Annotated in this window: 39 protein-coding genes and 2 tRNA genes (2 of these 41 cut by a window edge); 23 read left to right on the top strand and 18 right to left on the bottom strand. The window is 59.7% G+C overall.

Translation table 11 applies throughout. The annotated features are described in order from the left end of the window. On the bottom strand, window positions 1–743 hold the 5' portion of the coding sequence (locus NG895_RS11185; protein ID WP_252852570.1) for an Nramp family divalent metal transporter. 640 nt of this gene lie to the left of the window's left edge; 743 of the gene's 1383 nt are visible here — the first part of the coding sequence; it begins with the start codon at window positions 741–743; the stop codon falls past the left edge of the window. Window positions 744–977: 234 nt separating this feature from the next. Between NG895_RS11185 and NG895_RS11180 the strand changes: the two genes are divergently transcribed. Then, the gene (locus tag NG895_RS11180) at window positions 978–2324 is read left to right on the top strand and encodes a sulfatase-like hydrolase/transferase (protein ID WP_252852569.1); all 1347 of its coding nucleotides are present in this window, start codon (window positions 978–980) and stop codon (window positions 2322–2324) included. 99 nt (window positions 2325–2423) lie between these two features. Here NG895_RS11180 and NG895_RS11175 read toward each other — a convergent pair whose 3' ends face one another. Beyond that, complete coding sequence (locus NG895_RS11175) at window positions 2424–2864, bottom strand: ZIP family metal transporter (protein ID WP_252852568.1); 441 nt, start codon at window positions 2862–2864, stop codon at window positions 2424–2426. A gap of 1046 nt (window positions 2865–3910) precedes the next feature. On the opposite strand from NG895_RS11175, the gene NG895_RS11170 reads away from it, so the two are divergent. Next, window positions 3911–4270 (top strand): response regulator, encoded by a 360-nt coding sequence (locus NG895_RS11170; protein WP_252852567.1) that lies wholly within the window; start codon window positions 3911–3913, stop codon window positions 4268–4270. A 65-nt stretch (window positions 4271–4335) separates the two neighbouring features. After that, a complete protein-coding gene (locus NG895_RS11165) occupies window positions 4336–6144 on the top strand; it encodes an ATP-binding protein (protein ID WP_252852566.1) in 1809 nt (602 codons plus the stop codon). Between the two features lie 6 nt (window positions 6145–6150). Here the strand turns inward: NG895_RS11165 and NG895_RS11160 are convergent, their stop codons facing one another. Continuing rightward, complete coding sequence (locus tag NG895_RS11160) at window positions 6151–6810, bottom strand: MBL fold metallo-hydrolase (RefSeq protein WP_252852565.1); 660 nt, start codon at window positions 6808–6810, stop codon at window positions 6151–6153. Window positions 6811–7171: 361 nt separating this feature from the next. On the opposite strand from NG895_RS11160, the gene NG895_RS11155 reads away from it, so the two are divergent. After that, on the top strand, window positions 7172–8077 hold the full coding sequence (locus NG895_RS11155; protein WP_252852564.1) for a DUF1571 domain-containing protein: 906 nt from the start codon (window positions 7172–7174) through the stop codon (window positions 8075–8077). Between the two features lie 108 nt (window positions 8078–8185). Here the strand turns inward: NG895_RS11155 and NG895_RS11150 are convergent, their stop codons facing one another. Together NG895_RS11150 and NG895_RS11145 are read right to left on the bottom strand one after the other, a co-directional pair. Then, complete coding sequence (locus NG895_RS11150) at window positions 8186–9502, bottom strand: outer membrane protein assembly factor BamB family protein (protein ID WP_252852563.1); 1317 nt, start codon at window positions 9500–9502, stop codon at window positions 8186–8188. A 119-nt stretch (window positions 9503–9621) separates the two neighbouring features. Continuing rightward, complete coding sequence (locus tag NG895_RS11145; protein ID WP_252852562.1) at window positions 9622–11031, bottom strand: undecaprenyl-phosphate glucose phosphotransferase; 1410 nt, start codon at window positions 11029–11031, stop codon at window positions 9622–9624. A gap of 325 nt (window positions 11032–11356) precedes the next feature. Here NG895_RS11145 and NG895_RS11140 point away from each other — a divergent pair, with 325 nt between their 5' ends. The 4 genes from NG895_RS11140 to NG895_RS11125 all read left to right on the top strand — a co-directional run bounded on the left by NG895_RS11140 (window position 11357) and on the right by NG895_RS11125 (window position 20503). Beyond that, window positions 11357–17539, top strand: coding sequence for an alpha-2-macroglobulin family protein (locus NG895_RS11140; protein WP_252852561.1), 6183 nt, complete (start codon window positions 11357–11359; stop codon window positions 17537–17539). A gap of 304 nt (window positions 17540–17843) precedes the next feature. Continuing rightward, on the top strand, window positions 17844–18467 hold the full coding sequence (locus tag NG895_RS11135) for a phosphoesterase (RefSeq protein ID WP_252852560.1): 624 nt from the start codon (window positions 17844–17846) through the stop codon (window positions 18465–18467). A 74-nt stretch (window positions 18468–18541) separates the two neighbouring features. Continuing rightward, window positions 18542–19540, top strand: coding sequence for an alpha/beta hydrolase (locus NG895_RS11130; RefSeq protein WP_252852559.1), 999 nt, complete (start codon window positions 18542–18544; stop codon window positions 19538–19540). A gap of 87 nt (window positions 19541–19627) precedes the next feature. After that, a complete protein-coding gene (locus NG895_RS11125; RefSeq protein ID WP_252852558.1) occupies window positions 19628–20503 on the top strand; it encodes a PTS sugar transporter subunit IIC in 876 nt (291 codons plus the stop codon). Between the two features lie 27 nt (window positions 20504–20530). On the opposite strand, the gene NG895_RS11120 is transcribed toward NG895_RS11125, so the two are convergent. Together NG895_RS11120 and NG895_RS11115 are read right to left on the bottom strand one after the other, a co-directional pair. After that, window positions 20531–21043 carry a hypothetical protein gene (locus NG895_RS11120; RefSeq protein WP_252852557.1) on the bottom strand — a complete coding sequence of 171 codons (513 nt, stop codon included), beginning with the start codon at window positions 21041–21043 and terminating at the stop codon, window positions 20531–20533. Window positions 21044–21267: 224 nt separating this feature from the next. Next, window positions 21268–22239 carry a family 43 glycosylhydrolase gene (locus NG895_RS11115; protein ID WP_252852556.1) on the bottom strand — a complete coding sequence of 324 codons (972 nt, stop codon included), beginning with the start codon at window positions 22237–22239 and terminating at the stop codon, window positions 21268–21270. Between NG895_RS11115 and NG895_RS11110 the strand changes: the two genes are divergently transcribed. Beyond that, window positions 22238–22390, top strand: coding sequence for a hypothetical protein (locus tag NG895_RS11110; RefSeq protein ID WP_252852555.1), 153 nt, complete (start codon window positions 22238–22240; stop codon window positions 22388–22390). The genes NG895_RS11115 and NG895_RS11110 overlap by 2 nt on opposite strands. Window positions 22391–22531: 141 nt before the next feature. Here NG895_RS11110 and NG895_RS11105 read toward each other — a convergent pair whose 3' ends face one another. Both NG895_RS11105 and NG895_RS11100 read right to left on the bottom strand, forming a co-directional pair. Next, entirely contained in the window at window positions 22532–23944 is a 1413-nt protein-coding gene (locus NG895_RS11105) for a Gfo/Idh/MocA family protein (RefSeq protein WP_252852554.1), read from the bottom strand. Between the two features lie 27 nt (window positions 23945–23971). Beyond that, complete coding sequence (locus tag NG895_RS11100; RefSeq protein WP_252852553.1) at window positions 23972–24769, bottom strand: 3-keto-disaccharide hydrolase; 798 nt, start codon at window positions 24767–24769, stop codon at window positions 23972–23974. Window positions 24770–25283: 514 nt separating this feature from the next. Between NG895_RS11100 and NG895_RS11095 the strand changes: the two genes are divergently transcribed. The 3 genes from NG895_RS11095 (at window position 25284) to NG895_RS11085 (ending at window position 27513) form a co-directional block, all read left to right on the top strand. Then, window positions 25284–26474: a cysteine desulfurase family protein gene (locus tag NG895_RS11095; RefSeq protein ID WP_252852552.1), complete on the top strand. Its 1191-nt coding sequence runs from the start codon at window positions 25284–25286 to the stop codon at window positions 26472–26474. A 197-nt stretch (window positions 26475–26671) separates the two neighbouring features. Beyond that, window positions 26672–27004 carry a HesB/IscA family protein gene (locus NG895_RS11090; RefSeq protein ID WP_252852551.1) on the top strand — a complete coding sequence of 111 codons (333 nt, stop codon included), beginning with the start codon at window positions 26672–26674 and terminating at the stop codon, window positions 27002–27004. A gap of 329 nt (window positions 27005–27333) precedes the next feature. Next, window positions 27334–27513, top strand: coding sequence for a Flp family type IVb pilin (locus tag NG895_RS11085; protein WP_252852550.1), 180 nt, complete (start codon window positions 27334–27336; stop codon window positions 27511–27513). 522 nt (window positions 27514–28035) lie between these two features. Here the strand turns inward: NG895_RS11085 and queA are convergent. Continuing rightward, a complete protein-coding gene (gene queA / locus NG895_RS11080; RefSeq protein WP_252852549.1) occupies window positions 28036–29124 on the bottom strand; it encodes a tRNA preQ1(34) S-adenosylmethionine ribosyltransferase-isomerase QueA in 1089 nt (362 codons plus the stop codon). A 330-nt stretch (window positions 29125–29454) separates the two neighbouring features. Here queA and mraZ point away from each other — a divergent pair, with 330 nt between their 5' ends. Continuing rightward, complete coding sequence (gene mraZ / locus NG895_RS11075; protein WP_252852548.1) at window positions 29455–29910, top strand: division/cell wall cluster transcriptional repressor MraZ; 456 nt, start codon at window positions 29455–29457, stop codon at window positions 29908–29910. Between the two features lie 294 nt (window positions 29911–30204). Here mraZ and NG895_RS11070 read toward each other — a convergent pair whose 3' ends face one another. Both NG895_RS11070 and NG895_RS11065 read right to left on the bottom strand, forming a co-directional pair. Continuing rightward, window positions 30205–34368: a G8 domain-containing protein gene (locus NG895_RS11070; protein ID WP_252852547.1), complete on the bottom strand. Its 4164-nt coding sequence runs from the start codon at window positions 34366–34368 to the stop codon at window positions 30205–30207. A 938-nt stretch (window positions 34369–35306) separates the two neighbouring features. Then, a tRNA-Pro gene (locus tag NG895_RS11065) sits at window positions 35307–35380 on the bottom strand. A gap of 263 nt (window positions 35381–35643) precedes the next feature. On the opposite strand from NG895_RS11065, the gene NG895_RS11060 reads away from it, so the two are divergent. Then, a tRNA-Pro gene (locus tag NG895_RS11060) sits at window positions 35644–35717 on the top strand. Between the two features lie 101 nt (window positions 35718–35818). Here NG895_RS11060 and NG895_RS11055 read toward each other — a convergent pair. After that, window positions 35819–37072, bottom strand: coding sequence for a TolC family protein (locus NG895_RS11055; RefSeq protein ID WP_252852546.1), 1254 nt, complete (start codon window positions 37070–37072; stop codon window positions 35819–35821). A gap of 1148 nt (window positions 37073–38220) precedes the next feature. On the opposite strand from NG895_RS11055, the gene NG895_RS11050 reads away from it, so the two are divergent. The 3 genes from NG895_RS11050 to NG895_RS11040 are packed head-to-tail and all read left to right on the top strand — an operon-like array spanning window position 38221 to window position 44381. Further along, a complete protein-coding gene (locus tag NG895_RS11050) occupies window positions 38221–39696 on the top strand; it encodes a heavy metal-binding domain-containing protein (protein ID WP_252852545.1) in 1476 nt (491 codons plus the stop codon). Next, the gene (locus NG895_RS11045; protein ID WP_252852544.1) at window positions 39686–43201 is read left to right on the top strand and encodes an efflux RND transporter permease subunit; all 3516 of its coding nucleotides are present in this window, start codon (window positions 39686–39688) and stop codon (window positions 43199–43201) included. The genes NG895_RS11050 and NG895_RS11045 overlap by 11 nt, the downstream gene beginning before the upstream one ends. 46 nt (window positions 43202–43247) lie before the next feature. After that, the gene (locus NG895_RS11040; protein WP_252852543.1) at window positions 43248–44381 is read left to right on the top strand and encodes a hypothetical protein; all 1134 of its coding nucleotides are present in this window, start codon (window positions 43248–43250) and stop codon (window positions 44379–44381) included. Between the two features lie 88 nt (window positions 44382–44469). Here the strand turns inward: NG895_RS11040 and NG895_RS11035 are convergent, their stop codons facing one another. The 3 genes from NG895_RS11035 to NG895_RS11025 form a co-directional block, all read right to left on the bottom strand. Beyond that, a complete protein-coding gene (locus NG895_RS11035) occupies window positions 44470–45996 on the bottom strand; it encodes a ComEC/Rec2 family competence protein (RefSeq protein WP_252852542.1) in 1527 nt (508 codons plus the stop codon). Window positions 45997–46012: 16 nt separating this feature from the next. After that, window positions 46013–47971, bottom strand: coding sequence for a gluzincin family metallopeptidase (locus NG895_RS11030; RefSeq protein WP_252852541.1), 1959 nt, complete (start codon window positions 47969–47971; stop codon window positions 46013–46015). Between the two features lie 102 nt (window positions 47972–48073). Further along, window positions 48074–49306 carry a patatin-like phospholipase family protein gene (locus tag NG895_RS11025; RefSeq protein WP_252852540.1) on the bottom strand — a complete coding sequence of 411 codons (1233 nt, stop codon included), beginning with the start codon at window positions 49304–49306 and terminating at the stop codon, window positions 48074–48076. Between the two features lie 957 nt (window positions 49307–50263). On the opposite strand from NG895_RS11025, the gene NG895_RS11020 reads away from it, so the two are divergent. From NG895_RS11020 to NG895_RS11005, 4 genes are read left to right on the top strand one after another with little or no spacing between them, the layout of a single operon-like run. Continuing rightward, complete coding sequence (locus NG895_RS11020; RefSeq protein WP_252852539.1) at window positions 50264–51178, top strand: N-acetylglucosamine-6-phosphate deacetylase; 915 nt, start codon at window positions 50264–50266, stop codon at window positions 51176–51178. A gap of 52 nt (window positions 51179–51230) precedes the next feature. After that, a complete protein-coding gene (locus NG895_RS11015) occupies window positions 51231–51977 on the top strand; it encodes a glucosamine-6-phosphate deaminase (protein WP_252852538.1) in 747 nt (248 codons plus the stop codon). A 24-nt stretch (window positions 51978–52001) separates the two neighbouring features. Continuing rightward, window positions 52002–53018: a Gfo/Idh/MocA family protein gene (locus NG895_RS11010; protein WP_252852537.1), complete on the top strand. Its 1017-nt coding sequence runs from the start codon at window positions 52002–52004 to the stop codon at window positions 53016–53018. Between the two features lie 48 nt (window positions 53019–53066). Then, window positions 53067–54395 (top strand): NRAMP family divalent metal transporter, encoded by a 1329-nt coding sequence (locus tag NG895_RS11005; RefSeq protein ID WP_252852536.1) that lies wholly within the window; start codon window positions 53067–53069, stop codon window positions 54393–54395. Between the two features lie 22 nt (window positions 54396–54417). Here the strand turns inward: NG895_RS11005 and NG895_RS11000 are convergent, their stop codons facing one another. Then, window positions 54418–54834 (bottom strand): hypothetical protein, encoded by a 417-nt coding sequence (locus tag NG895_RS11000; protein ID WP_252852535.1) that lies wholly within the window; start codon window positions 54832–54834, stop codon window positions 54418–54420. A gap of 58 nt (window positions 54835–54892) precedes the next feature. Continuing rightward, window positions 54893–55168, bottom strand: a complete 276-nt coding sequence (locus NG895_RS10995) for a hypothetical protein (protein ID WP_252852534.1) — start codon at window positions 55166–55168, stop codon at window positions 54893–54895. A gap of 165 nt (window positions 55169–55333) precedes the next feature. Here NG895_RS10995 and NG895_RS10990 point away from each other — a divergent pair, with 165 nt between their 5' ends. Continuing rightward, window positions 55334–55882: a gamma carbonic anhydrase family protein gene (locus NG895_RS10990; protein WP_252852533.1), complete on the top strand. Its 549-nt coding sequence runs from the start codon at window positions 55334–55336 to the stop codon at window positions 55880–55882. A 154-nt stretch (window positions 55883–56036) separates the two neighbouring features. Next, window positions 56037–57671: the 5' portion of an endo-beta-N-acetylglucosaminidase gene (locus tag NG895_RS10985; protein WP_252852532.1), read on the top strand. 669 nt of this gene lie beyond the right edge of the window; 1635 of the gene's 2304 nt are visible here — the first part of the coding sequence; the start codon lies at window positions 56037–56039; its stop codon lies beyond the right edge, outside the window.

Here is a 57671-nt window from a genome sequence, read left to right as displayed (position 1 = left end):
TACGGGCCGGTGTAAGCGGCGTAACCTTTCTCCAACAGCCAATAGGTGTAGCTCATAATCTCATCGCCACCTACGCCGGTGAGTCCGAATGCCCCGAACACCAACAGCATGTCGCCCGGCAGTTGGAAGGTTAGCCCACTCGCCAGGTCACCCATCGATACGGCGTACTCGGTCCACTGCAGGGCTGCTACCGAGCTGAGCGTCAGCAGGCTGAACAGCGACAACAGCACCAGCGAGGTCCGCTCAATCAGTCCATAACGCTCCAGCGACACGAGTACCGCGACCACGGCGCCAGCCGTCCAGCACCACGCCACAGCGCTCGTTCCGGGAAACACCAGCACCAGTACCATCGCCACGCCGCCAAGAATGCCACCAACCTGCAGGATCTTGACGGGCCACAACAACAGCCACAGCCAAACCATCCACCCGGTGCCGCGCGCCCTAGGGCCCGGCAGCTGGCTGATTGCCTCCATGGCCGTCGTTCCGTGGGCGATGGTGTAGCGGCCAAACTCCAGTTGCAGGGCCACCTTCACCACGCAGGAGAGCAGGATGATCCACAGGGCAATAAACCCGGCCCGGGCCCCCAGCACCGTGGTGGCGATCAACTCGCCCGAGCCAACAATCGAAGCGGAGAGCACGAAACCCGGCCCCACATACCCCAGGCTCTCCCACCAAGAGGTCGGTGGCTCCCGCACCATATTTGGATCAAGCGAATAGGGATCGTCGCGAACAGTGGGCGCCATTGGCAAAATGTCCTCGAAGTGGGAAGGAAGAGTAAGGCTCACTATAGCAGAGCGGGCGGGGCAACGGGGACATGGGTCCCGCCAACACCGCGACCAATACTACCCGATGGCGGTGCAGCCAATGAACCACAGCGATGGGGCAACGCTAGAGTCGAGCATGCGGATGCGAACGCGGAACAAGCAAGCTATAATTGGCCGGTTGGGAGACGCCGCTTTGTTTGGCCAAATAGAAACATGACTAAGCTCGCGTGTTGGATTGCGTTTGTCGGTGCCTGCCTGGCGTGGGCAATTGAGTCCGAGGCTCAACCCACTCGACCGAACATCCTGCTGATCTACGTGGATGATCTCGGGTACGAAGGGCTGGGGTGCTACGGAGGGCTCGACTTTTCGACGCCAAACATCGATCGCATGGCGGCCGAAGGAACGCGTTTCTCCCGAGCATATGCCAGCGGCGTATGCACACCGTCGCGAGTGAGCATGCTCACGGGGCTCTACAGCGCCCGGCACTTGCAAACGGGCGTTCTGCCGGTTCACCAGGGCACGACGCGGCAGGTCGACTTCCAGAAAATGCCGACCTACGCACAGCGACTACGCGACCAGGGTTACCGCACGGCGGTTTCCGGCAAGTGGCAACTCGCCACGCTGGAACTGCACCCGCGGCATCCGCACTACGCGGGTTTTGATTCCTGGTGCCTATGGCAAATCTGGCGAACAGATTCGGAGTCCGGCCAGGGCCATAAAACCACCCGTTATTGGAATCCGACCTTCAACCAGGATGGTGAGCTCCGCGACGACATCGCCGAACGCTTCGGGCCAGATGTGCTCGTCGACTACGTGGTCCAGCAAATGAGCGAAGCCACCGCAGCGGGCGAACCCTTCCTCCTTGTGCACAACGAGTTGATGCCACACTATCCGATGGTCGAGACGCCTGAGGACCGTGCTGCCTCGCCCCCTCGGCCAGCAAACCTGGTGAACATGGTCAGCTACATGGATGGCCTCGTGCACCGACTATTGTCAGCCATCGATGAATTGGGAATACGAGAGAACACGTACGTCGTGTTCATGGCCGACAATGGCACGGAAGAACGCTTCTTCGAGAATCCCCTGTCCGGCCAAACCGACGAACTGCTCCACACCCGACACACAACTGCGGGAAGGGTAAATGGCGGAAAGCACACCGTGGTCGACGCCGGCACGCATGTACCTTTGATCTGGTGGGGACCCGATTCGATTCCCAAGGGAGCCGTCTGCGACGACTTGGTCGACGTGGTGGACCTGTTCCCCACCTTCTGCGAACTAGCCGGGGTAGAACTGACCGATCAAAGTAGCAGGGACGGCAATTCCATCGCTCCGCAAGTACACGGGAAGCCCGGAGCTTCGCACGCCTACACGTACGGCGCGTCCGGTGAAAAGGCCGCCGTGTTCGACGGCCAGTGGCGCTTGAAGAAGTCGGGGCAGTTGCTCGACGCCCGCGCCCTGCCCCGCGAGACCCCCGCCCAGCAGGACGATCCCGAAGCGAGCGCAGCCCGCGTGCGGCTGCAGCAGATCATGCACTCGCTCGAAAGCGCCAGAACGAACTAGAGCGGTGGCGGGGGCTGTCCAAACCTCGTGGTGGAAACGGCTACTGAGCTTGGTTTCCTGGGGTGTGGCCTATTGTACAACCGTGTCGCGAGCGCCGACTTACAATGAGCCAGGCGTGTAGGAGCTCAAAAATTCAGCAAACTCAGGATCGCCTTCTGTCGACTGGCTGACGCTAACCGGTTGGGCGTTTCCTATAGCGATCTGCTCGTCTCGCTGCTGGCGCGCGTACTCCTTGATCTCGATGGCCTCGGACTTGTAGACCTCTGAGATACGTTCGACCTCGGCGGCATCCTGCATCGCTTCTTTGAAGCGACCTTGTTCCAGGTTGAGTCGCGCACGGTCGAGGTAATCCTTACCGAGCCTGCGAACCAGCGGCCAGGGAACCACAACGCCAAGCACCGCTCCCGCTGCCAGAGACAGCGGCCAATAGCTCGCTGCGTCTCCTCCATTGGAGTGCAGAACCAGCGCAATCGCGACACCAATCACCGCCCCCATCGCAAACAAGGCGCCTGCGACCTTCGCATCGGAGTCGTGCGGCAACCTTCTTTCGGGAGGCAAGTGTGAGACGTTTTCCTGATTGCCAGTTAGTTCTCCTGCTTTGCAGAGGGCAAGCAGCCACGTAGAAGCTAGCCCTGCCGCGAGAGCGTGCATACAGAGAGCATCGATTGGAATGCCGGGAACAGCGTTTCCAGCTGCTAAGATCTCCGGAACCGAAACGAGACAGCTTGGCAATTCAGTCCACATGATTGGCGGTCCTTTGTTTGTCAGTAGCAACAACAGCAGCACCGAGTCGCTAAAGTTTAGCTCTTCTGGAATTTGACGCGGACCTCCGAATAGAAAGCCACCCAAGTGTACCACCCACCCAAGCCGCAATACCCGCACAGGAAGCCTCAACACTGCCACTGGAACCACCCACGCTACCTCTGCTGAAGAGACAAGAACCATCTGCAAGACATCGGCTGCAGGAGTCTGGCGCGAGCGACCTACCTACTTGTCAAAAAGTAGTTCTTGAGACGCCTGTCGCAGTTGGTCTAATGCATAAGTGGCAATACGTACACCTCCATCGTGAGGTGGTGGCTGCGTGGGCAATGAGCGGGGCATCGTCAACATAGGAGCTGGCGGCGTTAGCCGCAGGTAGGGAGACGATTTAGCCGACGAGCGCTTCCTGGACGGAAACGGGGTTTTGATCGTTTTGGGGAGCGTGGGGTTCCAAAACCCTCTGGGTTTTGACGCACCTGGAAACGCGCAAGTTGTTTGCAAGTATCAAGTTACAACATTCGAGGTGAGGCCGACCCCCTGGAGTTTTGGAACGTGAAATCGATATCCCCCAAAAGCGGCCCAAAACCTTCAAAACGTCCAAGGGCGAGTCGCCATCTGCTAGCATGAAGGCCACAGAAGGTACAGATAGTAGCCGGGAAGCGAAAATTCGGTTTTGACACACTCGCGGGCCCTTACTATGCTTCGCACCCCGCCCGGCAAACCGCTTGCCAGTACGAACATCCATTGTGCGCCACGTCTTCCGCTCGGTTCGACCCGACCAGTTCGGCAGACAGTAATTTCGGTATTTCGCTATGTATTCGAACCGAGTGTTGATCGTTGACCAGTCCGCCGAATCGCGTGAGGTGCTCTGTGCCCTGCTCGCGCGAAGTGGCACTTCGTCCATCGAGGCTTCGCGGGCAGCCGAAGCGGTGACGCTGGCCGAGCAGTTGCGGCCGCAGTTGATCGTGCTGGATGCGGACAGCGATTCGAGCGTCGAACGGCAGGCGCTGCGGGAATTGACCGCGACGGCGCGCCGCACGAACACCCCAATCGTTCTTCTCGGCAAAATAACCGGGGCAGAAATTGCTTTTGACCCCTCAGAGCTGCTAGCAAAACCCTACCACTACGGCCAACTGATCCGTAGAATTGAGAGCGTTTTGGAGCAACGTCGGGCCGCGGCCGCATAGCTGTGGACGAGTCGGGCGGTGCTTTCAGCAGTTACGCCCACTATTCTCGTCCACCCACGGTTACTGTGCCGAGTCTGTTTGTTATCCAAGGCCGCGATCAGGGGTCGCGTTTCGACCTCGAGGGGCCCGTCGTATCGATCGGCCGGGTGGGCGACAACGCCATCCAGCTGCACGACACCGAAGTATCACGTATGCACGCCGTGCTGGAGCAGGAAGGCGACACCTATCGCTTCCGCGACCGCAACAGCTCGAACGGCAGCTTCATCAACGGCCGACGGGTGCAGGACCATGTGCTGGCCAGCGGCGATCAGATCCAATTGGGCCGCACCCTGGTGCTGTACACCGGCACGCCGCAGGAGCAACCCGACCTGTCGGACGAGATCAGCATCATCCCCTCGGGGGCGAAGGAAGATGAATCGCGCATCCTACACGCGGTAACGCAGAGCGATTCGAGCGACATCCTGGTCGCCCCGACCGACGACCAGGCCAGCCCCTGGCTCGCTCGGGCGCGAAGCAATCTGCAGATCATGTATCGCACGGCACTGGCCGTGAGCCACACGCTGGACATCGACGAACTGCTGGCGCGGATCATGGAGATGATCTTCGAGTGGGTCGACGCCGACCGTGGCTGCATCATGCTGAAAGACGAACGCAACGGGCACCTGGCCCCACGCGTGCGTCGCCACCGGCGAGGCGTGCAGACCGAAGACAAAATCACGATCAGCAAGACGATCCTCGACTACGTGGTCGAACGTAACGAGGGTGTGCTGACCAGTAACGCTCGCGACGACCAGCGTTGGGACCCCGCCCAGAGTATCGTGAAGCTGGGCGTGCGGGAAGCGATCTGCGTGCCGATGCAAGGTCGGTACGACGTGGTAGGCGTGATCTACATCGACACGTCGCTTACGCCGCAGCGGATGCTGCAAGAGCGAACCACCACGAAGTTCACGCAGGAGCACTTGAAATTGATGGTGGCCATCGCCCACCAGGCGGCTTTGGCAGTGGAAGACACTGGCTACTACAAAGCCATGGTTCAGGCCGAACGCCTGGCAGCCGTGGGGCAGACGATCGCCTCGCTGTCGCACCATATCAAGAACATCTTGCAGGGCGTTCGCGGAGGAAGCTACTTGATAGAGCTCGCCATGCAGGACCAGGCCAAGGCCCTGGAGAGCGGCGAACAGGATCCCGAAACCCTGTTCCGCGCCATGGACACCATGCAGAAAGGCTGGAAGATTGTCGAGCGCAATCAGCAGCGTATTTCCGGCCTGGTGATGGACATGTTGACTTTCAGCAAGGAACGCGAACCCGAACCGGTGCCCGCCGACCTGAATGAGGTGGTGTCCGACGTGGTGGAACTGATGCAGACACGCGCCGGGGAACTTGGCACCAAGCTGCAGTTCAAACCGGGCAAGGACATTCCCACGTCAATGTTCGATCCCGAGGCCATTCACCGCGCTGTGCTGAACGTAGTGACGAACGCCATCGATGCCTGCGAAGACTGCCAACGTCGCGAGGTGCACGTGCGGACCCACCTGGAAGATGCCGGCAAGCTGGCCATTGTCGAGGTGCAAGACACCGGTGTCGGCATCGAGACCAAAGACATCGAAAACATCTTTACCGTGTTCGTCAGCGGCAAAGGCAGCCGCGGCACCGGCCTGGGCCTGCCCGTCAGCCAGAAAATCATGCAGGAGCATGGCGGCAACATCCGTGTGGAAAGCGCCCCCGGCAAGGGCAGCAAGTTCCTGATGGAACTGCCCGTGCAAAAGGTGCCAGCCGCTGATCAGCGTGCGCACTCCGAAGTGGTGGACGAAGAGCCGGACGACGACGGCTCGGACAGTCACATCCAGCGCCAGACCTTAGCGCCCGGCATGTAGGGCAGCTCACGTGGCGGGCACGAAGGGGTTGTTCTCTTTCTCGTAGCCAATGGTTGTCTCCGGACCATGCCCGGGATAAACCACCGTGGAGTCGGGCAGCGTGTAGAGCTTGGTGCGAATCGAATGAACCATGGCCGCGGGGTCGCCATCGGGAAAGTCGGTCCGGCCGATCCCCTGCCGAAACAGCATGTCGCCGCCGATCAGTAGCGTGGGCTCATCGCTCTTGAGCACAAACACAATATGCCCTGCCGAGTGGCCCGGTGTCTCCAGCACGCGGAACGCCATGCCGGCCGACTCGTAGGTGTCGCCCTCTGCTAGCATGACGTCGGCCGTGGGGCTGATAAGCTGGCCGCCAAACATCGCCGACAGGTTCGCCCGCGGGTCGGTCAGCTTGTGGGCGTCGCCGTGACCAATCACCAGCGGACAGTCGGGCCAACGTTGCTTCATCGCCTCGTTGCCAGCAATGTGGTCGCTGTGCCCATGGGTGTTAAGAATTGCGGCCGGAACGAGGTTCTGAGTGTCCAGTTCGGCGAAAATCTTGTCGGGTTCGAATCCCGGGTCGACTACGACGCAATCTGACCGGCCGGGAATGCCGAGAATATAGGTGTTCTCGCCAAATGGCTGCGAGAGGATGGTGGTAATCTTTGGGGGTTGAGAAGAACTCACGTTTTGCGTCTCCCTTTCGGATCAGTCAAGCAGCAACTACCATGGACGGGCGAGAGCTTGGCCAGCAAAGGATGCAAGCATTACAAACCATGGCAAATTTGCCAATCGGTTTACGATGCTGCCACCCACGCGGGCCAGCAGCAAGTCACTCCAACTAGTTGCGAGCAAGCGACTTGCAAGTCGGCCAGCCTGACTACCCGCCAGACTTCGCGGCCTTGGCGCGACGTTTGCACCACACCGCCGCCATCGCTTGAGAATAATTGGTATCGACACCATCCCACAAGGCTGTCATAGACAACCGCGTGGAAGTGTTGCCTCGCCTTGGGCCGTTAGGCCGAGCCACAGCGAAGGGAGTTTTTCGATGATCAAGGTTTCGACCACCACCTGCCGACTAGCCAGTTGCGTGGCTGTATTTACCGTTGCATCCGCAGCCAATGCTCAGCAGGAGCGTGGCGAGAACCTGAGGGAACCGGTCTACCGTGTGGCGCACGAGACGCCCGCCAAGACGGTTTCGGCCCATGCGGTGCCCGTCGCCGACTTCTTCGACCTCACCCAACATCAGGGCGAGCATCCGCTGGCGCCTTGCAAGCGGCTGGCCGAGCGGGTGAAGACTCACATCGACGCCAACGTGCACGACTATAGCTGCACGTTCTGGAAACGCGAGCTGATCGATGGCAAGCTGCAGGACTACAACTGCATGTCGATGCGTGTGATGCACGACCCGTTCAGCGTTCACTTGCTGTTCAAGAAACCCAAGCAGGGTCAGGAATGCCTGTACGTCGAGGGCCAGAACGGCGGCAAGATGCGTGCTCGCGGCCATGGCTGGCGTGCCACAGTGGCCGGCGTGTTGACGCTCGACCCCACCAAGGGCATGGCCATGGAGGGACAACGTCACCCGATCACCATGGCTGGTGTGAAGAACCTGACCGACCAACTGATCACGATCGCCGAAAACGACATGCAGTACGGCGAATGCGAAGTGAAGACCTACTCCGATGCCACGCTCGGCAAAGGCGAGGCGGCCCGGCCTGCCGTGATGCTGGAGATCACTCACCCGGTTCCCCGTCGCGAGTTCAAGTTCCACGTGGCCAAGATCTACATTGACAAGGAGCTGAAGATTCCAGTGCGGTTCGAGGCCTACGACTGGAAGAAGGACAGTAACGGCAACCCCGAGTTGGTCGAGTTCTATATGTACACCGATGTGAAGATCAACAACGGATACACCACCGCCCACTTCAGCGAGGCGCACCCCGAGATCTTCAAGTAATCTCGCGGCCGCATGGGTTGGCCCAACTCACAAGACATTGTCACACGCAGATTGCGAGGTGGCGGAATTCCGGCGAATTCCGCCACCTTGCTGCTTTTTTTGGCGGCGTTATTCGCCAATGGCGTAGAGATGCTTCTCGGTGCGGGCGATCAGTTGGCCGTCCACCACGGCGGGCGTGGCCATGTAGCCTCCGTCCAGCTCGTTGATGGCCAGTTCTTCGCCCTTGTCGCTGTTGGCATCGACCACCGTGGCAGTGCCTTCGCGACTAAAGAAGTACAACCGGTCGCTCACCAATAGGGGCGAGGCAGAGTAGTTGCCGGCCAGGCGTTTCTTCCACACGACCTCGCCCGTCGACGCTTCAAGGCACTGGCCAATGCCGTTGTCGCTGACGATGAACAGCCGCCCATTATGCAGCACGGGCGATGGCTGATGGGGCACTTGCTGGCCGTGGTCCCAGTCGAAGTGCGTCTTGGTCACGTCGCCACTGCCACCACGGCGGATGGCCAGCAGTTTGTCCCCGGTATATCCGGTGCAACAGTAGATGTGCTCTTCGTCCACCACCGGCCGAGGCACCAGCGAGAATCCTGCGCCATGGTCGAAGGTCCATATTTCGCGGCCATCTTCGGGAGCGTAGGCGATAATCCACTGGGCGCCGGGGATCACGATTTGCTTTTCGCCATCCTCCTCAATCACCAGTGGCGTGCAGTACGACTTCTTGCAATCGGGATTCGTGGAACGGATCGGCGGGCGGTCCTTCTTCCACACCGTCTTGCCGGTCTGCTTGTCCACCGCCACCACGTATTGTTTGTAGCCACCGTCGCAGGTCAGCACCAACAGATTGTCGCACAACACGGGCGAGCTGCCCGGGCCGACGAAGTGGTCGTTGGGGAACTTGCGCTGCCACACTTCCGACATGTCCGATGTGTCGAGGCACACGGTGCCATAACAGCCGAAGTGGCAATACAATCGCCCTGGCTCCACGACCGGCGTTGGAGACGCGTAGCTATTGAGCGAATGAATGGGATCAGGCTTTTCGACGTGCAGCACTTCCTTGTCGTGCAACAGGTGGCCTGAATTGCGATCGACACACACCACCCGCAGCGACACCTCGGACGCCAATTCCATGGCGTTGGCCGTGGGGCTGCCCTTGGTGCGTTCTTTCAATTCGTCGCGGTCGGCCGCCCGCTCGATGGCGGTGGTCATCCAGATGCGATCGCCTTGGACGACGGGGGACGACCAGCCACGTCCGGGGATTTCGGTCTTCCAGATAACGCCTGAGTCTTCGCTCCACTCGAGCGGAGCCCCGTCTTCGACGTTGCCCTGTCCATCCGGTCCGCGAAACTGGGGCCACTCCGAATCAGCTTCGGCGAAAGTCCCTTGGAGCAAACAGAAGGCGGCAACCACTGTCACAACACGCTGGCACATACACAAGTCTCCCGAAGAATTGGGCGTTCAAACCTCGGGCAGATTGTAACAGAACCTGCAGCGCTGGTGGGGCAAATTCCGGGCATTCGAAATTCGCCGTCGGGCCCCCGGGGCGAAGCTTAGTACGCCCCCTGCTGGCCAAAGACGACGCTGAACGTGCGTACCAGGATTTTCAGGTCCATCCACAACGACCATTCGCGAATGTACTGATGGTCGTAGCTGACACGGCCCTGCATCTTGTCGAGCGTTTCGGTCTCGCCACGGAACCCCATTACCTGGGCCAAGCCGGTGATGCCAGGCCTCACTTTGTGGCGAAGCATGTAACCCTCGATCAACGACCGGTACTGCTCGTTGTGAGCCGTGGCGTGGGGCCGCGGGCCAACCAGCGACATGGAACCCTCCAGTACGTTGAACAACTGGGGCAACTCGTCCAACGACGTCCGGCGGAGGATCGCTCCCACTCGGGTTACCCGCTGATCGCCCTTGGTAGCCTGGGTAACCTTGTCGCCATTTTCACAGCAGGTCATGCTGCGGAACTTCCACACACGGATCTCCTGGCCATTCATACCGTACCGCTTCTGCCGAAAGAACACGGGGCCGGGCGAGGTGAACTTCACCGCCGCGGCAATCAACAACATCGGCACCGCGGCACATGCCAGGATGGCTCCGCCCACGACAAAATCGAACACGCGTTTCAACAGCCCGTCGACACCGTACAACGGATTCTCAAATACGCTGACCACGGGCAGACCATTGATGTTGGTCCACCGGGCGTGCAGCAACTCGAACACGAAGAAGTCGGGCACGATGTACACGCTGGCGGTACTGTCGCCCAAGGCCTTCAGCACGTTCTGAATCCGCTCCTCGGCCCGCATGGGGAACGTAATGTAGATCATATCGACCGACCCCCGTTTGGCGGCAATCACCAGTTCGTCCAGGGTGCCAATCTGCTTACCGAGTTCTGAAGGAACCTGACTGGTTCGCGATTCGGGGCGATCGTCGAAGAAGCCATGCACACGCAGGCCAAGTTCGGGCGAATCGGTCAAATTGCGGGCCAGCTGAAGCCCCAGTTCATTCACGCCGCAGATGGCGACGGTCTTGGTGTTCAAACCACGCATTCGCAAGTACTGCAGCAGCGTACGCAAGACCATGCGTCCGGCCATCAACGCAATGGGCGTCAGGAAGACCCAGCCGAGCTTCGATTCGTAGTTCAACGTCGCGTTGTACCCGGACGCCAGGCCGACGCCTAACAGCACGGGTACGGAGTAGGCCCAGGTTAGGGTGATGCAGGTCAACTCGCCCCGCATCTGGGAGCCCCGCCAGCTTCGGTACAAGCCGGTGAGTTCGGCCACGACGTGGTACACCAGGATGGCGGCCGCCGACAACACCAATCGTTCGTCGGTGGGTACGTCGGGCGTGAAGCCGAGCGCCCACAGCGTGCACAGGGCGATCAGCACGCCATCCATCAGACGGTGCAGGCTGTTGACCGGCGAGGCCGTTTCGGCAATTCCGCGAGTGACAGGCGACATAGGTGGGAGTTGAATCCTGGGTGCAGAAAAGTCGTACTACGCCGGACTAATTTGCAACCGGCGTGCCAGGCGAAAAACAAGCCGTTTTTGGCGAAATCTCGCCTCCCCTGTTGAATTTTTGCAACACGGCTGTTTCGCGTCGCAAACAGCGCCTCGCACGGAACTTAGACCTTCGCGGCAGCGTCGAAGTAGCGTATGTTGAAGGCGCCCGCTGCAGGCCCCGCCCCCCCGGCTGATGCAGCGGCGTCTCGTTTACGGAACACTAACGACCGACAGGCACTTCCTTCCAATGATATTGCTTTGCTCCTGGCGCCGAGTCGCCCTCGTGCTGCTTGCTTTCCCGCTGTTGGCAATCGCCGCCTACGCTGCTCAACCGGCCGGCTCGCCCCCTACCCAAGCCCAGGCCAAACAGACGATGGACGACGGCAACTTCAAAGAAGCCCTGGAAGCCTACACCGCAAGACTCAAGTCGCCCAACACGCCCAGCAAGGAGGTGCAGAAGGACCTTCACCTCGCGGTGGAGTGCCTCAGAAGGCTGAACCGGTACGCGGAGTTCGACACGCTGGTCGAAGCTACCATCGAGGCTCACCCCCACCAGTGGCGTGTCTTGTGGTCGGCCGGCAACCAATACCTCGACGCGCAGCACTTCGGTTACCTGATCTCGGGCGAATTCCAGCGGGGGCAACATCGTGGCGGTGGCAAGGTGGTCAACAGCGAACAGCGCGACCGCGTCCGCTCGCTGCAACTGCTACGCAAGGCCTTAACTCTTGCCGATGCGGACCCGCAGGCACCCGACGACCAGAAAACGCAGCTATGCTCCCGACTGGCGGACGCCGTGATGTACGGGCGGAAGCATCAAAATTCCTGGGAGCTGCAACTGTTGAGCGACCTGGAAATGCTGCCCGACTACGAGGAGGGATGGCAGCGCGGCGGCACGCAGGCCGCGCCCGTTACGGCTGACAATAAGCCGGTGTACTACGAACTGCCAGCCAGTTGGGAAGCCGCCAAGAACGATGGCGAGCGGTGGCGTTGGTCGCTGGCGCACATGGTGGAGATCGATTCGGCCACCAAATGGCTGGAGCTCACCACCCGCGCGGACTTCTTGCACGGCCAATTTGGGGTCGTCACTCTGAGAGGTGCCATCGCGCCCCTGCTGGCACGCGGGGAGAGAGACGGCCTCGAACAGCAAGCCAGCATCTACTCGCTGCACACGCTCAAAGAGAACGAAACCATCGCTCGCCTGGCCACCGGCATCCAGCGGTTCGAATTGCCCGACGATCAGAACTTCATCCTGCTGTACAAGCAAGCGCTGCAAGTCGCCAACCAGAGCGAATCCAAAGGTCGCGCCCACTCGACCGCCACGACACTGGCCCATTGGTTTGCCGACCGGCGGCAGTTTCCTCGCTCGGCCGAGTATTGGCGCCAGGCACTGGAGTACGCCGAAGACAAGGACACGCAAGAACGCGACCAGCAGATGCTCGACCAGATCGAAAAGCCGTGGGGCCAGTTCGAAACGGCCAAGCTGCAGCCCGCGGGCAAAGGTGCAACGTTCGAATTTCGTTACCGCAACGGCAAGTCGGTCGAGTTTACCGCCCAGGCGATCAAAGTTGCCGAACTGCTGGCCGATTTGAAGGCCTATCTCAAGAGTAATCCGCGCGAACTCGACTGGCAGAAGCTCGATATCTCGCGTATCGGCTATCGACTGGTCAACGAGAAACAGGAAGAGTACGTCGGCGAAGAAGTCGCCAAGTGGACCGTGGAACTCGAACCTCGCGACGGCCACTTCGATAGCCACACCACGATTACCTCGCCTCTGCAGAAGGCCGGCGCGTATTTGGTTACCGCCAGGCTGGCGGATGGCAACACCACGAACATCGTGTTGTGGGTGGCCGACACGGCCATCGTCAAGAAGAACCTCAGCAGCGACACCATGTACTACGTGGCCGACGCCGCAACCGGCAAGCCCATCGCCAAGGCGAACCTGGAAATGTTTGGCTACAAGTTCGAACGCTCCAAGCCCAATGAGATGCGGGTCGATACCCAGCAGTTTGCCGAGCTGACGGACGCCGACGGACTGGCCATCGCACCGGTGAAGGATGGCGACGACAATCGACGGTATAACTGGTTGGCCACGGCCACCACACCCGAGGGGCGCCTGGCCTTCCTGGGGTTCTACAACGTCTGGCGTGCCAATCCGCAATCCAATGAGCTCGATCGCGTGCATGCGTTCGCCATCACCGATCGCCCCGTCTATCGCCCCGGACAGAAAGTGCAGTACAAGATCTGGGTCGAACGAGCCAAATACGATTCGCCCATGGAGTCGGAGTACGCGCACAAGACATTTCAACTCGAAGTCTACGACCCCAAAGGCGAGAAGATCGACAGTAAACAGGTCACGGCCAACGCCTTTGGTGGCGTCGCCGGCGAACTCGAATTGCCCGCGGGCGCGACTCTCGGGCAGTACCATTTGCAGTTGGTTAACTACGGTGGCGGCTCGTTCCGAGTGGAAGAATACAAGAAGCCCGAGTACGAGGTGATTGTCGACGCGCCGGAGGAACCACTCGCGTTGGGCGACGCGTTCGAAGCTGTGGTGTCGGCACGCTACTACTTCGGCGAGCCGGTGCGTGAAGGCACCATTAAGTACACCGTCACTCGAACCAATCGCAACCAGCAGTGGTTCCCCGTTGGCCCGTGGGACTGGCTGTACGGTCGAGGCTACTGGTGGTTCGGCTACGACTATACCTGGTATCCCGGTTGGAATCGCTGGGGCTGCTGGGCGCCGCATCCCTGGTGGCGAGAGCGCGCACAGCAACCGCCCGAGGTGGTGGCTGAAGGCGAATCGCCGCTCGACGCCGAAGGCAAACTGAAGATCGAAATCGATACGCAACTGGCCAAGGAACTGCATCCCGATCAGGACCACGAATACAATATCGAGGCCCAGGTAGTCGACCGCTCGCGGCGAACCATCGTCGGCACGGGCGACGTACTGGTGGCTCGCAAACCGTTCGATGTGTACGTCTGGACCGATCGCGGATACTACCGCACCGGCGAGACGATCAAAGCCAACTTCCAGGCACACCGCCCGGATGGCAAGCCGGTCGCGGGCAATGGCGTCGTGCGGCTGCTACAGATTGCCTACGACGCGTCCGGCAAGCCCACCGAGACCGAGGTCCGCAAATGGGAACTCGCCACCTCGGACGAAGGCACCGCGGAGTTGCAGATCAAAGCCTCCGAGCCGGGGCAGTATCGTCTGTCGTACAAGGTGATCAGCGGCGAAAAGACCATCGAAGGCGCCTACTTGCTGACGATTGTCGGCCCGAACTTCGATGGCAGCGACTTCCACTTTGCCGATCTGGAACTCGTGCCCAACCAACGGCATTACGAACCGGGTGAAAAGCTCCAGTTGCAGATCAACGCCAACCGTCGCGGCAGCGTCGTGCTGCTGTTTGTACGCCCCGAAAACGGCACCTACTACAAGCCACAGATCGTTCGCTTGACCGGTAAGAGCACGATTGTGCCGATTGATATTCACCCGGGGGACATGCCGAACTTCTTTGTCGAAGCCCAAACCGTTTCCAACGGCCAGGTGCACACGGTCGCCAAGCAAATCGTGGTACCGCCAGCCAAGCGGATAGTCAACGTCGAGGTGGCCCCCTCCTCGCCCGCCTATCAACCGGGGCAGGATGCCCAGGTGAAGATCCGCCTCACGGACGAGGCCGGCCAACCGGTTGTCGGCGATACGGTGCTCACCGTGTACGACGAAGCGCTGGAGTACATCTCCGGCGGTTCGAACGTGGGCGACATCCGTAAGGCGTTCTGGGGTTGGAAACGCCATCACCATCCGCGAACCGAGGACAACCTGAGCCGCTACACACAAGGCATTACTCCCCCCGGTCAGATTGCGATGCAGCAACTCGGCCGGTTTGGCGACCTGACACTCGGCGCAAGCACTGCTGGCAACGAAATGGCTGGCCTCGGCGGCTCCCGCGGTCTTGTAACGCTCTCGAGGTCCGACGCAGCACCAATGGCCGCCCCCCCTATGGCGATGGAGGCTGCCGCAGACAAATCGGTCGACGCCTTTGTAGACGAAGATCGAAGTCAGATGGATAGCCCAGCACAAGGTCAGCCATCGGAATCCGGAGTTACGCCTACCGTGCGCAAGGAGTTCGCCGACACGGCCTACTGGGCCGCCTCGGTGGAGACGGATTCGTCCGGTCTGGCAGAAGTCACGTTCCCGATGCCCGAAAACCTCTCGAAGTGGAAGTTCGGCGTCTGGAGCATGGGACACGGCACCCGCGTGGGCGACGGTTCGGCCTCGGCCGTGACGCGCAAGAACCTGCTCGTGCGTCTGCAGACGCCACGGTTTCTGGTCGAACGGGACGAGGTAGTCATCTCGGCCAACGTTCACAACTATCTGCCCAGCGACAAACGGGTAAAGGTTCGTCTGGAACTCGACGGCGACTACCTGTCCGCCTCGCGGAATCTGGAGATGCAGATCGAAGTGCCCGCGGGTGGCGAGCAGCGTGTCGACTGGCGACTGAAGGCCGAACACGAAGGCACCGCCGTACTTCGCGCACTCGCGATCACCGACGAGGAATCCGACGCCATGCAAGTCGAGATTCCCATCAAGGTGCATGGCATCGAGAAGCTCATTCCGCATAGCGGTGTGTTAGCGTCGGGCGCCGCCAAGCAGGCGTTCGAAATCGTGGTACCCGAGCAGCGCCGTGTGGGCGACACCCGGCTCGAGGTGCAGTTCTCGCCCACCCTGGCCGGCGCGATGGTCGACGCCCTGCCCTACTTGATCAATTATCCCTACGGCTGCACCGAGCAAACGCTCAACCGGTTCCTGCCGGCGGTGATCACACAGCAGACGCTCCGCCAGATGGGCGTCGACCTGAAGGCAATCCGCGAGAAGCAGACGAACCTAAATCCCCAGGAACTGGGCGACGCCGGCGAGCGAGCCGAACAATGGAAACGCTACAAGGCGAACCCCGTGTTCGACGAAGCGGAACTCGATAAGGTGGTCAAAGCAGGCGTTAATCGTCTGACCGAGATGCAACTATCCGATGGCGGCTGGGGCTGGTTCAGCGGATTCGGCGAGTATAGCTCGGCCCACACCACCTGCACCGTGGTCCGTGGCCTGCTGGTCGCTCGTCAGAACGACGTCGCCCTGGTGCCAGGCACGCTGGAGAAGGGTATCCAGTGGCTGGTCAATTATCAGGAAGGCGAACTCGCCAAGCTGGCCAACGCCGACCAGGACGGCAATCGACTGGACGACGCCAAGCCCTACAAAGCGCATGCCGATAACCTCGACGCACTAGTCTTCCTGGTGCTGACCGACGCCCGGCGGGCCGACGTGGGGCAGGCAACCGACGCTGCGATGGCCAAGATGCGGGGCTATCTATACAAAGACCGTCTGAAACTGGCCGTTTACAGCCAGGCCACGTTTGGCCTCGCCTTGCAGTACGAAGTCGACATGAACATCGACGGCGCCGACACGATGCGTAACATGTTGGTTCGCAATCTGTCGCAGTACGTGGTGATCGACGACGAGAACCAAACGGCGTACCTCAACCTGCCGGCCGGCTTCTGGTGGTACTGGTACGGCAGCGAGTACGAGGCCCATGCCTTCTACCTGAAGCTGCTGGTGGCCACCGATCCCAAGAGCGATGTAGCCGCGGGCCTGGTGAAGTACTTGCTGAACAACCGTAAGCACGCCACGTATTGGAACAGCACTCGCGACACGGCCCTGGTGGTCGAGGCGATGGGCGACTACCTGAATGCTACCGGCGAAGGCAAATCGGAGATGACTGTCGAGGTTTGGCTCAACGGCCAGCGGCAGAAGACCGTGGAGATCACGCCCGAAGTGCTCTTCTCGTTCGACAACCGATTCGTCGTCGAAGGTGGCGACATCGAAGCGGGTCGGCACACCCTCGAAATTCGCAAAACCGGCGAAGGCCGCTTGTACTATAACGCCTACTTGTCGCTCTTCTCGCTGGAGGACGACATCAAGGCTGCCGGGCTCGAATTGAAAGTCGCCCGCAAGTACTTCAAGCTGACGCCCGTCGACGCCACGGCCAACGTGGCCGGCGGTCGCGGTCAGGCGGTGTCGCAGAAGGTCGAAAAGTACGAGCGAACCGAGATCCCCAACCTGGGCGTGGTCGATAGTGGCGACCTGGTGGAGATCGAGCTGACGGTCGAGAGCAAGAACGACTATGAGTACGTAATCCTCGAAGACCTGAAAGCCGCTGGCTTCGAACCGGTGGAAGTCCGCAGCGGCTACAACGGCAACGAGCTGGGTGCGTACATGGAGCTGCGCGACGACTGCGTGAGCCTGTTCGTCCGCCAACTCGCCCGCGGCACCCATAGTGTGAGTTACCGCATGCGAGCCGAGACGCCCGGCAAGTTCTCCGCCCTGCCGACCAAGGCCTACGCCATGTACGCCCCGGAGCTCAAGGGTAACAGCAACGAACTGAAAGTGCGGGTAGTAGACAAAGAGCAGGAATGAGCAAATGGCAGACATGCCGTTCTGAGGGAACCAACGCATTGTGTCATCCTGAGGGAGTCTAGACGACTGAAGGATCTACGTTGCCGGGGTGGGTAAGTCTGCCCTGCTGGAGTTTGGAGTGCCGAACTCCCACGTCCGTTGATGCTGGTAGATCTGCAAGACGGATTCCTCAGTCGGCGAGCCTCCGTCGGAATGACACGAAAAGCTAACCGCGTCCCGGAAATTCCCCCTGCTTGGCGAGGCCCGCGGGTGTGGCCTACAATGGCGGCTTCCGATTTTGCCCCCCACCACGAAAGGAGTCGCCGTGTCGACCGTCATGCTGGAGAAAGTACTGGTTGTTCCCACCGAGCTGTTTCACGAGCTGGGACACTTCCAAGGATTCTCGCCCGACGTCGCCCGGTACTTCGAACCGCTGGTCAGCAGCGACCAAATCAGCTACCGCCCGCGGGGCGACATGGAAGAAGACCCCAGCTTCAAGCAACTGATCCCCTACTGCCTGTTCCGCTACACCACGCCCAGTGGCGAGGTGCAGGTGTTCGACTACCTGCGAGGCGGTGGCGTCGGCGAAGCTCGCCTGCGAGCCAAGCGGAGCGTTGGTGTCGGCGGTCACATCTCGATCGAAGACGCGGAGGCCGTAAACCACTCCGGCGACGTCTACAGCGAGGGCATGCGTCGCGAGCTGGAAGAGGAAGTCTCCATCAACACGCCCTACACCGAATCGGCCGTCGGCATGATCAACGACGACGAAACCGAAGTGGGCAAGGTCCACCTGGGCGTCGTGCACGTATTCGACGTCGGGTCGCCCAGCGTCGAGCCGCGTGAAGACGACCTGACCGAAGCCGGCTTCCGTCCGGTGGCCGACATCCTGTCCGAGCTCGACCGCTACGAGAGCTGGTCGCAGATCGTGATGCGGGCGCTGTTTGGATAATCGCAACCCAACGCTCCCGTCGGGGTTAGATGCCTGTACACAGGTTTCTGCTGCTCTTATGTTGGGAGTGTTTCATGCCCCGGGTTTTGTTCGTCGCTACTGCGATCGCCGTCGTGTCTGCCGCCGCCATCAGTTCTGCACAGCTTCGCCTTGGACAACGGGCGGTTGCTGATCGAGTGCCGGACAACGTGCAACTGGTGGCCGACGTACCGTACGCGGAGACCGACAATCGGCGGCAAACGCTCGATCTGTTGGTGCCCAAAGCCGAGAGCGACAAGCCACGGCCCGTGGTGGCGTTCATTCACGGCGGTGCATGGCGGGCTGGCGACAAGCGGCAGGCCCTGTGGCGGGTGGCGCGCTACGCCGACTCGGGCGACTACGTGGCCGTGAGCATCGGTTACCGACTCAGCGACGAAGCGCAGTGGCCTGCGCAAATGCACGACTGCAAAGCGGCCATTCGCTGGCTTAAGGCTAACGCTGAGAAGTACAATATTGACCCCGATAAAATCGGTGTCTGGGGAACCTCTGCCGGTGGTCATCTGGTGGCGGTGCTCGGCACCAGTGCGGGTGTCGAAGCAATGGACGGCACGCTCGGCCCTCACACCGATCAAACGACCAGCGTGGCCTGCGTAGCAGACTTTTTCGGGCCGACCGACTTCCTGCAGATGTCCAAGGGTGCCCTGCCGGGCGCGCGGCTCGATCACGACTCGGCCCGGTCGCCCGAGTCGCTGTTGATCGGTGGCGCAATTCACGACCATCCCGAAAAGGTGGCCACGGCGAACCCGATCACGTACGTCACCGAAGACGATCCGCCCTTCCTGATTATTCACGGCACTGCCGATCCCACGGTTCCCTTCAATCAATCGGAACTCATCAACGCTGCCCTGAAAGAAACCAGCGTGCCCACCACGCTGGTCGCCATTGAAGGCGGCGGACATGGGCAAGGCTTCCCGCCCGAGGCGAACAACCTGGTCCGCCGCTTCTTCGACCATCACTTGCGGAACCAACACAGCGAGTGGCACGACCAGTCGATTGAGGCCAGCGAAGGTCCTCCACGGCGGCGACCTCGGTAGCGCGAGCCCTGCGGGCGTGTTGCATCGTGGCGGCAATTCGGTTCGAATGATTGGACGGCTTGTGACTCCATCTGAACCACTTCGACCATGCTTTCTCGCTATCGCCCTGCTGTCGTACTCTGGACTGTTTTTCTGGTGCTGCTCGTAGCCGGAGGATGGTACAAGTCGGTGGAAAACAGCAGCGACTGGGAGCGGCAAGTCGCCTGGCAGGCTCACATGAGCCAACTGCAAGCAGAAAGTCGTCAGGAGTTAGCCCGGCTCGATGCGTTCTTCGAATCCGACCGCGCTTCGCCACTGACACGGGCGGACTTGGAGCGAGAACTGAACGACGGCCAACCCCTGGACCTGGAAGAAAGCCGGGGCCGATTGATGGTCGATTGGACGCACCCCAAGTATAACATCCCGGTTCGCTTGTACTTCGATGGCGATCAGTTCGAAGGGTGGCGGATGTCGGGCGGATCGCCGGAGGAACTGCCCGGCAATGCCAAGCCACCGCGAACATCGCACTCCAGCACGGCCGAACGCATTCGCAAGCGTATCCCTGGTATCGCCACTGTGGTGTGGGTAGCGGCTGCCGTGGTGGCCTGCGTGGGGCGACGAGATGCGGTGCTCTGGCCAGCCGCTCAAGTCATGCTTGCCGCGTCGCTCGCTTTCGGGGCCGCGACCGTCGTCTCGCCAAACTACAACCTGACGGTTGAAGGGATCTTCAGCAACGACCCCATGTTCTTGGCTGTGATCATGTACGTATTGAGCCTATTCGCCCTGGCCATTCACTGGCCTGATGGTCTTCCCACTTTCCATTTCAAGCTTGGCCACTTGCTGCTGATCTTTACTGGCGTGGCCGTGCTGCTCGCGGCGGGACCCTTCGGCTACTTTGCGATCTGCGTCTTTGCCGCTGGCGGGGTACTGTTCTGGTTGCTGCTCGCCTTTCGCCAGCCGCAGGTCGAAAACCCGCAAGCTTGACGGCAACTCACAGACAACCACGCTTAACTAGCCAGCCACCGGCGTGGTGAATTCCTTCACCGCATTGAGCAACTCGTCATGCAAAGCGGTCGCTCGCTTATCGTCCTTGGGGATCCGCAGCACGATGTACAGGTGCTGCTTGCCACCTTTGAGCTGCGGATAGTAAACGTACTCGAGGAACTCGCCGCGATCGCTCTTTCCTTCGGCCCGCGGATAAGGATGGAATTCATCGCGAAGCTCAACCTCCAGCCAGTATCCACCTGCCCTCGGTCCACGCACCACTTCGAGACCGGGATCGACGCCTACCGGCACTTTCACCATCGCTTCCAGGACGTAGGGAATCGTGTTCTGCTCGAAATGGGCAGTCCGGCCAAACAGGTAGTCGGCTGAATCCTGGTAGCCTTTCTCGGCCACTTTCTTCACCGATGCGTGAATGGGGTTTAGCTGCTTCGACTCATCCGCACTGCTGGCCGCCTGAGCAACCGGGACCGCCATTAGGCACATCGCGAGTACTAAGAATATGCGTTTGGTTATCGACATCGAAGTTTACTCCAAGCAATGTAAAGACGTTCCAGCGACTGCGAAGTGGCCGCACGGAGGATTCTACGGCCAACCGATCCCTCAGTTCTCGGCAATCCCAGCATTTGCGCAGAATCGATGACGATTTGCGGACAGGTGACTTCCTCACCTGGTTTTGTGTGGCAGCCCGCCTGTCTATTGGCCGCTTGGGCCTCAGTCGAAGGTGCAGAAGAGAGTGTTCGTGGCTACTCCACCTGCTCCAAGCCTGTGAGGTCGATCGCCGCATCGCGATTGCAGACCAGTTTGCCATCCTCCACGCGGAGCTCCGCCATCTGCAAGTAGCTGATCTTTTCGCGCGGCGTCCGTTTCTCAGCAGGCGGCGTGGGATAGGGGCGGTTCGGCTCCGTGTGGTAGAAGATGAAAGCCCGCTCGCCAACCACTGCTACGCTGGGATGTCGAGCGCGGGTGGCGTCCTGTGGTCCTGTGCCGGGCTCGCGGAGGATCGTACCGTTAGTCTTCCATGTAATGCCGTCGGACGAACGGTAGACGGCAAGTCCCTCGTGCGGGTCTGTCAGCATCCAGTAGTCCCCTTGCCAGAAGAACACGTACGGTGCTTCCTGATAGCCGAATCCCGTGACTGCCTTGGAAGCATTAACGTCGCCCTGGCACTTTCCCTGCCGTGTCCAATCGTCAAGATCGGGGCTGCTGGCCCAGTGGATTCCGCCACCGCCTCCCAGCCGATAATAGCAGCGAAACTCGTCGCCCACAGCAATCAACGATGCATCAATCGGATCGGGCTGCCCCAGGTTCGGCACGCCTGCCAACCTCCAGCCGTCGAGCAAACGATCGGCATTGGCAATGTAGTGCCTGATAACACCCTTGCCGCCCCAGGGCGGTTTGGCATTGTCCTTGTACGTGGCGAACATGTGATACTCGTCACCGCGACGAATGATGCCCGGCGCCCAATGGGTGGTCGGCATGTCGGGCTGCCCCGGTACGCCATCGAAACTTGCGTAGCCGCGAAACGTCCAATCGGTCAGGTTCGCTGACGAAATCACGCCGATCGGGGTGCCGACGTAGCTGGCCGATTTACGTGTGGCCCGCCGCGCGGTGTAGAAGATCCACCATTCATGGTTGCCTGCATTCCAGACTACCTCCGGATCGCAAGAACCGTGGTAGTTTGGATCCGCAAACAGCGGTTTGGGGATGCCCCGCATGGTTGCCGCTGAGCCGCCGCTGGGCGAACTGTTGTCGCTCGGGTTGGATGGCGATGGTGCGTTTGCCTGCGCGGGGGAATCCGCCGTGAACTCCATCTGCAAGATCATCGCCAAGCAGCATATCCATGGGCAAAGCCAGCTCATCGAATGATCCAATGGGTCTATGGCAGACTGCTGGGTAGAACGTGATACAAGCTGCTCCGGACAACTGTTTGTGCAGCTTCGAAAGGCGCGAGCATCCGTGCGCCGCCGAAGCGAACGAACTTCACGCAACTGTGCCTGATTACAGGCCCTATGCCTTTTCGGCGACTTCGGGCAGCTCGTAACCTTGGCGGCGGGGCCGGGAAAGCATCGTGTTCCCTTCGTCGCAATTGGTGAACCGCTCCGCATCGGGATCCCACTTCAGTGGCTCGCCCACCCGGTTAACGGCTCGGGCGATATTCACCAACTCACAAAGAGTCGCCGATCGCTGGCCGTACTCGATGTCGGCGGTGCATCGACTGCGGCTCTTGATTGCATTGATCCAATCTTCGATGTGATAGGCAGTCTCGGGACGTCGATTAGGTCCAGGGTTATCGGGCGAGTGAACCAGTTCCTTGGGATTGCTGGCTAACTTGTTGCGGTTGATCTCGATCTTACCGTTTTCGCCCACGAAGATGGCGCCCAAACCTGGACCGCGATCGCCATCGAGATGAAGCCGCAACTCGGTGCCGTTGGCCATCTTCATACGGACCTTGGCTCGGGGTCCGGCGAGCCGGGCCATCTCGTGATAGTCCGTGCCGGTGTCGATGTCGCCGGTGTCGCCCAACACCACTCCACCTACCGTCTCTCGCGGAGCGAAGCGTCCCGAGTCGCGCTCGGCCACTTCTTCTTCGAGTACGATTTCGACCGGACCGGTTTCGTCGGTGCCGAGTGCGCGATTGATCTGGTCGTAAGAATGCGCGCCCCAGCCGGTGACACCAAAGCACATCCCACCCGAGTCGTAGGCCCACCACTTGGCCCAACCGCGGTGCAACTGCCCGTCGTAAGGACGCAACTCCGCCTGGTTGGTCCAAATGTCCCACCAAGGTTCTACGGACTGCTTCGAACCATCGAGCGTTGGGCCGGTCCAGTGATAGGGACCAATGAAGTTCGGCGCGAGCACCGCCTTGACCTTACCAATCGCCCCGTTCTTCACCAGGTCGCTCGCCCAGTTGTTGATCGGCATACTCCGCTGCTGGGTGCCAACCTGGGTGACACGGTCGTAAGCCCGTGCGGCGTTGACCATCGCCCGACCTTCGGAAATCGTCAGGCACATCGGCTTTTCGATGTAAACGTCCATGCCCATCTGCATGGCGAGCACGGTGATCCACGCGCGGGCATGGGTGGTGGTCTCGACCATTACCGCGTCGAGCTTTTCCTTCTCGATCATCTTGCGGAAGTCTTCGTACGCGGCGCACGGCTTTTTCGCGGAAAGTTCTGCGGCAAAGTTATCCGCCCGTTTTTTCAAGCAATCCGCCACGGCCACCACATCGAAGCCTCGTACGTCCGCCCCCTGGCTGATCATACGAGCGCGTCCGCCACAACCGATCACTCCTACGCGCACTGTTTCGCTCGGCGGCGCCGTGGCGTCGCGTCCCAACACCGAAGCCGGCACGATGGTCGGCAAAGCAATCGCAGTCGCTCCGATCTTCAGGGCATCGCGTCTCGAAAGGTTCTTGCTCATCGTTCTTCCGTTTGGTTGAAACTCGGGCTACTCCCTGCCACTGTCGCTCGATTGATCGTCGAGCGATCGCAGCCGGACACTTTTGAACTCAATTTTCATTGGCGGGCCCTGATGCATTTGCAGCGCCAGGATGCCGCGCGAGCGAACAAAGTCTCGCTGATGATCTTCGACTTCGCACATTGGCGTATCGTTGATCCAAAGCTGGATGGTCGGTCCCTTGGCGACGATGCGATACTCGTTCCACTCGCCAGGGCGAACTTTCTTAAGCAACTCCGCCGAGTCGCCAATCGATTCGATGTGCTTTTCGCCCGACTCGTCGATCCGCACCCGTTGGCCCCGCTCGGCTACCAGGCCTCGTTCGTGCTGATAGACGCACCCCGTGTACTGGCCGGCGGTGTCGAGGTCGGCCTGATAGCCCCAGGTATCCCAGTCGGGTCGCGGCTCGCTGCGGAACTGAATGCCAGAGTTGCCGTCTCCGGTGATGCGAAAGACCGCCTTCAACTCGAAGTCGCCCGGTTCGCCCCCCGTCCAATACAGATAGTGCGACCGCGTGCACGGCTTTTCCGCGGTCGACTCGCAGATCAGCAGTCCGTCGCGCACTTGCCACCAGCCGGGCGCACCCTTCCATCCACTGAGGTCTTTACCATTGAACAGCTCACGAAATTGATTGCTGACTGGCCCCGCTTCGTCCGGCGCGGTCTTGTTCGAGTCGGTGGTGGCGGGCGTTTCACCTCGCGCGGGCAGATGCGTTGATACCGCCAGAGCAATCGCGGCTAGTAGGCAGGTAAAATTCCAGCAAGCGAAACGCTGTATTATCCGAGACATTTCATCCACCTGGTGTGACGCGTGACGAGCCAGAGTATAACCTCTGCCATGTTCCTCCGGCAACTTTCGCAATTGGCGACCCTCGGGTTGTCATTCAAGTGCGCCACCTCGCAGCGGGCCGCTCACAACCCATCACCGCCGAAGCGCTGCGTGCAATTATCATGGTAATTAACCGTAGGAAGTTGACACGGAATGTGAGAAAATGGCGGAGTTCTCCTGACGGTGCGATACCGAGCTACCGGTATGCGTTGCCGATGAGACTGAGTTGCCAGCAACAGAGGTTTTGTCGCAGTTACGGTGACCCGAGCGCAACAATGGTTCGAGTTTTGTCGCACCCCTCGCATGGTTTTGCCGAGAAAACAAGCAGCTTGGCGAGTAGGACTGCGACATTAAAGATGGAGTTTTGTCGCAGTGGATCGATTTGCCGCAACACTGCGACAATACTGCGACTAAACTCGCGAGCGTTAACTTGCGGCCACGCTGAAACCCACCTTTCCTCCATCCAACTCTCGACGTGACCATTTACCTCGACCATCACGCCACGACACCCGTCGACCCGCGAGTGCTGGACGCCATGCTGCCTTTCTTCACGGAGAAGTTTGGCAACCCGGGCAGCGTGCACACCTTTGGCGAGGAGGCTCGCGAGGCCGTGGACGCGGCTCGCCAGACAATTGCGGCGGCGATCGGCGCCGACGCCCCGGAGATTGTGTTCACCAGCGGAGCCACCGAGAGCAACAACCTGGCGATTCGTGGTGTGACCGAGCGTCGCCGGCGGCGCGGGAATCATCTGGTGAGCGTCCGGACCGAACATCCAGCCGTACTCGATCCGCTCGAGCGACTCGCCGAACAGGATTTCAAAGTAACGCTGTTGGAAGTGGAACCACACGATTCGCCCCGGGCGGGGTGGCTCGATCCTGCGCATGTTGCCGACGCGGTGCGTGACGAGACGTGTCTGGTGAGCGTGATGCTGGCCAACAACGAGATCGGTGTCGTACAACCGCTGGCCGAGATTGCTGCGGAGTGTAAGGAGCGTGGTGTCTTGCTGCACTGCGATGCCACGCAGGCGGTGGGGAAGCTGCCAGTAAACGTCGAGCAATTCGATGTCGACCTGATGAGTTTCACCGCGCACAAACTATACGGCCCCAAGGGCGTGGGGGCGCTGTACGTCCGAGGACGCAATCCGGTGGTGCGTCTTGCACCGCAGATCACCGGCGGTGGCCACGAGCAAGCACGGCGGAGCGGCACGCTCAATGTGCCTGGTATCGTGGGCCTGGCTACGGCCATTCAGCTGGCCACGGACGACCTGACAGCAGAAGTGGCATTTCTGACGCAGCTCCGCGACCATTTGGCTCAGCAGATTTTCTCTGCCGTGCCGGATGCGAGGCTCGTCGGCCCGGCGCTCGACGCCAGGCTGTCGTACGCATCTCCCCTGCGGCTGCCGAACAACTTGAACGTGATGTTCCCTGGCACCGACGGCGAAGCACTGATGCTGGCCATGCCGGAACTGGCCGTCAGCAGCGGAGCGGCCTGCAGCAGCATGCGCGACGAGCCGAGCCATGTGCTGATGGCCCTGGGGCTGTCGGCCGACGAGGCCCGCAGCTGCCTGCGGTTTGGCGTGGGCCGGTTCAATACGCTGGAACAGATTGACCGTGCGGCGGAAATGGTGGCAGCCGCCGTAGCAAAGGTTCGCCAGATGGGCGAATGACGGGAGGCGGCTGAGGCTTGCGGGAATCCTGCCCCCCCCCACGAAAAGGTGGCGAATCCCCCTATCCGGCCACGGATAGGTGTTTTCCCTTCCCTTTTGCCCCGAGTTGCTATAATTTAGAGACTCTGCGGCACGTCCGCGATTCCCAAAAAACCGAACATAGTTCAGATAGTTCTGCCCATAGGAGCTTGTATCACATGTCTGTAATCCTCACCGAGAAGGCCGCAGCCGAAGTACGCCGGCGTCTGGACGACCAGAAAGCGGACGAAACCACCATGCTCCGCGTGCAAATCACCGCCGGTGGCTGCAGCGGATTCAACTACGGCCTGGCCTTCGCCAGTGACTTCAGCGAAGCGGACGACACCAAATTCGACTGCCACGGCGTGCCGGTGGTAGTGGACAAGAAGAGCGCCCTGTTCCTGGAAGGTACCACCATCGACTTCCAGGACGACCTGCAGGGCTATGGGTTCCGCTTCGACAACCCGAACGCCGTGAAGACCTGCGGCTGCGGTAGCTCATTCCAGGCCTAACGCCGAGGCGCGGTTCTCGCCGCCCTTATAACCAGCACAAACGTCAAACGGTCGTCGCTCTAGCGGCGACCGTTTTTCGTGGGCACTTTGCGAACCAGCCACTGGTGTCTTCTTCGGCAATCCGCTGGGCCCTACATTCGCTATCGTTGCTACAAGGCGCGGGAGCGATAGAAAGTTGCATTAGTCACAGGCGATTCTGAGCATCACGCTTGCATATCTGTCCTAGAGTTGATTAGACCGGCTGCTGCGCCTCAGATTGTCGCTTCAGCCCCTCCTTTTCTGATGCTCGTGATAGAGCGTCTTTTAATACTCTTCTCTACGGTGCCACTATGCTAAAACACATTTATGAATTTCTGGAAAGAGACGACGGACCCACTGCGGTGGAATACGCGGTGATGCTCGCACTGATCGTGGTCGCGTGCATGGTATCCGTGCTGCAAATGTCCAATGCTACAGCCGATAGCTTTGACGCTTCGGCTGCCGAATTGGCCGGTGCACTCGGATCCTAACGACATCATGCGGAACCACTAACACTGAATTTCCGCCATGAAAACTGGTTTTTGGGGTGCGTGGACCGAATCAATAAAGTCCACCATGCGACTGGCCGATTTCATGTGTGTCAGGTTCGAGTTTCCACAACTTGGACCTGCACAATACTGACGGAATCCTGCGGGCCCCTCCGGCGCTTGCCGTTGGTCCTCGATGACAGGGTATAAATAAATGGCGGCTCTTCAAACCGGACGGGAATACCTGCCCCATTCCCCATGGTGAAGAGCCGCTTTTTTATTTGCGCCAGACTTCGCCAAGTCGCGTTAAACCCCGTTCCCAGAGCCGATAACACTTGGCGCCACGAGCACTTTGGCACCTTGATGATCGGTCGCTGATTCCCTTCAGCACCACACCTCCGCTCAAGCGTGTGCACTGACGATGGCCATGGAGCGATCCGTGGTCGGTCGCGTCTTTCTGAGCAGCGATGCGTTCATCCGTTGAGCAATGCCGCCATGGCCCCCTATATGGCCTTGCGGTTGGCACTAGATGACCAGCATCGCGTCGCCATAGCTGTAGAAACGATACTCTTCTCGCACGGCCTCGGCGTAGGCCTCGCGCACCAGTTCGGTGCCGGCAAATGCCTGCACCAACAACAAAAGTGTGGTGCGGGGGAAGTGGAAGTTCGTCATCAGCGTATCGACGGCGCGAAACTCGTAAGGCGGGTGAATGAACAGGTCGGTATCGCCACACCAACCGGCCAGCGTTTTGCCCGCCGGCGCCGCAGCAGCTGCCGATTCGAGCACTCGCACAGCGGTTGTCCCCACCGCCACAATGCGTCCCCCCTTCTCTCGTGTCGCGTTGAGCGACTCGGCGGTGGCCTCGGTGATTTCGCCCCACTCGCTGTGCATCTGGTGCTCTTCAGGCCGCTCGACGGTGATGGGGCGAAAGGTTCCCAGCCCCACGTGCAGCGTCACCTGGGCGAACTCCACGCCGCGCTGTTTGCTCTGCCTCAGCAGTTCTTCGGTAAAATGCAAGCCGGCCGTCGGCGCGGCCACAGCGCCTGGCTGACTGGCAAACACAGTCTGGTAGTTTTTCACGTCCGCATCGACCATGCGACCACCACGGATGTAGTGGGGCAGCGGGACCCGCCCCACTTTGATCAGCAGCTCCTCGGTCGTTCCCTCGGAGTCCAGGTGCGCAAGCCACTGCCCTCCCTCGAGTCGGTCGAGCAGCCACAAGGTCGCTGCTTCTCGTCCCTCGCGATCCAACAGATCGATAGCGTCGCCTGGAGCCAGGCGTCCGCGCGTCTTGCAGACAATTCGCCAGTGGCCATCTTCCGACTCGCGGAGAAACAAACCGTGCCATTGTCCGCCTGTTGTTTTCCGCCGGCCGAACAGCTGCGCAGGAATCACTTTGGTGTTGTTCAGCACCAAGGAGTCGCCAGATCTCAGCAGCTCGGGCAGATCGCGAACGTGCCAATGCGTGATCTTCTGCCGCTGCCGGTCCACCACCATCATTCGAGCGTCTGCCCGATTGCGGAGTGGCTCCTGCGCGATCAATTCACGGGGAAGGTGGTAATCAAAAAACGGATCGGGGGACATCTTGTGGTGATTGGTTGGAATGAGTGGCATCCATGGACTGGACGCGGCGGGAGCAGCCGGAAGTTCCAAGCGACTGTCGGAAGCATCATACAGGGACAGACCTCAATCAACCAACCAGGCCTTTGGTTTGGCATCAAGAACTCCCCACCTGCAGAGCGATGGTGCAGAGGTCGGTGGAAAAAAATCTCAAATTCCCCCACGTCCCCAACGGCGAGCAAATCCTCGGGAAACTCGATCGATTGCTCGCCGAGAACTGAACAAAAGCGAACTGCTAGCACGTAGATTCCGCCGTTGACGCTGGCACAAAGATGATTAGATTTTGGGAATCGATGGTGAGTTGTGGGGGGAAATGGGACACGAATGTTACTGACTGGGACACACCATCGATCGCTCGACGACAAGTGCCGAGTCGCACTGCCCAAACCGCTTCGGGAAGGCCTGGAAACCGGTGAAAACAGCAATTTCTACCTCGCACCAGGCACCGATGGGGCACTTGCCCTGTACCCTGAATCGACCTTCCGCCGGCTCGGAGAGCGACTGCAGGCAGCCACGCCCAACGCCCGCGGGGTGCGGGAATACGCAAGGCTGTTCTTCTCCCGCGCAGCAGCAGTTCGGCCAGATAAACAAGGTCGACTGCGAATCCCCACCGAGCTCGCCGAATTCGCCAAGCTGTCCGGGGAAGTGGTTCTGGTGGGCGTGCAAGATCACGTGGAGATCTGGCCGCGGGCGTCTTGGGAACAGTACATCGAGCAGCGAGCCGACCAGTACGACCAACTGGCCGAGTCGGCATTCCTTCCCCCACAGCAGGAGATGTGACACAGGACACTTTGCCAAATGAACTGGAAGCGCGCGGGTCAGCCGCCCCGCGCGAACCGCCACAGGCGTCAGCGAGAGTTGGCCACACTCTCGCCGGCAGGTCTCCTCCGGCCTGTAGCCACGGCGGTATTGCTCGAGGTACGGACACCACCCAATCGAGCGCGGCCAGGCTTTATGCAGCCCGCACTGCTAAACAGCCGGCGTCAAACACGCAGCTTCGGAGCCCAAGGATGGGCTCCGAAGCAAGACGTCGCTCAGTCCTAAATCAAATCTGCTTTTGCCTCAGATTGCTTCCTACATCAGTTCGTAGGGAAAGTCGAGCAATTCGACATCAGGACCAACGGAGTATTCCCGGTCGGATTGATCGGCGCTGGTCACGCGAATATTCCTGACGTTGGCTAACACTCCCGACTGCACATCGGTGTAGCCGCGTCTGGCCACCCAAATGCCCACGTTATATCCAACGATGGTCACCTCCTTGAAGGTGATATCTCGAGTGAGGCTGTTGTTGTCGAAGCCGTAAGGCTGCAAAGCGGAATCGTCGTGAAATACAACCATTCGTTCGTACGTCGTGTGCTGAGCATACGGGGCGTGAATGCCGACTTGGTTGTTCCAAAGTATCGAATCGGAGAACAAGGCATGTTGTCCGTTGGTCGATTGATACATTACGTAGCGAGTTTGCAACCCAACCAAGGAGGCATAGGCGACATTGTTCTCGAACGGGCGGGGAGATACGTCACGAATGGAGATGCTGGCAGCCCCCCCTGCGATGGACGGATCGAGCAAGTTGGCACTGGCGAACTCGGTTGCGTAGCCAAACTCCATGAGGCCCCTGAACATGTAGGTAAACGCTCCTCCAGCAGCTCCGGCAGCAACATTGTTTGTGACCGTCACCCCCGGTCCTTGTAGCCAGAAGCCTTCGCCGCCATGTCCGTAATCCTGGACGAAGTCACGCACTGTCGTATCCAGTCCAGTTCCACCACCTGGCAGATGAATAGCGATGTTGTTGGAAAACTCTCCCACTTCCTCGCCCGTCTCCGTGACGAAACCCGAACCAACGACGTTGTAAGCCACGCTGTCGGTCACGTTTACGTAGCTGCTGTGGTTTACGTAGCCCCATCCCACGCTGTCGTCGACAACACTGCCTTTCACCGAGGCGGGAGTCCCGGCTTCGATGGCTCCATTGCGGTGGAAATGGACCGCATAACGGGCGCGAGGATTTGTACCAGTGTCAGGCACCAAGTCCCAATTTGCATTCACGACAGGATCGATGATCGCCGTGGACTTATCGGTGCGTCCCAGTTTATAGAAACCAACATTGTTGACATCTACATTACGGGTGTGCATGAACATGACATGCCCGCGACGATCAGCTTCGGATCCTTCCGACTCGATCGATACGTTGCGAGTGAGATTCGCCACATGGAACACCATCCTCGATGACAGAGACTTGTGAGCAAATTCCAGTGGCGCTACTTCGATGGTGGAACCCTCAATACTCAAAATGACTCGCTCTTCGTCTTGATTGCTGAGAGAGCTGGTTCCCGCGATAACCACCCTGTCTCCGACCGACCAGTTCACTGGCATCTCGTTAAACTGAATGAAACGGGCACCAGCAGCCAGTGAACCGACCACACTGGTAAACGCCGTTTTCTCCTGGCCGACCATTTCCACGGCCCCATGCGAGAGGAGACCTCGGCTGACGCCAAAGGGATCGTACTCACGATCGATTTCACCGTTATCGGTGATGACCAGTTGGCTTGTCACTCCAGATTGTACCGGATCTGCATGGGTACCCACCTCCAACCTGCCCTGAGGAGCCACAAACAGCGTATCTACACGCAGCTCGGTATCCTGGTGGGTCGCGAATGAAAGGGTTCCATCGACGCGTATCGAGAAAACCTCCGGCTCTAGGACTGCATCGACCGTCACGTGCACGCCAATCGGAACCAAGACGCGGGCGTCTGTCGTGGGTACAACTCCGCCTTGCCAGATAGCTGGATTCGACCAATCGCCGCTGGCCAGGGCCGTATGGGTAACGTCCGCGTACTTTACCAGCTCGAACACCTGCAGATGTTCGCCAGCCTTCACTGGATTGGTTGCATGCGGCAACACCGAAGTTACTTGGTCGATCGATTCCAGGTTATCAAAGACGTCGATCGAATCAATCAGCGAGAAGCCCTCGACCTTCAACGGCTCGGACACCACTTGTGTCCTCGGCCCTTGGTAAGAATTGGTGGGATCGTAAGCTGCGTTGTGGCTTGCCAGGATCAGCCAATCCGCTCCATCATTCCCCCAGAGATTATTGGCGACCCCGTCTTCTATTAGCGTGAGCAATGGCACAAGAGCCGGGCCGTTCTCAAGCTCATGTTGCGACAAGGACGAAACACGTTGCTCAAACGATAGACTACTTCCCCATTCCTGCAGAATCGCGCGCAGCGAATCCGGACTTTCATCATAAATCGTCGCCGCACCAATCAGGATGTCCTGCCCTCGGTAGCCAAGCAGAGAATCCGGATCCATGCCGCCAATCAAAACGTCCTCGCCACTTTCCCCCAAGAGTCGATCATTGTCATCACCGCCCGTGAGGGCATCGTTCCCGGTGCCGCCCTCTAGCAGATCGTCGCCGCTATCGCCCATTAGCACATCGTTGTCGGCTCCCCCCCGCAGCGTATCGTGGCCTTCTCCACCCCATAGCGTATCGTCGCCTTCGTCGCCCCACAGGAAGTCGTCCCCAGCGGAACCATGCAGAACATCAACTCCAAGTTGCCCAAAAAGGCTGTCGTCACCTACGCCGCCGTAGATCAGGTCGTCGCCGTCTCCACCTTCAATGCGGTCGTGGCCCGAGCCACCGTAGGCAATGTCGTGGCCTGCACCTCCGAATATCTTGTCGTCTCCTTGTTCGCCATCGAGGGTATCGTTCCCCGTCGATCCGAAAAGCATGTCGTTGCCGTCGCCACCAGTTAGGGTATCGTTGCCTTCGTTACCATAGATGTAATCGTGGCCACTTTGACCCCGAATGGTATCGTCACCCAACTGGCCCAGGATATTATCATCACCGGCACCACCGGTAATAATGTCGTCGCCATCTCCCCCTTCTATTCGATCGTTTCCATCACCGCCGTCTATGAGGTCGGCACCTCCATCGCCAAAGAGGTAATCGTGGTGCCATCCTCCCGAGAGTCCGTCACTACCTTCACCACCAAACAGTCGGTCAACACCCGCTTCGCCGCTCAGGATGTCGTCGCCTTCGTTGCCATAGACGTAGTCGTCACCAGCTTGGCCGCGAACCGTGTCGTTGCCCAGTTGCCCCAATAGGCTGTCATCGCCGGCACCGCCGTAGATCAGATCATCACCGATTCCACCTTCTATTCGGTCCTTACCACTTTCCCCTTCTGCCAAGTCGGCCCCTTCCTCGCCGTAGAGGTAGTCATCACCGTCTCCTCCCCGGAGCCAGTCGTCACCTTCGCCACCAAAGAGCCGGTCGTCGCCCGCGCCACCGCTCAGGGTGTCGTTGCCTTGGTTGCCGTACACGTAGTCGTGCCCGCCTTGGCCACGCACTACATCATTGCCAAGTTCACCAAGCAGACTGTCATCGCCGGCACCACCGTAGATCACGTCGTCGCCCCCCCCACCTTCTACTCGATCGTCTCCATCGCCGCCGTCCGCAAAGTCGTTCCCATCCTCGCCATAGAGGTTGTCATCTTCGGTGCCCCCCCCCAGCCAGTCGCTGCCATCACCGCCCCGGAGCCAGTCATTGCCATCGCCACCAGTGAGGGTGTCATTGCCGTCATTGCCATAGACGTAGTCGTTGCCGCCTTGGCCACGCACAACATCGTTGCCAAGTTCACCAAGCAGACTGTCATCGCCGGCACCACCGTAGATCACGTCGTCGCCCGCCCCCCCTTCAATTCGATCGTCTCCATCACCGCCGTATGCGATGTCGTTACCTTCGCCAGCGTAGATCTGGTCGCCGCCGTCACCACCATCAATCAGATCGTCCCCGTCGCCGCCAATCAGCCGGTCGCTGCCACCGCTCCCGTACAACTGGTCATTCCCTGCCCCACCGACAACGAAGTCATCGCCAATACCCGCATCTACCAATGCAGGTCGGTCTGTTTGATTCACAAAGGTGTCGCCGCCGGCGTATCCCCTGAAGACGATCTCCGTTACTTCGTTACTAAGAAACTGATAGGTCGAAGTGTATCCATTGTCCGTGCTGGAAACCTGCAGGTGAGTGGAAGAGACCTGTTCCACGAACACCCTGTCGGCCAAATCCGTACCTTCGATCTGTACAACACCTGTCGAAGGAATAAATTCAACTTGGGTAACGGCCAGCAAAGCGCGCGACTCAAGTGGCTCAAATCGCAGATTGGTCCGGTTCAGCTTCCGGCGACGAACAAAAGCCTGCTTTACGCGAGCGACGAAATTCCTGGTGCGACTAGTTTTTCGAGCCATCGCGTAGTCCTTGCGACAATTTGGTGAGCCAGGCAGTGCATCTATGCACCCCGACGGCTGACTGATGGGTTTATGTGCAGGTCTTGCGAGATGCCACAGAGGCACCTCAGTCCAGTTAGAGGAGGTCACACCGATACGGCGCTGGACCGCAAGACTCTGTTCCGTGCTGGTAGTTAGGGATCACCGGCAGGACAAGGCGAAGCCAGTGAAACTCAACTGGACGGATTTAACCAAGCTACGCCAATTGCGCAAAGGGTAATTCCTGTTTTTTTGCCAATTCTTCGGTTATCAGCGTGATCATCACAACCGAATTGCCGCGGGTCTGCAAGAATCTGCTCGGAATTGGGCACGTCTGTACCACCCTCGGTGGGGGTGCAGTCAGCGTTATTGTGCTACGCTCGGCTTTGGTGACGGCAACCGTTCTTCCCACCAGAGGAATATATCTCCGTTGGAAATCACATATTACTCGTTGACTTTGACACCCGAGATCACCAATACGGCTCGAATGGCACACTTGGCGACGCCGATTCCCGCCCGCTCACTCAACGCGGTCCCTGCCACGGGGCAGTGGTCAGGGTGGTGCGGGTCGGTTAACTGCTGCAGGCGAACCAAGCGCCACCAGTTGGGTATCGACCAGCCAAACAGGAGCAAGCCCACCAAGCAGAACAGTGAGAGGCGGAACCGGGGCAGGCGCCGTTTCCGAGGAGTTGGCTCACAGCCCGGCGTTTGCAATGGATTCTGAACCATCATTGCTACGCAGAAGAACGTCAATCTCAACCGGGACGTCGCCGATCACAGCACGGAAGCGGCAGACATCTCTGTGAGCTTTCGCCGCGCCGAACCTGCTTCGGTTGGGGACGCCTTATCTGGCGGTACTGATCGCCCCAAGAAAGAAAGCCCTCTCGACGTAATCGTCGAAACGGCTCAATCAGAACAAGTCGGGCCGACAGGATTCGAACCTGCGACCTTTTGACCCCCAGTCAAACGCGCTACCAGACTGCGCCACGGCCCGACATATTGGTGGAGCAGCCAACCGAACGGCTGGGCGGGCCCAACCGGTTTGCTAGCTCGACTACCAAGCTTCCTACAGAATATCGCATATAGAGCCGACTTAGGCAATTGGGTTCGCGCATTGCCGCGCAGTCCAATTTTCTCGTAGTTTATGACAAACGTAGACCGAACCCTCCATCACTCCGTCCGGTCCCTGCTGAGAGCCGCCACTGATATAGCGATTGCAGGCGGTTTGTGTGGCTGGTAGCATAGTCCGTTTCCACACGGGGCGTGGCGCAGCCTGGTAGCGCGACTGCTTTGGGAGCAGTAGGTCGCACGTTCGAATCGTGTCGCCCCGACTTTCCTCTGAGTTTACCGCTGGTTTCCGGCGGACCATTCCGACAATGTTCGCTTGGCGTATGACCAGCGGCTCATTCAAGCAGACGCTAATCGCGTGGCATCATGGGCTGTTGGGAACGGAAATCTCGCAGCCGACGGCCCGATGCAGTTGTGCCATGACGCCCGCCAACGTGGCTTGGCTGCGGGCGACTTGCAGTTCCATCATCAGGACCTCGGTAAAGCCGTCGGTCACCTCGCCGAAGTCGACCAGCCTTCCCCGATAGTCGGCCGCAGCCAGCTGCAGCGCCCGCTTTGCCCTGGGAACAATACGCTCGTTGTACAGCCGCAATTGTTCTTCTGCGGCGTAGGCCTGTTCGGTTAGGCGGCGGATGTCGCGGTACGTATCGTCGCGGGCCGCGTTGTATTCTCTGGTGGAGGCCGTGACCACAGCCGAGGCTTCGCGAATCGAGGCATCGATGCGGTCTTTCCAGATGGGCAACGTCAGGCCAACCATGAAGTTCACGTTGTCATGCCCCGTCGAAACGGGCGAAATGGCATCCGACTCGGTGATGGTCTGCCAACCGGCCCCCAACACAAAGTCGGGCCGGCGGTTCAGACAGGCCAGCTTCTGCTTTTCGCGGTCGCGCGAAACGGCCCAGCGAAGCTCGCGGAGTTCGGGGCTGCACTCACCAGCCGCGGCAAACAGGGCGTCGAGTCGATCAGGCACGGTCGCGGTTTCAAGATCGCCAACGGCTTCTATTTCAGTAGCCGCCGGCTGCTGAATGAGCGCTGCCAGGTCGGATTGAGCCAGTGCCCGTTGCCGCCTCAGTTGGATCAACCGGTTGTCGATGTCGTCCACCTGCAGCTGGGCGCGAAGCACGTCCTGCTGGCTACCTCCCGCTTCGTTTCGCGCTCTCGCCAGGGTGATCAGTTCGGAGGCAATCTCGCGATTGCTCTGGGTGATGGTGATGGCGCGTTGGGCGAACCACAACTCGTAGTACGCCAGTTTGACCGCTTCCTCGATCTCGAGTTCCGTCTTGTCGAGTACCGAAGCGGCCATTTGCATCTCGCGGCAGGCGATTGCTCCCTTGGTCCAACGCTTCTCGGGCCAAGGGTATTTTTGTGACAGCGACATTGTATTGCCCGCCCGACCGGCAGCCGTTTGCAGGGCTTGATCCGAAATGGGATAGAAGCTGTTGGATAGCAGAGGATCCTCGAGCGATTCCGCTTGAGGAACCCTTTGACTCGCCGCGGCGACTCGTGCTCTAGCGGCCTGGATCTTTGGGTGATTGGCCAACGCAACGTTGACGAAATAATCGACAGGTTGGGCGTTGGCAGGTTGCTCGGCGGGTGGCAGCAACTCGACTTGAGGCACGCCGGAGTCCTGGTGCTGAGCCGGTTGAACCGAAGGATCCTGCTGGACCTGCTCGTTGGCAGGAGGCGCAACTTTGGCAACATGGCTGTCGGACGCCGGGCGAACCGAGGGATGTTGGCATCCGCAAGTCGCGAGGAGACAGATCGTTATCCAGCAGAAAAAGTTGTCCTTTCGTGGTCCCACAGTCGGAATTCCTTGAAAAGCAGCGACTGCACTTCCTTTGGGTGGGCTAATCTTGATTGGAACCAATCGGAATACGATAATAGCGGTATAGGATCGGATCACGTCTTAACCTATCGTCTCACCCGATGCTCAAGTCCCGTTCAATTCGACTAGCCGTTAGTCTCTGCGTGACCGTTGCGCTCTTGCTGCCGCTTGCGGGTCTGTCGGCGGGTTCCCGGACGCAATGCGACGAGCAGGTTGCTAGCACAGCGACCTGCCCGGGTTGCGGATGCTGTGCCGTGGCCAAATCGGGAGAGATGTGCTGTTGTTGTGGGCACGAACAGTCGCCCCCCCCAGAGCAAGCCGTTTCGCAACACGCGAGTTGCTGCCCCGACCAACCGGCCGCTAATGCCGAGCGGGAGCCGAGAAGCGCCTCGCCTGGCATTTGCATGTGTGGCAGTTCCGATCCCGAGCCTGCCGTACCTGTTCCCGATGGTCGCACCACTACGCAACAACTGGTGGCCAAACTGCTGACCTCGAGTCCGTTGATCGCATGCTCTCCTCGTGAGAGCAGTCGTCGTACTTTCAGGGAGGATTCTGTGCCTCCCGTGCTGCTGTCCCAGGACGCCCAGTGTGGGTTCTGTGTCTGGCGGATTTGATCGGTGCGCTACCGGTGTGCGCTTGCCGCGAGACAGCTAGCTGCCGCATTTACGGTTTGAGTTTCTTGCATCACCGGTAGTCCCTTCGCAAGGCGTCACGTCCAAGCACCTCTGCGCCTGCGCGAGACCCTCTGCGCGCCCGTACTTTTTTCCACGCCAACACACTCCAGGTCGAGTGCTATGTCGAGACTCACCCAATTTGCGTCCGCTTCTGCGCAGTTCGCCATTAAGTGCGCGCTTGTCGTGGCGACCGTTGTCGTGTGCCTGCTCGTACTGGGTCTCGCGCAACGAGTTGGGTGGATCCAGTCCGAAGCGAACAACGCTGCAATGCCCGCCGCCTCAGAAACCGGTTCCACCTCAACGGAATATGTTTGCCCAATGCATCCCGATGTGCGGCAAGACACGCCCGGCAACTGCTACAAGTGCGGCATGGAGTTGGTTCCGGTCCAGTCCGAGGCGACGGCGAAACCAGAACCAGCGGACGAATCATCTGAGCAGTACATTTGCCCGATGATGTGCACTCCGCCGCATGACGAGCCGGGAAAGTGCCCCGTGTGCGGGATGGACCTGGTGAAATCCTCCGCCACCTCGGGTGGCAATGGCCGCAGTGTTTCGATCGATGCCGCGACCAGGCGAATTCTCGGCATTCGCACCGCACCTGTGACCAGCGAAGATGTCTACCGATCGATTCGAACAGTCGGTCGCATTGAGTACGACGAAGAACAAGTGGCGACGATTGCGGCCTACGTCGATGGACGTCTCGAAGAGCTATTGGCCGATTACGAGGGCGTGGAGGTTGCCAAGGGCGATCCGCTGGCCGTGCTCTACAGCCCACAGCTGTACTCAGCCCAGGTGGAATACCTGTCGAGCCTCAACACGCCTGCACTTAATGCCCTGGCCGGCGACGACCAGCAGCTGAGCGACGTGGCCCGCGACAATCTGACCGAACTCGGTATGACGGCCGAGCAAATAGAGAAGCTCGAGTCGACGGGCAAGGCACAAAAGCGGTTGCGAATCGCCGCGCCGATTGGCGGCACCGTGATTACCAAACACAAGGTCGAGGGCGATTACGTGAAAACGGGAGAACCGATTTACCGCGTGGCCGACCTGACGATGGTGTGGCTGATGCTCGATCTGTATCCCAGCGACGCTGCGGCCGTAAGGTTCGGTCAGCAGGTCGAGGCCGAGTTGGCGTCCTTGCCGGGCGAGATCTACACCGGCCGCATCGCCTTCGTCGATCCACTGGTGAACGAGAAGACGCGCACCGTAGCCGTGCGGGTGGAGATGTCGAATTTCGACCGCCGTCTGAAACCCGGTGACTATGCCACCGCTACGGTTCGCGTCCCCGCGGTGCCTCGCGACAAGGTGTACGATCCGGCGCTGGCCAACAAGTGGATCAGCCCTATGCACCCACAGATCATTCGCACCGCCCCTGGCCAGTGCCCCATCTGCGGGATGGACCTCGTGCCAACGTCGGAGCTTGGTTATGCATCCGAGCCACTGTCTGATCAAAAAGTCACGGCTGTCCCGCGAAGCGCGGTGCTGATGGCAGGCGACAACTCGGTAGTGTACGTCGAAACGGAGCCGGGCATGTTTGAGCTTCGTCAGGTTGCGGTCGGCGCCATGACATCGGAGCAGGCGGTCATTGAAAGCGGTCTGGAAACCGGCGAACAAGTTGCCATCGATGGCAACTTTCTGATCGACTCGCAAATGCAACTCACTGGCAAGCCTTCGTTGATGGATCCGTCGAAAGCGATGAAGGATGGTGGGTCTAGCCCACAGGAGGCGGCCCATGCTCACTAGTTTGGTGAAGTTCTGTGTCAGAGAAGCGCCGCTGGTCGTGCTACTAGCGGTGGGGATACTGGTATTCGGTTGGTACAGTTTTCGGACGGTGCCGATCGATGCGATTCCGAATATTGGCGAGAACCAGGTGATCGTGCTCACGCCATGGCCTGGACGTTCGCCCAAGGACATCGAAGACCAGGTGACCTACCCGCTGAGCGTGTCGCTGCTTGCTGTGCCTGGCGCCGAGAGCGTCCGCGGTAAGAGCATGTTTGGCTACTCGTTCGTGCAGGTTACCTTCAAGGATAGCGTCGATTTTTACTGGGCTCGCAGTCGGGTGTCGGAGCAACTGGGGTCGGCCGCCGCCCAACTGCCTGATGGCGTGACGCCGCAGTTAGGACCCGATGCCACGGGCCTGGGACAGATATTCTACTACGTGCTGGTACCCCCCGAGTCGGGCAAAAGCCTGGCCGAGCTGCGTTCGCTGCAAGATTTTGTCGTGAAGTTCGAGTTGCAGTCGGTTGAAGGCGTCAGCGAGGTGGCATCCATCGGTGGCTACGTACGCCAGTATCAGATTGAGGTCGACCCCGACAAACTGCGGTTCCACAACGTCACGCTCGACCGCCTGATGATGGCGGTGAAAGGCTCGAACGTCGATGTCGGTGCTAAGACCATCGAATCGTCCGGCATGGAGTTTATTGTCCGCGGCAAAGGATTCCTGGGCACCGACGGCGACAGCGCGAAGACCATTCGCGACATCGAGCAAACTGTCATCGAGCAGCGCGAGGGAGTGCCTCTGCGTTTTGAAGACGTCGCCAGGGTTCAGCTTGGCCCCGATTTCCGTCGTGGCGCGCTCGACTTCAATGGCGGTGAGGCAGTCGGCGGTGTTGTGGTGATGCGATACGGCGAGAATCCCCGCGCGGTAATTGACCGCGTGAAGGCAAAGATCGAGCAAATCACGCCGGGCCTGGACGGAGTCACCATCCAGGGGGTTTACGACCGGACCGGCCTGATCGACGAAACCGTCGGCACGCTGACCACCGCCCTGCAGGAGGAAGTGCTGATTACGGCCGTGGTGATCCTGCTTTTCCTGCTGCACGTCCGCAGCAGTTTTATTGTCGCCGTGACATTGCCCGTGGCGGTGCTGCTATCGTTTGTTGCCATGAAGGTGTTCGGACTGGACGCCAACATCATGTCGCTCGCCGGCATTGCGATTGCCATCGGCACCATGGTCGACATGGGCATCATCGTCTCGGAGAACATCTACCAGCACCTGGCCAACTGGGAACAAGACGGATCGCCTGGCGGAAGCTCGCAACGGTCGAAGCTCATTTCAGAGGCCGCCGCGGAAGTGGCGCCAGCCGTGGTGACCGCCGTGTCGACGACGATTGTGAGCTTTCTGCCGGTGTTCTTCCTGACCGGTCGCGACTACAAACTGTTCAGTCCGCTTGCCTGGACCAAAACGTTCGCTATCGCCTCGGCCCTGGTGGTGGCGATCACGCTGGTGCCCGCGTTGTGCCGGCTCATGTTGCGCAGTGCGAAGCGAAGCCGCTCTAGCAGCCTGGTGGCAACCGCCGCGTTAGCTGTGATCGCAGGGGTACTAGTCTACTTTGTCTGGGCGGACGACATCTTGGCGACGTACGGCCTCGCGCCTTGGGCCTCGACGACGATGGCCGTTCTGCTTAGCGGGATGGCCGGATGGCAAATGAGCAGGGAACGCATCCGACCGATCGACGAGAGCATTGTGAGTAGGTCGATCGTGCGCGCCTATGTGCCGACCCTACGGTTCTTCCTGGCCCACAAGGTGCTATTTTCCACGATTCCCATCGCGATATTGCTGCTTGGTTTGGGGGCCTACGTCGGACTGCCCACCGTGCTGAGGCCCGCCGAACGCGCTGCCGAGGTGCTGGGCGTGAAACCGAATGAGCTGCCTGGTTATGTCGATTTCAAACACCGCTTCTCCGGACTGGAGACCGACGACTGGATCGCCCTGGACGAAGGCAGTTGGTTCTACATGCCAACGCTCTACCCGGCGGCTAGCTTCAGCCAGGCCATGCAGGTGCTTCAAGCACAGGACCACCTGATCAAGCAAATTCCGGAAGTGAAAGATGTGCTCGGCAAGATTGGCCGCGTGGAATCGGCGCTCGATCCAGCGCCGGCGGCCATGATCGAAACCTACGTGATGCTGAAACCCGAAGCCGAATGGCGCGAGGGCATTGCGGCCAAGGACGTTTGGGATGAAATCAACGCGGTCGCCACCCTTCCCGGCGTGACGCCTGCCAGCCCGCTGCAGCCCATCGAGGGGCGGGTCGTCATGCTGCAAAGTGGCATCAAGGCTCCCATGGCAATCCGCATCTATGGCGACCGACTGGACGAACTGGCCACTGCGGCAATGGCCGTTGCCGAGCATTTGAAGCAATCGCCCTACGTAAAAGCGAGCAGCGTGAATCCCGATATCGTCCTCGGAAAACCTTACGTCGAGTTCACCGTCGACCGCGAGGCCGCCGCGCGCTATGGCATGACTGTCGAAATGGTCAACGGTGTCGTCGAAACAGCATTAGGCGGAATGAACCTGATCAAAACCGTCGAAGGTCGCGAGCGTTACCCGGTACGCCTGCGTTACCGCCGCGACCTCCGTGAACGCATTGACGAACTGGCCCACCTGCCGGTGGTGACCCACGCGGGCGCGGTGGTACCGCTCGAGGAGTTGGCAAAACTGGAAACCACCTGGGGTCCCGGGGCGATCAATAGCGAGAATGCCCGTCTGGTGGCGCATGTCGCATTTGCCAGCAGCGGAATCGCGGGTGCCTTGGAGTCGGTGGAGGCCATCGAACAAGCGCTGCACAATGCACAAGAACTACCCGTGGGCGACTCTAATCGCCTGGAACTGCCGGCCGGCTATTCGCTGGAGGCCGTAGGTAGCTTCCGCAATCAAATCGAAGCCAACAGGCGGCTCGTCTGGCTTGTGCCACTGGTGGTGCTGATCAATCTGTTGATCATCTATCTGCAGTTTCGGCACTGGCCGATTACGTTTGCGGTGTTTGCAGGCATTCCGGTGGCCTTCGCCGGCGGCATGATCCTGCTGGCCATCTACGGCACCGAGATGAACACGGCCGTATGGGTGGGCTTCATCGCACTGTTTGGCATTGCCGTTGACGATGGCGTGGTGATCGCCACGTACCTCGACCAGGTGTTTGGCCGCCTCAAACTCACCAGCGTGGAGGATATCCGCGCGGCGACCATCGAAGCCGGGATGCGGCGGATTCGCCCTTGCCTGATGACCACGGCCACCACGGTGCTCGCCTTGTTGCCGGTGCTGTTTTCCACAGGGCGTGGAGCCGATGTGGCACGAGCCATGGCGATTCCCGTCTTCGGTGGCATGTTGGTGGAACTGGTCACCCTGTTCGTCGTGCCGGTGATGTTCTGTGGATACAAGGAGCTCAAGATGCGAATGGGCATGGCAGATCGGCACTGGGAAGGTGTCGAGGCAGCCCGCTCGCTGGATCAACTAGTGCCGAGCGTTTGAGGATGGATGCTCGGGTTTTTCTGTGTGAAAGAGAAAGGACGGTATCATGATCATGCGACTAGCAGTGGCCACCGCGTTGGTGACTTTGGGCATTACGACCAACGCATCAGCCCAGCAGCCAACAATGCAACAGCATTCGTCAACTCCGGCGGACCCCGCCAAGCATGCGATGGCCGAACACGCTGCGTCGCCCGAGCAAGGGCCACACGGTGGGACCCTCACCGCCGCGGGCGATATGAAGATCGAAACCGCCGTGGAACCAGGAGGCATTCGACTGTATGCCTTCGACTCGGCAGGCCAACCACTCGATTTGCGAAACGCGCGGGGCGTAGCGTCGCTGCAGCTAAAGGGCGCTGCCAAACGCTACCGTTACGACCTGTACCCCGAAGTGCGGAAGGACCAATCGGCAGAGTCGCTCGCCGTATCGGTCGATCTAAGCCGCATCACTGGTCAAGCGGGTGAGCTAACATTCCAGCTCGTTGGACTCACCGGCGATCGTCGTCGGCCTACGACCTTCAGCACCGAGTTCGTTGGGCCACTGACCGAAGCCCAGCAAACGGCCGCCGCTATTGCCAAGCAAAAGGTCTGCCCCGTCAGTGGTCAGCCGCTGGGCTCGATGGGCGATCCGATTGCTGTTACCCAGGGCGATCAAACGCTCTACGTATGCTGCGCCGGTTGCGTGCAGAAGGCCAAGGCCAATTTTGCCACCTACTTGAAGAAGCTCGAACCCCAGATCGTAGCCGCCCCAGCCACCGCGGCCGACAACGAGGCGATCAAATTGCAGAAGACATGCCCCGTAGCGAACCAGCCACTCGGTTCGATGGGCACCCCCATCAAGGTGACCGGGCTCGAACGGGATGTTTATCTGTGCTGCCAGGGCTGTGTGAACTCGCTGAAGAGTGCCCCGGATAAGTACCTGGCGAAGCTGCCGCCGCTACCAGTGGCAAAGCCCACCGTGGTTAAGGCCACCGCGGCCGACGCCACCTACGTGGCCGCCCAGAAGCTCTGCCCAGTGATGGACGAGTCCCTCGACGCGATGGGCGGTCCCTATAAAACCGTGGTAGAAGGCCAAGTTGTCTACCTGTGTTGCCCTGGTTGCGCCAAGATGCTCGCGGCCGACCCCGACAAGTACCTGGCGAAGCTCAAAGAACAAGGAGTCACTCCGCCCGTGGCTGAGTAGTCTCTTTTGAGCCTCGCAACGCGGGGCGGAGTCGGCCCATCGGTCGCTCTGCCCCGCTTATCTTTGCGCCGACAGTTGCAGCGGCACACTACACGTTGATGGTCACCTCCACGTACAGGTCGTCGTCGACCACCGAGTCGGTGTAGAGCTGGCGTTCGTCGTCTGTCATCTCCTCCTGATACTCTTCGATCTTGTCAACTACAGGAATGGTCAGATCGAGATCGAAGAACAGGTCGTCCGTGTTCTGGATGATCGTTCTACCCTTGGTCCGCTCCAGCAGTTCCTTCAAGATCGCCCTGTTTGGCATCGTCGAAGTCCACCCCGAGCTGATCACCTCATAATTGAGCGTCGCCATGGCTACCAGATTGGGATCGTTCATCATTTCCAGACCAATACTACGAGCTGTGCCGTTGTGACTGAGATGATGAGCCACTTTGTAGAATACCACCCGGTTGAGAATCTCCTCGGTGGTCAGTTCCGACCCCGGCTCGGTTCTACTCCAGTCGATCGTGTGCCAACTCTCCCAACTGCCGAACTCGGCATCGCCCGGGAATAGCAGGATCTTTCCACTCTCTTCGAATTCGATCGCCAGCACCAGACTGAGGTTATTGGTCAGGCTGTTCATTCGCAGCGCCAAACTTGCGGAGCTCTGCAACCACTCCGCATCGATCCTCCTCCACGCTTCGTCCTCCTTCTCATAGGGTGACTTTTTGAGAACCGACCTGGGGGCGAAGCTCGACGGAGAAAAGGGCGACAAGGCGGCGTCGCTCGCCACGTCGCCTGAGAAGTTGATGGTGCGGGTAAACAAGTCGCTGTCTTGCAAGCGACGTCGCAGCTCGTTGAGCGAGAACTCATCCGGATCGAGCTTCTTGTTGTGACGGTAGGCTTCGTCCCCCTCGCCACTTTCTTTGTCCACCTGCTCGTAGGTCTGTAGTGGGCCAAGCACATAAATGCGGACGCCGTCGAGCCCCTGAATGTCGTAGAGAATGTCGCCCGGCTTCAGGTAGCTGTTCTCGTGGTCGCGAGCCAGTTCTTGCTTGGCGATCCGCATTCCTGCGAGCGGCCCTTTGTAGTTTTCAGGCTCCTCGTTGGCGTGCAGGGCGGCAAAACCTCGCACGGCGTCGGCGAAGTTCTGATAGAAGGCGAGCAACTCGTCGGCCGCCTGCGTTCCGTCGAGCTGCTTGGCGAATCGGTCCGACCGCACCTCGCTCTCCAGTTGCTCGGCGGCCCGCGCCAGGGCCATCTTCTTCTGCCCATACTCAGTTTTCCACTCCTTCACCTTCGCCTTGCCATCGTCTTCGGTCCACCCCATCCACATTTCACCTACGGACAAGCCTTCGACAAGCAGATCTTCGCATCGCTGAAAGCCGAGCACGTGATCCTGGTGCTCGTGCGTGACAACCAGCGCGTCCACGTGACCATCGAGGTCGCGAATCAACTCCTTGACAAACTTGCTCAGACGATCCTGCGACCCGTGAATGCAGCCGCAGTCGATCAGCATCGAGTATGTCGCTTCGGTACCGTGAAGGAACTTCAGCGAAATGCAGTCGCCGGTTCCCATTTTGTACATGCGAATCTTGACGGAGGTGATTGGTTTCTTGGAGTCTTCAGGCATAGCTGCCGCCAAAAGATTAGTGGTTGTGGAGAAGGGAGAACATATGGCCAAACCGATTGTTGCAACCGATACCGAAGTACTGGGCAAACTCCGAAATCGACTCCGGCAACTCGTGCTTCTGAAAATGGTGCTGCTTCATGATCCGTGAACTTGGCTGACGGATCTTTCTGCTATCGGACGGCAGCGGTTCGAACAGAGGCTTCGAGATGGCGTACTTGAGCCGCATATCTTCGGCATCCAGATCAAATATCAGCGTTGAACCTCCCTGAACCTCGATGCCCCCCTGCGGCTTGACTTCCGAACGAGGATCGTAATAGCGAACAAACTTACCATCGCGGATCACGACACCCATGCGTTGAATCAGGCTGAATACGATCTGGTTGACGTGTTTGCCATCTGGTCCGGCTCGCGACACCACCCGCAGATTTTGCACTTCGAACGAGGGGTTGCTACGAGCGGACGCCGTCGTCATGTCGAACTTGCTCCAGTTGAACGCCAGTCCGGTCAACTTCTCGAATTCGTAGGTAGCCTGAAATTTCTCCGACAACCTCTTGTGCAGGCCCACAATATGAGCGCTGCCCCTAATGTACATCCGGGTGAGGTTGAAGATCTTCTCTCGTTCGGTCTCGTAGAGCAGCCGTTCGCGAAACTGCTTCAGGAAGTCGAGGAGAATGCCGATGTTTCGATTGGTGGCTTCGGAGAAGTGGGAAGGAGAGGAATGTCGCAGACTCTCTTCACTCAAGCTCTTCAGACCGCTGGGATAGATGCCACGGCGTCGGAACGCCTCGATGAAGGCCAGGCGATAATGATATTTGTCGTCGTCGGCCAGGTCGGCGTCGGCCGTGATGATGGCCCGCAAGAAATCGCCAAACGTGATGTCGATCGGCGGGCAGTAGTCGATCGCTCGAATGCACATCATCAGCACATGTTGAGCCGACTTCGAGGCTTCGCCCGCCAGACGATTGACCAGATCGGGGTGCAGTTCGCCCTCGGGCACGATGCCGGTGCCCGAAGTGGCGATTCGCAGCAGATCTTTGATGCGGCGCTTGTAGATTGTCAGAAAGGCTTCGAACACGGCAGCGACCAGGATGCTGCCACGATGATGAGGTTCTATGACCTCCTGGTATTCGGACGGATCGGGCTTCTTCGGCGACCACTTTCCCTGTTCGTCGTACTGGCCGATCGCGCTACGTAAGCTTCCGTAGCGACCAATCGCCACGCCGAACTGCTGTGCCAGTTGACCGAGCAAGTTTTGGTCGTCCAGATTGCCGCGGGTCTGGCTGATCTGGTGCTTGAGCACTTCGGGAAACGTAAAGTGCTGGAACAGAGCAATGATATCGGCGAACGCTTCGTGGAAGGCGAGCACGTCGGGGTTGGTCGGCTGGATGTACTCGCGATGCAAGCCGTCGAGAATTGCGTGGGTGGTTTCATGGGCGATAATGTCGTGACTCAGGCAGGTAAACACCAGGGATCCCGGCATCTGCAGAGTCACGTTGTGGGGCGATGCGGAAAAATAGCCGAACAGGATCGACTTCTTCTCCGGGCTGTAGTAAGCGTTAGCGTCGCGGAAGGCATGAGGATACATGCGCAATCTGGGTACATACTGCTCGTACTGATCTCCGCCCTGCAACAGACGCGTCGACCAGAACAATTGGCGTCCGAGTGCCTTTTCGAAATTCGTAATAGTCAGCATCGCGGCGGCGTAAACCATCTGCTGATGAAACTGCGGATTGCTTTCGCTGGGATCCAGACCATTGTTCACCAATTCGAACTGGCCATTCAGATCCACCGGCTGATAGAGTTGCTTGGTGGTAGGATCGTAGTCGACCACCTCCAGATACTCGCCAATGGGCCCCGGCTGCAGGTCCTCCCAGGGAATCGGATAGGTGATCGTGTTGATATCGACGGTGTCGATCAACAATGAGAGCGACGGGTCAAAAGCGTAGCCGTTCAGATTTCTGGTTCTTGGCTTCATGAGAGTTTTCGCCGCCGGGGACGTGTTGATTGATTGCCCAAGAGTTTGTCGAGCCGGTCGATGCGGGTTTCCCTCTGCTACAAAGCAGAGGCGGTTGCGATGTCAGATGCCTCGCTGGTACGGGAACGTAGCTGGATGCTCATGGATTTCGGTCGCCAGATTGGCACTCCGCACGGCGGCATCGCACACGGCGTAGCCCCAGTTGATGAGTAGTTCCTGCGTCGCCGAATCCAACTCGGCCAAACGTGTGTCCACGGCCGCAATGGAGGACGTCCGCCGTACCGGAGCGGTCAGCTTGTCCGGCACATGGTAGTCGTCGATGTTGGTTTCGATTCCCCAATACACACCCCACCGGCCGGAGGCCTGCAACATTTCGTCGCGCTGGTCCATCGACTTATCTCTGCCGCGGACGAACGAATCGATCAACTGCCGCCGGCGCAAGCGACTAACCTGCGACTGCAACAGATCGATCAAACGCCGCGAGTGACGGGCCCAATCGCTGGCAGGCTCGGGATCGAACGCCATGGTGCGGCCGCCATCGCTGACCAAGAGGGTATCGAAGCGTTTCCACACCGGTTCCAGGCCAAGGTTGTCGTATACACCACCATCGGTCAGCACCACCTGCTCGTTGCAGGGCGACTCGAACTGCTCGCCCTCCGTACCGGGACGAATGTCGTAGGGCTCCAGGTCGACCGTGATGGGCGATAGGAACGGCGGAAAGGCGGACGAGGCGGCCACCACGGTGCCCATGTCCAAGTCGGGTGCATCGTACAGTCCGATGCGGTAGTCTCCCATGTACGGCCTCGAAAACCTCCACAGCGAACCCGTCTGCACGCTGGTGGCCGTGAGAATGAATCGCGTATCTCCCGCGGGCAAGTCTTGCAGTGTTCGATCCTGGAACAAGTACTTGCGATAGTAGGCCGCCACCTCATCGCCAATGGTGCGTAGCGGATTCAGCATGCCCCAGCCGACCGCACTGACGTCGATGGTCTCGCCGGCCAGTTCACGAATGGGAGCAACGACGTGAGCCACAAAGCGAGAAGTATCCGACGATTCTCGCTCGATGCGATCCCAATTCAGCGCCAGCACGCCCGCCGTAATCGAGCCGCCCGACACGCTGGCCACTCGTTTTACCGCGGCGAGCAATTGGAGTTCCTTCAGCCGCCACAGGGCTCCCACGTGAAACAACATCGCCCGATAGCCGCCGCCGGAGAGAGCCAGGGCGATTCCCCTCTCGACCTGACTCTCCCCGAGTTCGACGTTTCCATCCCGAATCACCGGGCTCTCCACCGGCGAGTCGAGATCGGCCGCAATTGCATCATCGCGTTCGGTCATCCATCACCCCTCAGCAGATAACGTGGGAATCCCTCCTGCAGAGTTGGGGAGAATCCCCACTCCGTATTATCGAGTCACACTCTGAAGCTGAATTGCTTGAACAAGCGACGTAACGACGGCCACTATCGGCACCACGCACAACCGAAGCAGCCCCACTGCGCACCGCATACTGCAACGAATGCTGCAAATCGATCCCAAGAAGAGCTCGGACCAAGACTCCAGCATGGAGTGTTGATTGAAGAGCCCCCCTCCTCAAAGTTCAGTATAGGCCGCCGAGCAACTGCGCGAAGCATCTGGAAGGCAAGTTCAGCAGAATTTCTCTGAACACACTAGCGATTCATCCACTGCTTGCAACGATGCCGGCACCTCTCGCCTGCGTTCCGCGCTCTAGTGGGCCTGGCGCAGCAAGATTTGCAACCGCAATAGCTTAGAGTTTCACATGAGACGCACACCCCCACGACAGTGGGGTAAACACATCGCATTGGACGGTCTAGACCGAATACCTCAGACTTGAGGACATAGGCGATTCATCCCACAGCCAGCCAAAGGCAAATACTCCGAACGATGCGTCGCCCCGACGCCGCGGGAATCGGTTCGGTCACCGTGACGACGCTCACACGAGCGTTCGTCTCGTCCTGCCACGCCACGCTAGGTTAGCCCAGGCTTGTCGCCAGAGGGTGCGCCGCTGTTCTTTGTAGCTCGCGCAAGGTAGGTCGCGGCAACGGTCGTGACTGGGCGTAGTCATCACTCGAAGCATACGGGAACCACGAGGTGGCATCCGCCAGACGGGCGTCGCCTTTCAGTCATTCCCTCATCCCGACACCAAGAATCCGTCAACCAGGGGCTTACTTCTCACTTCAGACCGCGGTGCATCGGGGGCGGGAATGGCTTTCTCCTAGCAAGACAATATATACTGTCACCGCTGCTTCCGTTCGCTCGTTACGCTTCGCCCACACTATGTACTTCGATTTACAAGTCAACGGCTACGCTGGTGTGGACTTCAATGCAGACGCTTTGTCTGTCGAAGATGCGCGCACAGTGTGCCGCGAACTGGCGGATCATCAAGTGGCCGGCATCTTGGCCACCGTGATCACAGCCGAATTGGACCAAATGGGCGCGCGATTGGCCAACATTGCTCGCGCTTGTGAGCAGGACGAACTGGTCGCCAAGATGATTCGCGGCATCCACATCGAAGGCCCGTTCATCAATCCCGAGACCGGCTACGTTGGTGCCCACCCTCAGGATGCCGTTCGCGGGGCCGATGTCGACTCGATGCATCGACTTCTGGATGCAGCAGCGGGACTCACCCGGATTGTCACCTTGGCGCCGGAGTGCGACCCTGGCGGTAAAGTAACCAAGTTGCTAGCCGATAGCGGCATCACCGTTTCGGCCGGCCATTGCAATCCGAGCAAGGACGAACTGGCCGCCAGCATCGACGCCGGACTCTCGATGTTCACGCATCTGGGAAATGGCTGCCCACTTCTGATGCATCGTCATGACAATATCATCCAGCGGGCGCTCAGCTTCTCGGAGAAGCTGGCCATCGGGTTCATTGCCGACGGAGTCCACGTGCCGTTCAATGCGCTGCGAAACTATCTGGCCCGCACCGGGCTGGAGCGTGCCTTTATTGTCACCGATGCGATCGCCGCTGCCGGTCGCGGGCCTGGCGTATTTCAGTTGGGCTCGCAGCAAGTGGTGGTCGACGAGCATCTGGCTACGTGGTCGGCAGATCGACAGAACCTGGTCGGTTCGGCCTCCACCATGCCCGCGGTGGCAAACCACCTGCGCGACGAGCTCGGACTTTCCGACTCCGAGATTCGAAAGTTGACGTTCGAGAATCCCCAGAGGGCCATCGGGCTCGAACTAACCTAGCCGCGCGGTCACCTTACAAACATTGAATTCACCAGACCGGAGTCATTCCCCTATGCAAGTAAGCATCTCTCCCGACGCCAGTACCATGTCCGCCGCGGCCGCGGATCACGGCGCCCAGCTCATTCGGCAAGCCATCGCACAACGTGGTCAAGCCAACATTGTGGTGGCCACAGGAGCTTCGCAACTTCAGATGCTCGGCAACCTGGTCGAATGGGTCGACATCGACTGGCAGAGCGTCACCGGCTTTCACCTCGACGAGTACATCGACCTTCCCTTTCGCCACCGGGGATCGTTTCGAGGCTACCTGTGGTCGAACTTCGTCAGCAAATTGCCGGTGCCGCTACGTGCGTTTCACTACCTCGATGGCGAAGCAGACGCGGAGCACGAGTGCCGACGCGTGGGCGACATCCTCCAGCAACATCCAATCGACGTCGCATTCGTGGGCATCGGCGAGAACGGGCACCTGGCATTCAACGACCCGCCGGCCGACTTCGAGACCGAGCAGCCTTACCTGTGTGTTGCCCTGGATGAAGCATGCCGGCAGCAACAGACCGGCGAGGGGTGGTTCGCCACGCTCGACGACGTGCCAACGCACGCCATTACGATGAGCATCCAGCAGATACTCAAGAGCCATCACATCGTGTGCACGGTGCCGGATGAGCGGAAGTCTCAAGCGGTCCGCAATGCGGTGGAAGGCCCCGTCACTCCGGTTGTGCCGGCGTCGATTCTCCAGCAACACGCCGCCACCATACTGTTTCTGGACACTCCGGCGGCCTCCCTCCTTGAAAACGACTACTAACAGACAGGCACATAGGCACTCATCATGTTTAATCGCACTATTTTGAGCGTGATCAGCGGACTGATTGTCTCGTTACTGCTGGCATCGGCTTCGCTGGCCAAACCCATTCGGGTGGGCATTGTCGGTTGCGATACATCACACGCGGTGGCGTTCGCCAAGTTGATCAACAGCTCGAGCGCCACGGGCGCACTGGCCGACATTACCGTGGTAGCCGCCTACCCTGGGGGCAGCGACGACATCGCCTCGAGCCGAGATCGCGTGGCAGGATTCACCAAACAACTCGGCGACATGGGCATTGAAATTGTCGAGCACATCGCAGACCTGGATTCGCAGTGCGACGCCTATCTGCTACATAGCGTCGATGGGCGGGTGCATTTGGAGCAGTTTCGGAAGATCGCCCAGGGCAAGCCGGTGTTCATCGACAAGCCTTGTGCCGCGTCGCTGGCCGATGCCGTGGCAATCCACAAGATTGCCCAGCAAACGGGTACGCCCTGCTTCTCCAGTTCGGCCCTTCGCTTCTCGGCGCAGATGCAGCAACTGCAGGCCGACGATTCGCTGGGCACGCTGCAGGGCGCCACAACCACTTCGCCCTACAAGACCGACCCCACGCACCCTGCCCTATTCTGGTACGGCATTCATGGCGTCGAATCGCTGTACGCCCTGCTCGGCACCGGCTGCCAGCGGGTGGTGTGCCTGGAAACCGACAACGAGTGCGTAGCGATGGGAACCTGGGAAAACGGCCGGTGTGGCGTGTTTCGCGGACTGAAGCATGGCCCCGGCGGAAGCAAACCGTATTCGGCGACCGTCTATGGCAGCCAGAATATCCGTACGCTGGTTGGCTTCGATGGCTACGCGCCACTGGTGGAGGAGATTGGCGAGTTTTTCGTGTCGCGCAAGCCGCCCGTCTCGATGGAAGAAACGTTGGAGCTGCTGGCCTTTATGGAAGCTGCCGAGCAGAGTATGCAGCAAGGTGGACAACCGGTAGACGTGCAGCAACTGCTCGAGAACGCCGTGGCCAGCGACGCTCCTTCAACGCCGTAGGCGCTGCGCGTCCATTTCCTTAAATCTACTTAGCATGGCAGCCTTATAATGAGTGCTTGGCAAGGAGTGAAAGGTGTCGGCCGTGCTATCGGACCGGCCATCATCGTGGCGTCCATCGTACTCGGCCCCGGCAGCGTGCTGACGAGTTCGAAGGTGGGCTGCCAGTTCGGCTACAGCATGTTGTGGGTACTGGCGACCGCAGTACTGTTGATGATGGGCATGACCGCGCTGGGCGCCTTTTTGGGGGCAACGACCACGCGCACTCCCTGCCAGTACCTGGCCGACACCCTAGGACGCCCAGCGGCGGTGGTGATTGGAGTGCTGGTGTTTTTGATTGTCGCGTGCTTTCAGGCGGGCAACAACGCGGCGGTGATTGCATCGATCGATGGACTCGCCCCGGCGCGGGCGAGTGATGCTCAACCAGCAGATGCGTCGGAAGACAATGCGGAGACTTCCGAATCGACCGAAGAATCCGCGCCAGCTTCCCATACCACCAAGTTGATTTCGCTGCTGGTCCTTAACGCCATCGCAATCGTCACCGTGCTGGGCGTGCGACGACTCTACCGCCCGTTGGAACTGCTGATGATGGGCCTGGTGTTGATGATGCTTATCGGGTTCGGCGCGAACTTGCTGCTGGTCCGCCCGTCGGTGGTCGAAGTTTTCCAAGGCCTCGTTCCCAGCTTGCCGGAAGGTGGCGATTCGGCGCCGCAAGCACTATGGCCGTTGCTGGGGCTCGTGGCGACCACGTTTTCCGTGGCGGCGGCGTTCTATCAGTGTTACCTGGTCCGCGACAAAGGTTGGAGCGTGGCCGAAGCACGCAAGGGGCTCGGCGACTCCATCGTTGGCATCGCCCTCTTGGGAATCATCTCAGCCACCATCATGATCACCAGCGCCGCCGCCCTGCATGGCAACGTGGCGCCAGAGCAGCTTAACTCCACCGCTGAAATCGCGCGTCAACTCGAACCGTTGTTCGGCCCCTTTGCGTCGATACTTTTCTCTTGTGGCATCTTCGCCGCGGCGTTTAGCGGCTTCCTGGGGAACGCGTTGTTGGGAGGAACCGTGCTGTCCGATGGTCTCGGATGGGGAAGCTCGGTGAACGACGTTTGGGCCAAGCGGCTCACGGTGCTCGCCCTGGTGGTGGGCATGGCAATCGCGTGCTACTCGACGCTCGCCGGCAAGAACTCGGTGAACTTCATTGTGTTTGCCCAGGCGCTCACTGTGATTGGCCTTCCTCCGCTGGCCGCCCTGATGGTGTGGCTGGGGCTCTCTGGCAGTAAGCAGCAGCGCCCCGTGCCCATCGTGCTGCTGGTCGTTGGAGCCATTGGGCTATGTGTCACGTTGGTGCTGGCCGCCCGCACGCTCATCAACCTCTTGTAGCCAAGCATCGAGCGGCCTCAGGCTATTGATGCTCGCCCACCGCATCGATCAGCGCCTGCACCGAGCCCTTGTCCTTGTACGTGTAGTAGTAGCCGATTGGCAGCACCGCTTTGAACTCTTCGGGCGTCTGCTGGGCAATCTGCCGCGGATCGGCCGCAAAGTCGACCTCCACCCGCTGCTGAACCTGCTGCAGGTCCGCGGGCCACTCGTAGATCGACGAACGGGGCGGCGTGATCTTCTCCAGATCGGCCCATGAGCCGGGCCACGCGCCGTCGTGCGTTTCGACGTGCTGCTTAATCAGATCGACTACCAGAAGCGTCGCCTGCAAGGTCTCCTTGCCATGCCTTGCGGCCACGATACCTTGGTAGATAGCGATCGCGCTGAGAATAACCACCGCCACAATCGCCACATAGCCGATTCGCAAAATCCAACGTGTCACAAGTATCACCTGGCCGAAAACGGTACCCTATTTCTGTACGACTAGCGACGCATCATCTTTACTGCGTCGCGGACAACACGACAAATCGGCCGACGTACAGCAACAGGATGGCAGCACTAAAGTACAGCACCGTTTGCCGCTGTCGTCGGCGGAACTCGGGACTTCGCTCGCCTGTGGCAAAGGCCAGCGAGATGCTGCTCCTGAACGTGTCCTTCTCCAGACTCTCTGCCGGAGGATCGAGACGCCGTAGCGCCCGGAACGAGTAGATCCCCGCAATAAACAGCACGGTCCCTAGGAACGTAAGAACAAGGCTCAGAAGTTTTTGCTCAATCATCACGACGAAGCCGGCAGCGGCGCGAAATGGTCGGATTCTGCAACTCGCATTCTGCAAAAGTATAGTCGCTACTCCAACAAGTCCCAACCAGACCGCGGTAGCTTGTTCTCTTCCCCCGCATGGCGGATAATCGCCTCGGCGGAAAGAAACCTGGAGAAATCGACCATGCAATCTCGAACTAGAAGCTTTCGTGGGGCGACGCCGTCGCTCGGTACACGTGTCTACATTGCGGCGACGGCCACCGTGCTGGGCGACGTCGTGCTAGGCAACGACGTTTCGGTGTGGCCCGGGGCTTCCGTCCGCGGCGATATGCACTCGATTCGCGTGGGCAATCGCTCCAATGTGCAGGACAACGTCGTACTGCACATCACGCACCCCAGCGACTTCAACCCGGGCGGCTTTCCCCTGGAAATTGGCGAAGACGTGGTCATCGGCCACAGCGCCGTGGTGCATGGCTGCAAGGTGGGCAACCGCGTGCTCATTGGCATTGGCGCCATTGTGAACGATGGTGCCGTGATCGACGACGAGGTGATGGTCGGCGCCGGCTGCGTCGTGCCGCCCGGCAAGCATTTGGAGACCGGCTTCGTATATGTCGGCAATCCGTGTCGCCAACTCCGCCCCATCACCGAGCAGGAACGCAAGTTCTTCACTTACTCGCCCGCCCACTACGTGGAGCTGAAGAACGAGTACCTCGCGCACGAGGGCTTCGAGTAGCGGAGGAGGTCCGCAAGCAAGCCTGGGCGAATTCGCACCTCGCACCGCACAATCTTTCCTCGTTGGCTCGCAATTTGGCCAGCGTGGCCCATCCCTGCGCCGCCGTCTGTGTTTATAATGGAGGCTTCGGAACAGACGTTGACGGAGGCTCATGATGTCCATCAGACCCTACGGGTCGTGCGTAGTACTTGCCATTCTCGCCACTTGCGCCGGCACGCTCGATTGCCGGGCCGATTTGCCGCTGCAGCCGTACGTGTCGTATTGGAAACCTAACTCGGATCCGAATCCGCTGCTGGGCTACGACTACCACACCGACCCCGATGCGCAGTTCAACAAGGGGAGCGTACCGCTTGCCAGCCGGTTCTTGAATCCTGCCCTGCAGGCCAATCCCCACGCGCGGCCGAACGAAGCGCGAATCATGTCGCTGGCTGCTTTTCATGCCACGTCGAACAACCCCTCGCAGGGCAGCGACAGCCACCGCTACTACGCCTTTAGCCACTGGCAATACGTCGACGCCCTGGTGTTCTGGGGTGGCTCGGCGGGCGAAGGAAACATCCTGGCGCCCAACGGGCCGATCATCGACGCCGCGCATCGAAACGGGGTGCCCGTTTATGGCACCATCTTCCTGCCTCCCAACGTCTACGGCGGCGACATCGGGCGACTGGAAGACCTGGTCTACGAACGGCGTGCCGGCCGTTTTCCCGTGGCCGACCAACTGATCGAAGTTGCCGAGCGCAATGGCTTCGACGGCTGGTTCTTTAACCAGGAAACCCACGGCGCCGACCCCGAACTGGCATCGCAGACCCGAGAGTTCATGAAGTACATCCAGAATAACAGCGACCTGGACGTCGTGTGGTACGATTCGATGCTCGAGAACGGCAGCATCAGCTGGCAGGGCGAGCTGAACCAAAGCAACAATTCCTACTACGAAGGCTCGTCGACCGACGACCGGGCCGCGGACAGCATGTTCCTCGACTTTCGCTGGAACGCCTCGAAGCTGAACAACTCGGGCAACTACGCCGAACAACTGGGCCGCGACAAGTACGAGATCTACGCCGGCGTGGACGTGGAAGGTTCGGGCTGGAATCAGAATCGCGTGTCGCTGGACGACGCCTTTCCCGAAGGACAGCCGCACCGCTCGTCGCTAGGGTTCTACCGTCCGGAGTGGACACTCAACTCCACCAGCACCATCGAAGGCTTCTACGAGCGTGATAGCCAGTTCTGGGTGGGAGCCAACGGCGACCCCAGCGACACTTCCGGCAGTGTTGGCTCGCGCAACTGGAAGGGAATGGCTCACTACGTGCCGGCCAAGTCGCCGATCTCCGGCGATGCGTTCGTCACCAACTTCAACATGGGACAAGGCTTCAACTATTGGGTCGATGGCGAGCTCTCCCGCAGTGGTGAGTGGAACAACCTGGGTCTGCAGGACGTGGTTCCCACCTGGCGATGGCTGCTCGATGCGTCATCCAACCCACTCACGCCCGAGATTGATTTCGACGACGCCTTCTACGGTGGCAGCAGCCTCCGCGTCAGCGGTAACCTCACCAGCCAGAACGACCTCCGGCTGTACGCCACGAGCCTGCGGGTGTCGTCCAGTTCCAACCTGCAGGTGGCCTTCAAAACGGCCGCACCAGCGACCGATTCCAACATGGAAGTGCTGGTCGCCTTCGCGGACGATCCCACTTCGTTCACCGCCTTGCCTGTCGGCACAAGCACGGGGGCCGATTGGGAGCTGGTCACGCTGCCGCTCTCGCAGTTCCGCGGCCGCACCATCGCGCAACTCGGACTG

Source organism: Aeoliella straminimaris (assembly GCF_024054565.1).
Taxonomy (GTDB): Bacteria; Planctomycetota; Planctomycetia; order Pirellulales; family Lacipirellulaceae; genus Aeoliella; species Aeoliella straminimaris.
Note: the sequence above shows the minus strand (reverse complement) of the source record. Positions and strands in the feature narration are given on the sequence as shown.

Coding starts and splice junctions, on each gene's coding strand:
- NG895_RS11115 (WP_252852556.1), bottom strand. CDS start 22,239: ATGCGGGGCATCCCCAAACCGCTGTTTGCGGATCCAAACTACCACGGT.
- NG895_RS11035 (WP_252852542.1), bottom strand. CDS start 45,996: ATGCCTGAAGACTCCAAGAAACCAATCACCTCCGTCAAGATTCGCATG.
- NG895_RS11005 (WP_252852536.1), top strand. CDS start 53,067: ATGAGTGCTTGGCAAGGAGTGAAAGGTGTCGGCCGTGCTATCGGACCG.
- NG895_RS11045 (WP_252852544.1), top strand. CDS start 39,686: ATGCTCACTAGTTTGGTGAAGTTCTGTGTCAGAGAAGCGCCGCTGGTC.
- NG895_RS10995 (WP_252852534.1), bottom strand. CDS start 55,168: ATGATTGAGCAAAAACTTCTGAGCCTTGTTCTTACGTTCCTAGGGACC.
- NG895_RS11040 (WP_252852543.1), top strand. CDS start 43,248: ATGATCATGCGACTAGCAGTGGCCACCGCGTTGGTGACTTTGGGCATT.
- NG895_RS11110 (WP_252852555.1), top strand. CDS start 22,238: ATGGTTGCCGCTGAGCCGCCGCTGGGCGAACTGTTGTCGCTCGGGTTG.
- NG895_RS11025 (WP_252852540.1), bottom strand. CDS start 49,306: ATGACCGAACGCGATGATGCAATTGCGGCCGATCTCGACTCGCCGGTG.
- NG895_RS11020 (WP_252852539.1), top strand. CDS start 50,264: ATGTACTTCGATTTACAAGTCAACGGCTACGCTGGTGTGGACTTCAAT.
- NG895_RS11180 (WP_252852569.1), top strand. CDS start 978: ATGACTAAGCTCGCGTGTTGGATTGCGTTTGTCGGTGCCTGCCTGGCG.
- NG895_RS11010 (WP_252852537.1), top strand. CDS start 52,002: ATGTTTAATCGCACTATTTTGAGCGTGATCAGCGGACTGATTGTCTCG.
- NG895_RS11015 (WP_252852538.1), top strand. CDS start 51,231: ATGCAAGTAAGCATCTCTCCCGACGCCAGTACCATGTCCGCCGCGGCC.
- NG895_RS11125 (WP_252852558.1), top strand. CDS start 19,628: ATGCTTTCTCGCTATCGCCCTGCTGTCGTACTCTGGACTGTTTTTCTG.
- NG895_RS11150 (WP_252852563.1), bottom strand. CDS start 9,502: ATGTGCCAGCGTGTTGTGACAGTGGTTGCCGCCTTCTGTTTGCTCCAA.
- NG895_RS11050 (WP_252852545.1), top strand. CDS start 38,221: ATGCCCGCCGCCTCAGAAACCGGTTCCACCTCAACGGAATATGTTTGC.
- NG895_RS11155 (WP_252852564.1), top strand. CDS start 7,172: ATGATCAAGGTTTCGACCACCACCTGCCGACTAGCCAGTTGCGTGGCT.
- NG895_RS11085 (WP_252852550.1), top strand. CDS start 27,334: ATGCTAAAACACATTTATGAATTTCTGGAAAGAGACGACGGACCCACT.
- NG895_RS11145 (WP_252852562.1), bottom strand. CDS start 11,031: ATGTCGCCTGTCACTCGCGGAATTGCCGAAACGGCCTCGCCGGTCAAC.
- NG895_RS11070 (WP_252852547.1), bottom strand. CDS start 34,368: ATGGCTCGAAAAACTAGTCGCACCAGGAATTTCGTCGCTCGCGTAAAG.
- NG895_RS10990 (WP_252852533.1), top strand. CDS start 55,334: ATGCAATCTCGAACTAGAAGCTTTCGTGGGGCGACGCCGTCGCTCGGT.
- NG895_RS11100 (WP_252852553.1), bottom strand. CDS start 24,769: ATGTCTCGGATAATACAGCGTTTCGCTTGCTGGAATTTTACCTGCCTA.
- NG895_RS11090 (WP_252852551.1), top strand. CDS start 26,672: ATGTCTGTAATCCTCACCGAGAAGGCCGCAGCCGAAGTACGCCGGCGT.
- NG895_RS11130 (WP_252852559.1), top strand. CDS start 18,542: ATGCCCCGGGTTTTGTTCGTCGCTACTGCGATCGCCGTCGTGTCTGCC.
- NG895_RS11030 (WP_252852541.1), bottom strand. CDS start 47,971: ATGAAGCCAAGAACCAGAAATCTGAACGGCTACGCTTTTGACCCGTCG.
- mraZ (WP_252852548.1), top strand. CDS start 29,455: ATGTTACTGACTGGGACACACCATCGATCGCTCGACGACAAGTGCCGA.
- NG895_RS11120 (WP_252852557.1), bottom strand. CDS start 21,043: ATGTCGATAACCAAACGCATATTCTTAGTACTCGCGATGTGCCTAATG.
- NG895_RS11105 (WP_252852554.1), bottom strand. CDS start 23,944: ATGAGCAAGAACCTTTCGAGACGCGATGCCCTGAAGATCGGAGCGACT.
- queA (WP_252852549.1), bottom strand. CDS start 29,124: ATGCCACTCATTCCAACCAATCACCACAAGATGTCCCCCGATCCGTTT.